Origin of the sequence: Ilumatobacter sp., from assembly GCF_039969435.1 — a bacterium.
In the GTDB taxonomy this organism is placed as follows: Bacteria; Actinomycetota; Acidimicrobiia; order Acidimicrobiales; family Ilumatobacteraceae; genus Ilumatobacter_A.
Genome location: NZ_JBDVNU010000034.1, coordinates 1 through 56,686, shown reverse-complemented (window position 1 = coordinate 56,686; position 56,686 = coordinate 1). Strand labels below are relative to the sequence as shown.

The 56,686-nt window shown below is 68.7% G+C and carries 51 protein-coding genes and 3 tRNA genes (1 of these 54 cut by a window edge); 21 read left to right on the top strand and 33 right to left on the bottom strand.

Annotated features, from left to right (window positions below):
- On the top strand, positions 1-746 hold the 3' portion of the coding sequence (locus ABJK40_RS16860) for a fructosamine kinase family protein (RefSeq protein ID WP_348480610.1). The gene continues 133 nt to the left of window position 1, outside the view; 746 of the gene's 879 nt are visible here — the last part of the coding sequence; the start codon falls outside the window, past its left edge; it ends in the stop codon at positions 744-746.
- 72 nt (positions 747-818) lie between these two features.
- On the opposite strand, the gene ABJK40_RS16855 is transcribed toward ABJK40_RS16860, so the two are convergent.
- Complete coding sequence (locus ABJK40_RS16855) at positions 819-1,670, bottom strand: enoyl-CoA hydratase (protein ID WP_348480611.1); 852 nt, start codon at positions 1,668-1,670, stop codon at positions 819-821.
- A gap of 88 nt (positions 1,671-1,758) precedes the next feature.
- Here ABJK40_RS16855 and ABJK40_RS16850 point away from each other — a divergent pair, with 88 nt between their 5' ends.
- Positions 1,759-2,484, top strand: a complete 726-nt coding sequence (locus tag ABJK40_RS16850; protein WP_348480612.1) for a hypothetical protein — start codon at positions 1,759-1,761, stop codon at positions 2,482-2,484.
- 30 nt (positions 2,485-2,514) lie between these two features.
- Here ABJK40_RS16850 and ABJK40_RS16845 read toward each other — a convergent pair whose 3' ends face one another.
- From ABJK40_RS16845 to ABJK40_RS16815, 7 genes are all read right to left on the bottom strand, one after another.
- The gene (locus ABJK40_RS16845) at positions 2,515-3,660 is read right to left on the bottom strand and encodes a YHYH protein (protein ID WP_348480613.1); all 1,146 of its coding nucleotides are present in this window, start codon (positions 3,658-3,660) and stop codon (positions 2,515-2,517) included.
- A gap of 214 nt (positions 3,661-3,874) precedes the next feature.
- The gene (locus ABJK40_RS16840; protein ID WP_348480614.1) at positions 3,875-5,356 is read right to left on the bottom strand and encodes an FAD-binding oxidoreductase; all 1,482 of its coding nucleotides are present in this window, start codon (positions 5,354-5,356) and stop codon (positions 3,875-3,877) included.
- A 58-nt stretch (positions 5,357-5,414) separates the two neighbouring features.
- On the bottom strand, positions 5,415-6,131 hold the full coding sequence (locus ABJK40_RS16835) for a TrmH family RNA methyltransferase (RefSeq protein ID WP_348480615.1): 717 nt from the start codon (positions 6,129-6,131) through the stop codon (positions 5,415-5,417).
- Positions 6,132-6,179: 48 nt separating this feature from the next.
- Entirely contained in the window at positions 6,180-7,394 is a 1,215-nt protein-coding gene (locus ABJK40_RS16830) for an NAD(P)/FAD-dependent oxidoreductase (protein WP_348480616.1), read from the bottom strand.
- Between the two features lie 833 nt (positions 7,395-8,227).
- On the bottom strand, positions 8,228-8,476 hold the full coding sequence (locus tag ABJK40_RS16825) for a Rho termination factor N-terminal domain-containing protein (protein WP_348480617.1): 249 nt from the start codon (positions 8,474-8,476) through the stop codon (positions 8,228-8,230).
- Positions 8,477-8,529: 53 nt separating this feature from the next.
- Positions 8,530-9,156 carry a histidine phosphatase family protein gene (locus ABJK40_RS16820; RefSeq protein WP_348480618.1) on the bottom strand — a complete coding sequence of 209 codons (627 nt, stop codon included), beginning with the start codon at positions 9,154-9,156 and terminating at the stop codon, positions 8,530-8,532.
- A gap of 55 nt (positions 9,157-9,211) precedes the next feature.
- Positions 9,212-9,973: a hypothetical protein gene (locus tag ABJK40_RS16815; RefSeq protein ID WP_348480619.1), complete on the bottom strand. Its 762-nt coding sequence runs from the start codon at positions 9,971-9,973 to the stop codon at positions 9,212-9,214.
- A 60-nt stretch (positions 9,974-10,033) separates the two neighbouring features.
- On the opposite strand from ABJK40_RS16815, the gene ABJK40_RS16810 reads away from it, so the two are divergent.
- A complete protein-coding gene (locus ABJK40_RS16810; protein WP_348480620.1) occupies positions 10,034-10,507 on the top strand; it encodes a pyridoxamine 5'-phosphate oxidase family protein in 474 nt (157 codons plus the stop codon).
- Positions 10,508-10,558: 51 nt separating this feature from the next.
- Here the strand turns inward: ABJK40_RS16810 and ABJK40_RS16805 are convergent, their stop codons facing one another.
- The 6 genes from ABJK40_RS16805 to ABJK40_RS16780 all read right to left on the bottom strand — a co-directional run bounded on the left by ABJK40_RS16805 (position 10,559) and on the right by ABJK40_RS16780 (position 17,703).
- Positions 10,559-12,034, bottom strand: coding sequence for an alkaline phosphatase D family protein (locus ABJK40_RS16805; RefSeq protein ID WP_348480621.1), 1,476 nt, complete (start codon positions 12,032-12,034; stop codon positions 10,559-10,561).
- Between the two features lie 51 nt (positions 12,035-12,085).
- Complete coding sequence (locus ABJK40_RS16800; RefSeq protein ID WP_348480622.1) at positions 12,086-13,486, bottom strand: amidase; 1,401 nt, start codon at positions 13,484-13,486, stop codon at positions 12,086-12,088.
- A gap of 82 nt (positions 13,487-13,568) precedes the next feature.
- Positions 13,569-15,254, bottom strand: a complete 1,686-nt coding sequence (locus ABJK40_RS16795; RefSeq protein ID WP_348480623.1) for a class I adenylate-forming enzyme family protein — start codon at positions 15,252-15,254, stop codon at positions 13,569-13,571.
- A gap of 70 nt (positions 15,255-15,324) precedes the next feature.
- Complete coding sequence (locus ABJK40_RS16790; protein WP_348480624.1) at positions 15,325-15,798, bottom strand: hypothetical protein; 474 nt, start codon at positions 15,796-15,798, stop codon at positions 15,325-15,327.
- A 118-nt stretch (positions 15,799-15,916) separates the two neighbouring features.
- Positions 15,917-17,149 carry an acyl-CoA dehydrogenase family protein gene (locus tag ABJK40_RS16785; RefSeq protein WP_348480625.1) on the bottom strand — a complete coding sequence of 411 codons (1,233 nt, stop codon included), beginning with the start codon at positions 17,147-17,149 and terminating at the stop codon, positions 15,917-15,919.
- A gap of 86 nt (positions 17,150-17,235) precedes the next feature.
- On the bottom strand, positions 17,236-17,703 hold the full coding sequence (locus tag ABJK40_RS16780) for an Lrp/AsnC family transcriptional regulator (RefSeq protein WP_348480626.1): 468 nt from the start codon (positions 17,701-17,703) through the stop codon (positions 17,236-17,238).
- Between the two features lie 113 nt (positions 17,704-17,816).
- On the opposite strand from ABJK40_RS16780, the gene ABJK40_RS16775 reads away from it, so the two are divergent.
- The gene (locus ABJK40_RS16775; RefSeq protein WP_348480627.1) at positions 17,817-18,101 is read left to right on the top strand and encodes a DUF6356 family protein; all 285 of its coding nucleotides are present in this window, start codon (positions 17,817-17,819) and stop codon (positions 18,099-18,101) included.
- A 132-nt stretch (positions 18,102-18,233) separates the two neighbouring features.
- Here ABJK40_RS16775 and ABJK40_RS16770 read toward each other — a convergent pair whose 3' ends face one another.
- Positions 18,234-18,914 (bottom strand): alpha/beta fold hydrolase, encoded by a 681-nt coding sequence (locus tag ABJK40_RS16770; RefSeq protein WP_348480628.1) that lies wholly within the window; start codon positions 18,912-18,914, stop codon positions 18,234-18,236.
- A gap of 130 nt (positions 18,915-19,044) precedes the next feature.
- Positions 19,045-20,505, bottom strand: a complete 1,461-nt coding sequence (locus tag ABJK40_RS16765) for a hypothetical protein (RefSeq protein WP_348480629.1) — start codon at positions 20,503-20,505, stop codon at positions 19,045-19,047.
- 246 nt (positions 20,506-20,751) lie between these two features.
- On the opposite strand from ABJK40_RS16765, the gene ABJK40_RS16760 reads away from it, so the two are divergent.
- Positions 20,752-21,558, top strand: a complete 807-nt coding sequence (locus ABJK40_RS16760; RefSeq protein WP_348480630.1) for a hypothetical protein — start codon at positions 20,752-20,754, stop codon at positions 21,556-21,558.
- Between the two features lie 68 nt (positions 21,559-21,626).
- On the opposite strand, the gene ABJK40_RS16755 is transcribed toward ABJK40_RS16760, so the two are convergent.
- Together ABJK40_RS16755 and ABJK40_RS16750 are read right to left on the bottom strand one after the other, a co-directional pair.
- On the bottom strand, positions 21,627-23,549 hold the full coding sequence (locus tag ABJK40_RS16755) for an alkyl sulfatase dimerization domain-containing protein (RefSeq protein ID WP_348480631.1): 1,923 nt from the start codon (positions 23,547-23,549) through the stop codon (positions 21,627-21,629).
- A gap of 202 nt (positions 23,550-23,751) precedes the next feature.
- Positions 23,752-24,168 (bottom strand): cupredoxin domain-containing protein, encoded by a 417-nt coding sequence (locus tag ABJK40_RS16750; protein WP_348480632.1) that lies wholly within the window; start codon positions 24,166-24,168, stop codon positions 23,752-23,754.
- A gap of 43 nt (positions 24,169-24,211) precedes the next feature.
- Here ABJK40_RS16750 and ABJK40_RS16745 point away from each other — a divergent pair, with 43 nt between their 5' ends.
- The 3 genes from ABJK40_RS16745 to ABJK40_RS16735 are packed head-to-tail and all read left to right on the top strand — an operon-like array spanning position 24,212 to position 27,053.
- Positions 24,212-24,694 (top strand): RimK/LysX family protein, encoded by a 483-nt coding sequence (locus tag ABJK40_RS16745; RefSeq protein WP_348480633.1) that lies wholly within the window; start codon positions 24,212-24,214, stop codon positions 24,692-24,694.
- Entirely contained in the window at positions 24,691-25,848 is a 1,158-nt protein-coding gene (locus ABJK40_RS16740) for a succinylglutamate desuccinylase/aspartoacylase family protein (RefSeq protein ID WP_348480634.1), read from the top strand. Before ABJK40_RS16745 ends, ABJK40_RS16740 begins: the two co-directional genes overlap by 4 nt.
- Entirely contained in the window at positions 25,845-27,053 is a 1,209-nt protein-coding gene (locus ABJK40_RS16735; protein WP_348480635.1) for a RimK family alpha-L-glutamate ligase, read from the top strand. Before ABJK40_RS16740 ends, ABJK40_RS16735 begins: the two co-directional genes overlap by 4 nt.
- Positions 27,054-27,124: 71 nt before the next feature.
- On the opposite strand, the gene ABJK40_RS16730 is transcribed toward ABJK40_RS16735, so the two are convergent.
- Complete coding sequence (locus ABJK40_RS16730; RefSeq protein ID WP_348480636.1) at positions 27,125-27,667, bottom strand: DinB family protein; 543 nt, start codon at positions 27,665-27,667, stop codon at positions 27,125-27,127.
- A gap of 354 nt (positions 27,668-28,021) precedes the next feature.
- Here ABJK40_RS16730 and ABJK40_RS16725 point away from each other — a divergent pair, with 354 nt between their 5' ends.
- The 3 genes from ABJK40_RS16725 to aroQ all read left to right on the top strand — a co-directional run bounded on the left by ABJK40_RS16725 (position 28,022) and on the right by aroQ (position 30,413).
- Positions 28,022-28,663 carry a hypothetical protein gene (locus ABJK40_RS16725; protein ID WP_348480638.1) on the top strand — a complete coding sequence of 214 codons (642 nt, stop codon included), beginning with the start codon at positions 28,022-28,024 and terminating at the stop codon, positions 28,661-28,663.
- Positions 28,664-28,730: 67 nt separating this feature from the next.
- On the top strand, positions 28,731-29,921 hold the full coding sequence (locus ABJK40_RS16720; protein ID WP_348480639.1) for a PHB depolymerase family esterase: 1,191 nt from the start codon (positions 28,731-28,733) through the stop codon (positions 29,919-29,921).
- Between the two features lie 51 nt (positions 29,922-29,972).
- Positions 29,973-30,413, top strand: a complete 441-nt coding sequence (aroQ, locus tag ABJK40_RS16715; RefSeq protein ID WP_348480640.1) for a type II 3-dehydroquinate dehydratase — start codon at positions 29,973-29,975, stop codon at positions 30,411-30,413.
- On the opposite strand, the gene ABJK40_RS16710 is transcribed toward aroQ, so the two are convergent.
- Positions 30,371-31,723, bottom strand: a complete 1,353-nt coding sequence (locus ABJK40_RS16710) for an aromatic ring-hydroxylating dioxygenase subunit alpha (protein ID WP_348480641.1) — start codon at positions 31,721-31,723, stop codon at positions 30,371-30,373. The two genes, aroQ and ABJK40_RS16710, sit on opposite strands and share 43 nt — an antisense overlap.
- A gap of 82 nt (positions 31,724-31,805) precedes the next feature.
- Positions 31,806-32,666, bottom strand: coding sequence for a PhnD/SsuA/transferrin family substrate-binding protein (locus ABJK40_RS16705; protein ID WP_348480642.1), 861 nt, complete (start codon positions 32,664-32,666; stop codon positions 31,806-31,808).
- A 212-nt stretch (positions 32,667-32,878) separates the two neighbouring features.
- Here ABJK40_RS16705 and ABJK40_RS16700 point away from each other — a divergent pair, with 212 nt between their 5' ends.
- A complete protein-coding gene (locus ABJK40_RS16700) occupies positions 32,879-33,415 on the top strand; it encodes a VOC family protein (RefSeq protein WP_348480643.1) in 537 nt (178 codons plus the stop codon).
- Between the two features lie 36 nt (positions 33,416-33,451).
- On the opposite strand, the gene ABJK40_RS16695 is transcribed toward ABJK40_RS16700, so the two are convergent.
- The 5 genes from ABJK40_RS16695 to ABJK40_RS16675 all read right to left on the bottom strand — a co-directional run bounded on the left by ABJK40_RS16695 (position 33,452) and on the right by ABJK40_RS16675 (position 39,510).
- Positions 33,452-34,342: an SMP-30/gluconolactonase/LRE family protein gene (locus ABJK40_RS16695; protein ID WP_348480644.1), complete on the bottom strand. Its 891-nt coding sequence runs from the start codon at positions 34,340-34,342 to the stop codon at positions 33,452-33,454.
- A gap of 88 nt (positions 34,343-34,430) precedes the next feature.
- On the bottom strand, positions 34,431-35,327 hold the full coding sequence (locus tag ABJK40_RS16690) for a haloalkane dehalogenase (RefSeq protein WP_348480645.1): 897 nt from the start codon (positions 35,325-35,327) through the stop codon (positions 34,431-34,433).
- A gap of 264 nt (positions 35,328-35,591) precedes the next feature.
- On the bottom strand, positions 35,592-37,943 hold the full coding sequence (locus ABJK40_RS16685) for a DEAD/DEAH box helicase (protein ID WP_348480646.1): 2,352 nt from the start codon (positions 37,941-37,943) through the stop codon (positions 35,592-35,594).
- Positions 37,944-38,113: 170 nt separating this feature from the next.
- Complete coding sequence (locus ABJK40_RS16680; protein WP_348480647.1) at positions 38,114-38,572, bottom strand: GNAT family N-acetyltransferase; 459 nt, start codon at positions 38,570-38,572, stop codon at positions 38,114-38,116.
- An 80-nt stretch (positions 38,573-38,652) separates the two neighbouring features.
- The gene (locus ABJK40_RS16675; RefSeq protein ID WP_348480648.1) at positions 38,653-39,510 is read right to left on the bottom strand and encodes an LLM class F420-dependent oxidoreductase; all 858 of its coding nucleotides are present in this window, start codon (positions 39,508-39,510) and stop codon (positions 38,653-38,655) included.
- Between the two features lie 166 nt (positions 39,511-39,676).
- On the opposite strand from ABJK40_RS16675, the gene egtB reads away from it, so the two are divergent.
- From egtB to ABJK40_RS16660, 3 genes are all read left to right on the top strand, one after another.
- Entirely contained in the window at positions 39,677-41,056 is a 1,380-nt protein-coding gene (gene egtB / locus ABJK40_RS16670) for an ergothioneine biosynthesis protein EgtB (RefSeq protein WP_348480649.1), read from the top strand.
- A 66-nt stretch (positions 41,057-41,122) separates the two neighbouring features.
- A complete protein-coding gene (gene egtD / locus ABJK40_RS16665) occupies positions 41,123-42,079 on the top strand; it encodes an L-histidine N(alpha)-methyltransferase (RefSeq protein ID WP_348480650.1) in 957 nt (318 codons plus the stop codon).
- Between the two features lie 164 nt (positions 42,080-42,243).
- Positions 42,244-43,584 (top strand): hypothetical protein, encoded by a 1,341-nt coding sequence (locus tag ABJK40_RS16660; RefSeq protein WP_348480651.1) that lies wholly within the window; start codon positions 42,244-42,246, stop codon positions 43,582-43,584.
- Between the two features lie 123 nt (positions 43,585-43,707).
- Here ABJK40_RS16660 and ABJK40_RS16655 read toward each other — a convergent pair whose 3' ends face one another.
- Complete coding sequence (locus tag ABJK40_RS16655; RefSeq protein ID WP_348480652.1) at positions 43,708-44,199, bottom strand: YajQ family cyclic di-GMP-binding protein; 492 nt, start codon at positions 44,197-44,199, stop codon at positions 43,708-43,710.
- Positions 44,200-44,337: 138 nt separating this feature from the next.
- On the opposite strand from ABJK40_RS16655, the gene ABJK40_RS16650 reads away from it, so the two are divergent.
- Together ABJK40_RS16650 and ABJK40_RS16645 are read left to right on the top strand one after the other, a co-directional pair.
- A tRNA-Tyr gene (locus tag ABJK40_RS16650) sits at positions 44,338-44,420 on the top strand.
- Between the two features lie 266 nt (positions 44,421-44,686).
- On the top strand, positions 44,687-44,962 hold the full coding sequence (locus ABJK40_RS16645) for a DUF1905 domain-containing protein (protein ID WP_348480653.1): 276 nt from the start codon (positions 44,687-44,689) through the stop codon (positions 44,960-44,962).
- A gap of 178 nt (positions 44,963-45,140) precedes the next feature.
- On the opposite strand, the gene ABJK40_RS16640 is transcribed toward ABJK40_RS16645, so the two are convergent.
- The 5 genes from ABJK40_RS16640 to ABJK40_RS16620 form a co-directional block, all read right to left on the bottom strand.
- Positions 45,141-47,321, bottom strand: a complete 2,181-nt coding sequence (locus ABJK40_RS16640) for an acyltransferase family protein (RefSeq protein ID WP_348480654.1) — start codon at positions 47,319-47,321, stop codon at positions 45,141-45,143.
- Between the two features lie 83 nt (positions 47,322-47,404).
- Positions 47,405-47,956: a flavin reductase family protein gene (locus ABJK40_RS16635; RefSeq protein ID WP_348480655.1), complete on the bottom strand. Its 552-nt coding sequence runs from the start codon at positions 47,954-47,956 to the stop codon at positions 47,405-47,407.
- A 10-nt stretch (positions 47,957-47,966) separates the two neighbouring features.
- A complete protein-coding gene (locus ABJK40_RS16630) occupies positions 47,967-50,936 on the bottom strand; it encodes a hypothetical protein (protein WP_348480656.1) in 2,970 nt (989 codons plus the stop codon).
- Positions 50,933-54,106: a hypothetical protein gene (locus tag ABJK40_RS16625; RefSeq protein WP_348480657.1), complete on the bottom strand. Its 3,174-nt coding sequence runs from the start codon at positions 54,104-54,106 to the stop codon at positions 50,933-50,935. The genes ABJK40_RS16630 and ABJK40_RS16625 overlap by 4 nt, the downstream gene beginning before the upstream one ends.
- Positions 54,107-54,206: 100 nt before the next feature.
- A complete protein-coding gene (locus ABJK40_RS16620) occupies positions 54,207-54,620 on the bottom strand; it encodes a hypothetical protein (RefSeq protein WP_348480658.1) in 414 nt (137 codons plus the stop codon).
- Positions 54,621-54,789: 169 nt separating this feature from the next.
- Here ABJK40_RS16620 and ABJK40_RS16615 point away from each other — a divergent pair, with 169 nt between their 5' ends.
- Positions 54,790-55,476, top strand: a complete 687-nt coding sequence (locus tag ABJK40_RS16615) for a hypothetical protein (protein ID WP_348480659.1) — start codon at positions 54,790-54,792, stop codon at positions 55,474-55,476.
- A 70-nt stretch (positions 55,477-55,546) separates the two neighbouring features.
- On the opposite strand, the gene ABJK40_RS16610 is transcribed toward ABJK40_RS16615, so the two are convergent.
- Complete coding sequence (locus ABJK40_RS16610) at positions 55,547-56,071, bottom strand: N-acetyltransferase family protein (protein ID WP_348480660.1); 525 nt, start codon at positions 56,069-56,071, stop codon at positions 55,547-55,549.
- A 139-nt stretch (positions 56,072-56,210) separates the two neighbouring features.
- Here ABJK40_RS16610 and ABJK40_RS16605 point away from each other — a divergent pair.
- The 3 genes from ABJK40_RS16605 to ABJK40_RS16595 form a co-directional block, all read left to right on the top strand.
- Positions 56,211-56,283: transfer RNA gene (locus tag ABJK40_RS16605), tRNA-Thr, on the top strand.
- 49 nt (positions 56,284-56,332) lie between these two features.
- A tRNA-Met gene (locus ABJK40_RS16600) sits at positions 56,333-56,409 on the top strand.
- Positions 56,410-56,464: 55 nt separating this feature from the next.
- The coding region (locus ABJK40_RS16595) for a GTP-binding protein (protein ID WP_348480087.1) at positions 56,465-56,686 on the top strand (222 nt) is incomplete at its 3' end.

The following is a 56,686-nucleotide window of genomic DNA, read 5'->3' as shown; positions in this document are numbered from 1 at the left end:
CGCATTCGTCGCCGCCGCTCGGCTTCTTCACCCGGGAGGCGTCGGACCTCGCGTGGCTCACAGCCGCCAGGGCACTGCCGGTTCCGAAGGTGCTCGCCGTGTCCGACGATTTCCCCGCATTCCTCGCACTGGAATGGATCGAGCCGGGCGGGCGGCGACCGTCGACCGATGCAGATCTCGGAGCGGGTCTTGCGAGCCTCCACCGGGCTGGCGCCGACTGCTTCGGTCGGACCGACGGTCGCACCACCGGCTCCCTCGCGCTGCCGAATGAGCCGACCGAGACGTGGGCGGCGTTCTACGCCGAGTGTCGACTGCTGCCGCTGGCGCGCATCGCCGCGGATCGCAACTCGCTGCCGACGGCGTCGATCGAGCGGATCGAGTCGGTCGCCGGCCGTCTCGACGAACTGGGCGGCCCGGTCGAACCGCCGGCGAGGCTCCACGGCGACCTGTGGGCCGGCAATCGCCTGGTCGACGTCGACGGTGACAGTTGGCTGATCGATCCTGCGAGCCACGGCGGCCACCGGGAGTTCGACCTGGCGATGATGCGCGTGTTCGGTGGCTTCGATGCTGATGCGTTCGACACGTACAACAGCAGGTTCCCGCTCGCCGTCGGTTGGGAGGCTCGCGTCCCGTTGCACCAACTCGCTCCGTTGATCGTGCATGCGATCAAGTTCGGCGGCGCCTACGTGAGCGCCGTCGAACGCGCGCTCGACAAGCTCGCCACCCGGGGTGTGGCAGGGGTCTGACCCACTCCACACCCGATCGACTCCACACCCGGGGTGTGGCAGGGGTCTGACCCACTCCACACCCCTCGGTTCTCAGCGTCCGGTGAAGACGGGAGTGCGCTTCTCGACGAATGCTGCTGCCGCTTCTCGGTGATCGGCGGTACTCATGGTGCGGACCATCGCCGTGGCCTCGGCGTCGAGAGCGGTCTCGAGGTCGCAGGTGATCGCCCGGTTCAGGTTCTGCTTCATGAGGCGCAGTGCGATCGGAGCGCGCTCGGCGAGCGACCGACACCAGTCCAGGGCGGCGTCGTCGAATCCGTCGTCGGCCAGCACCCGATTGACGATGCCGAGGTCCAGCGCCTCCTGCGACGAGAGTCGTGGCGAGGTGAAGTACAACTCCTTCGCCCTCGCCGTTCCGACGAGTTGGGTGAGGAACCAGCTTCCGCCGAAGTCACCGGACGCGGCGACGTTCACGAAGGCGGGGACGATGATCGCCCGCTCCGCAGCGAGACGCAGGTCGCAGGCGAGCGCAATCGACATCCCGGCTCCGGCGGCCGCTCCCGGCAGCGCCGCCACGACCGGCTTCGGGAAGCGGTGGATCGCGAGCGAGACCCATCGCTGGCGTTCGGCCAGGCCGTGAGCGCGTGATTCGGCATCGACGCCGAGTCGGTCGTTCGCATCGCCGCCGTTCTCCTGGTGGGACTCGTTCATCCCCTTCACATCGCCGCCGGCGCAGAACGCGGAGCCGGCGCCGGTGATCATCACGACGTGCACCGTCGGGTCGTCGGCGAGGGTCGGCAGAACGGTGTGGAACCCGTCGTACATCGAGTTCGACAGTGCGTTGCGGCGGTCGGGTCGATTGAAGGTGATCACGCCGACGTGGCCGTCGACGTGTGCGAGCAGGTCGTCGGTCCCGGTTTCGATGTCACGCGTGGTGCTGGTCATCGGGCCAGTGTGGCATCGGCTCGCTCCGGGCTCGGAGGCGGGCGATCGATACGGTCGGGACCATGACGGTCCACAGCCCGGAGCTCCGATGATCCGCCTCCGTCAGGTCGCGCTGTGCACGGACGACATCTGGCGCGAGGAGCGGGCGATCGCGGCGGCGCTCGCCGTGGCCGGTGTCCATCGTGATCCGCCGAACGTGTTCGAGATGCGCAACGTCGTGTTCGCCGTGGGCGACACGTTCCTCGAAGTGCTGCAGCCGACGTCCGACGCCGCTCCGTCGGCCAGATTCCTCGCCAAGCGCGGTGGTCCCGGCGGCTACATGCTGATCATGCAGGTCGACGACCTCGCTGTGGCGCGCTCGCGGGTCGAGGCGCTCGGGATCCGGATCGTGTACGACGAGCCACCCGCCCGACACCACGGCGTGGAGGCCGAGGCCATCCACCTCCATCCTGCGGACACCGGTGGATGCATCATGTCGCTCGACCGGATGGACCCGGACGACGGGTGGGCCTGGGCCGGACGCGCCTGGCAGGGCCACGTGCACACCGACGTGGTCGAACGGATCGTCGGCGTCGAACTGTGCTCCGACGATCCCGAGGCGCTCGCGGTCGGGTTCTCCGGACTGGTCGACAAGCCGTGCTCGGTCGACGCGGCGGGAACCTGGTCGATCGAGTTGGACGAAGGCACGGTGCGCGTGGTGGCGGGCAGCGGGGCCGGACCCGACCGACTGAGCGCCGTCGAGATGCGTGCGCGCGACCGCGCCGATGTCGGCGCGGTCCACGTCATCTCCGGCACCGAGATCCGCCTCGTCTGACTCGAATCCGCCCGACGACGTTCGCCGGGTTCAGGGTGGGCCGAACGTCTCGCTGGGAGTTCCCCGGTAGCAAGCGATCACGTAGGGGTAGGCCCCCGTGACGTAGTAGCCGTACTGACCGTCGACGATCATGCCGTTGCATTCGTCGAGGTCACCCGAGCCGGAGAACGTGTAGTCACCGATGAACTGGCCGTTGTAGTCGCTGCTCGTGACGTTGCCGACGGCGTACGGCGTGGTGAATCCCACGACCTCGGCTCGGACGCCAGTCTGGAGTTCGTAGCCACTCTGTGCGGCACGGATGCTCCCGTTGTCGTCGGCGAAGCACGGTCCGTAGATGGGGAAGCCGTCGCGTGCGAATCCGATGACGGGTGAAGCGGCCGTTCCGTTGCAGTCGATTTCGTACAGTGCCTGGGGCGTCGAGTGGTAGTGGTAGAGCCCGTCGGGCTGGACGTGAGCCGAGAATGCGTCCAGGCTGAACGCATTTTCTGGCGAGCCGACGTTGTAGCGCCAAGGGTGGTCGAGCAGGTTGCCGCCACAACCGACTGCCTCGCGACCGATGGGGTTCGGTCCTTCATCGAAGCAGGCAGCGGGGTAGGCCTCCCAGATCACGCCATTGAGCATCACGGCGTGGGCGGTGAAGCCGAGCTCGGTCGGCTCGGCGTTGACGGTGGGATCGTCGGTGATCGAAAAGGCTCCGGTGACCGCGCTGGCGTCGTTGGCGAAGTCGGCATCGACGCTGATGTCATGGTTCGGGATCTGATTCGACACGAGCGTGCACGTGCCGGCATCAGCGGTGATCGACAGTTCGCCCTGGAACTCGTTGCCGTTGCTGACGTCGATCACCATCGAGCTGTACTCGCCGGTCCGGGTGGAACAGTTCGCATCGGTCGAGACCAGGTTCACTCCGGTGATGTCGACGACGCCGCCCGGGTCGAGAGGGTCGGCCGGAGCCGATTCGGTCGCCGTCGGCTCCCGGTCCGCCGACTCACTCGCGACAGCGCTGTCGTTGATGGTCTGTGGAGCCTCATCGCCGGGAGCGGCCTCGGCGGGCGGGCCCGGGAACGCAGTGGTCTGGGCGGCGGGGTCCGGGCCGGAGCCGCACCCGACGACGCTGAGCGCGCCACACAGCAGCATCACTCGTCCAGAAGTGGGCGCAGACGGCAGAAGTCTCATCATCGAAGCATCTTGAATCCCGAAAGTAAGCATTCGTGAAGGAGGTCGCAAGACGATGGTGTCGTTGTGCGACAGACTCGCCGCGGGCTGCTCGAACCAACAGATGGGGACACACGCCCCGCCGACCTGGACTGCCTGCTCGGATCGATCGAGATCCTCACCGAGGCCGCCCACGGCGGTGGAGAGTCGATGGCGCCGACCGGATCGGAGAGGGTCGTCAAGAGTGGTGGGCGCCGGGGAGCGGTGCGGAGGGGAGCATGACGCCGGGGAGCGGTGCGGAGGGGAGCATGACGCCGGGGTTGAGCCGGTCGTCCGGGTCGAGGGCGTGTTTGATCGAGCGCATCAGATCCAGTTCGACTTCGCTCTTCTGACCGACGATGCGGTCGCGCAGCTCGCGACCGAGGCCGTGCTCGGCCGAGATCGTGCCGTCGAACTCCCACACCAACCCATCGAGCGCCGCGCGCAGCACAGGGGCAGCGGCTTCGAGGGGTCCGTCGTCTCGGTCGGGCGTGAGCACGGTGAAGTGCAGGTTGCCGTCGCCGACGTGGCCGAACGCGAACGACAGGGCGTCGTCGACGATCGTGTCGACCAATGCCTCGGCCGCCCGGAGGAACTCGGCGATGCGGTCGGGAGGGATCGCCAGGTCGTACTTCACGCCGAACCCGCCGAACGAGCGAGTGGCCGTCAGTTCGTCGCGCATCAGCCAGAGATTGGCCTCCTGGGCGGGCGTCGAGGCCACGACGCCGTCGGAGATCAGGTCGCACGACATGGCGTCGGTGAGCAGCGAGGTGAGATCGTCGCCGGGATCGACGGGTTCGCCCGCCGAGTCGTAGCGCACGAGCACGTACCACTCGGCGATGGATTCCAGCGGGCGCTGCACTCCGAAGCGTTCGACCACCTGGGCGACGCCGACCTCGGGGATCAACTCGATCGCACTCAACGCTCCGGGCGTCGACGTCCGCGCCAACGTCATCAGGTCGTTGAGCGCATCGAGGGACCGAAGGGAGGCGAAGGCGACTCGCTGTGCGGCGGGCCGAGGGTGGATCGTCACCACCGCACGCGTGACGATCCCGATCGTTCCTTCACCTGAGATGAACAGCTGTTTGAGATCGAAGCCCGAGTTGTCCTTCGGCAGCGACCGCAGCCCGTCCCACACGCGGCCGTCGGCCATCACGACTTCGAGCCCGAGCACGTGCTCACGCATGTTGCCGTGCTTCACCACGTTGATGCCACCGGCATTGGTGGACACCGCGCCGCCGAGCGTCGCGGATCCACGAGCGCCCCAGTCCGGCGCGAACAGGCGACCGACGTCGGCCGCACGCTGTTGCAGGGCTTCGATCGTCACGCCTGCCTGTGCGGTGATCGTGCCGCGATCGACGTTGACGTCCTCGATCTCGCGCATTCGGGTGAGCGAGAGGATCACCCGGGGTCGGTCGTCGTTGGCGGTGGGCGCGGCGGGGACCGCACCGCCGCTCAGACCGGTGTTGCCGCCCTGGGTGACGATGGCGACGTCGTGCTCGACGGCCAGGCGCACGACATCGGACACTTCGGCCGTCGACGACGGACGCGCCATCCCGATCGCTTCGCCGGTGAACACTCCGCGGAAGTCGACGAGCGCGGCATCGATCTCGGAGCGGTCGAGCCATCCCACGTCGCCCAGTCGCTCGCGAACCGCATCAGTGAAGGATCGACCGGCCATCACCCTCGAACCTACGCCGATCGATGCTGCCGCGGCGGTGCGCGCCACTCACGGTCGGTCAGGCGTGCTGGGCGACCCAGGCGTACATGGCGATCCCGGATGCGACGCCGGCGTTGAGCGACCGTGTGGATCCGTACTGGGTGATCTCGCACACCATCGATGCCGCGGCGATCGCCGCCGAGCTGAGACCGGGACCCTCCTGCCCGAAGACCATCACACAGTCGCGGGGGAGTGTCGCGGACTCGAGGGGACGAGCGTCGGGAACGTTGTCGACGGCGACCATCTCGACCGCCGCCGACGCAGCCCACGCGCTCAGCGCGTCGATGTCGGTGTGATGGTGCAGGTGGAGATATCGGTGCGTCGACATCGCGCCACGGCGGTCCCAACGGTGCGGGCCGACGATGTGGACCCCGGCGGCGCCGAACGCGTTGGCGTTGCGGACGACGGTGCCGATGTTGAAGTCGTGTTGCCAGTTCTCGATCGCCACGTGGAACGGGTGTCGTCGCGTGTCGAGGTCGGCGACGATCGCGTCGACCGTCCAGTAGCGGAACCGGTCGAGGACGTTGCGGCGATCGCCGTGGCGGAGCAGGTCCGGGTCGAGGCGGGGATCGTCGGGCCACGGCCCGGGGTACGGCCCGACTCCGGCTGCCACCTCGCTCGCACGACCACCGCCCGGCGATCCTGCAGCCGAAGGGCGTGGGTCCGATGACCCGTCGACGGGGGACCCGTGGTTCAACGGGACACCGCTCATCACCTCACCCTGCCACACGCTCATTCGGGTGACCTCGTCGTTCCGGTTCGGAGTGGATCGGACGAGGTCGGGTCAGCGTGCGGCGATGTCCGAACCGGCGTGGAAGCCGGTCGTCCATGCGTTCTGGAAGTTGAAGCCACCGGTGATCCCGTCGACGTCGATCACCTCTCCGGCGAAGTACAGGCCGGGCACGAGTTTGCTCTCCATCGTCCGGAAGTCGATCTCGTCGAGCGCGACGCCACCGCACGTGACGAACTCGTCCTTGTTCGTGCTCTTCCCGGTGACTGCGAACGTCGAGTCGGTGAGCTGGCCGAGGAGTCGGTTCGCATCCTTCTTGGCGAGCTGCGCCCAGGTCGTGGCATCGGGGATCTCGGCGGCGGCGAGCAGACTCACCCAGAGTCGCTTCGGAATGGTGTCGAACGGACTGCGGGTGGAGATCTGTCGCTTCGCGTCGTCGAGTCGCTTCTCGGCGACGACCTCGGCCGGATCGGTGTCGGGCAGCCAGTTCACGGAGATGTCGAACCGGTAGTCGAGCTCCGCGAGATCGCGGGCCCCGTGCGCCGAGATCTTCAAGATGCCCGGCCCGCTGAGACCCCAGTGGGTGATCAGGACCGGTCCGCGACTCCGCAGTCGGCTCCCGCGGATGATCACGTCCGCAGGACTCACGGACAGCCCGAGCAGTCCTTCGAGACGCGGATCGTCGACCTTGAAGGTGAAGAGTGACGGTGTCGCCGGTGCGAGCGCGTGGCCGAGTCGGCCGGCGAGTTCGTCGCCGGCGTGGTTGCGGGTTCCGCCGGTGGCGAGGAGGACGTTCGCCGCGGTGTACGACCGCCCGGCATCGGTGGCGACGCCGAAGGCGTCTTCGTTCCTCACGACCGAAGTGACCCCCTCCGACGTGTGCACCCGGACCCCGGCGGCCTCGGCGGCGTCGAGGAGGACGTCGATGATCGTCTGGGAGCTGTCGGTGTCGGGGAACATCCGGCCGTCGGCCTCCGTCTTCAACACGACACCGCGGCGACCGAACCACTCGACGGTGTCGGCGGCACCGAACCGGTGGAACGGGCCGATCAGGGACTTCTCGCCACGCGGGTAGCTCCGGCTCAGCTCGCGCGGCTCGAAGCACGCGTGGGTCACGTTGCAGCGACCGCCGCCGGAGATCTTCACCTTCTGCAGCAGTTGCGACGACTTCTCGAGGATCAGCACCGACTTGCCGGAGTTCTCCGCGCAGGTGATCGCCGAGAAGAAGCCGGCGGCGCCTCCGCCGATCACGATGAGGTCGAAGTACATCGGGGGTCACTGTAGAGACGATCCGGCGTCGGGCGCCGCGTGCGTCGATGTCGCCAGGAGGCGTGGTGGGGCGGGCCCGTCCGATCGGTCGACCGAACGGACCCGCCACGTCGCCGGTGCTACCGACTTCGTTGTCTGGAGCGGAACCGGTGCTGTCCACGAGCGCGGCGGAATGCACGCGAACGCTCGAAGTCGGCACGGATCCGAGCGTGACGCTCGCGGATCTCTTCCAGTTGCAACTCGGGGTGGAGTGAGTGGAACATCGTTCGATGTCCTTTCCGTCCCACGTGGGGACATGGTGGTGGTGGGGTGTGGGTGCGCGCGACGAGAGGGGTCGATCCGAGAATCGGCTGCGCCGTCGGCGCACGGGGAGCTCAGGGCGTCAGGCCGCGAGCGGGGACACGGCGCGAGGCGCCCGGCGGGAAATCGTCACGTTGGTGTCGAACATCGACATGGGCACCTCCTCTCGTGTGAAGGGACACCATGGCTCATCGACGGTGATGCGATCAAGTGGGTTTCCTGCAACCGGTGATCTGTGCTGAGGGAGCGTGCCCGTGCCGGTGCCGGTGCCGGTGGCGGTGCGCGGTGCCGGTGGCGGTGCGCGGGAGAAGGGGGATCCGGGCGCGTCGGCATCGATGTGCGGGGAGCGAAGAGGTCCCGCCCCGCGATCGGGTTGCCGATCCCGGTGATGCTGCGCAGGTTCATGGCAGTCCGGACGCCGTCGATGTGCGCTCGAGGGTCGGACGTGCTCGGCACCGGCCCACCGGCTCGCGCTTCGGAAGCTGTCGGAGAGCGCCTCGACCGCAGACGCGCTCGGGCGGAGCGTCGTCCGCTCAGTCCTCGCGGAGTGCGCTGATCAGCTCGTCCTTGGTCATGTCGGAACGGCCGTCGATCTCGAGCTCCTGTGCCCGCTCGTACAACTCGACCTTGGTCCACTCCTCGTAGGGCGACGCCGCGCCGCCCTTCTCCGACGCATCAGGTGTGTTGGCGATGCGGGCCGCCTTCTCCTTCGACATGCCGTCGGCGCGGAGCGCCTCGTACTGCTCGTCGTTCGCGATCGATGGTCCGTGGTCCTTCGCCATAGGCCATCGACTACCCGCGACGGCCCGCCGGGAAACGCGTCAGGCCGTTGGTGTCACGGCGTGTCGTCGAACGCTCGGGTCAGGTGCGACCGGTCGTTCCACAGGTCGAGCACACGGTTCTCGCGCTTCCAGCGCAGCACCCCGATCGATCCCGTCGAGATGCGGAAGTGCTTGCCGTGCTCGATCGGCAGGCCGATCCATCGCACCGCCAGCGCCGTCAACATGTGGCCGTGACCGAACACGATCGCGTCGCCGCCACCTTCGCAGATCCTCACCGCATCGGCGACCAGCGCATCGGCTCGTGCAGCGACGTCGGCGGGTGACTCGCCGTTCGGGGTGCCGTCGGTCCACAGTTCCCAGTCCGGACGTTCGGCCCGGATGTCGGCGGTGGTGACGCCCTCGTAGTCGCCGTAGTCCCACTCGAGGAGGTCGTCGTCGATCTCGGGGTCGGGGAAGTCGGCGAGGAGCGCGGTCGAGCGGGCCCGTTCGAGCGGACTCGAGATCACACGATCGAACGAGTGGCCCGCGATGCGTCTGCCGAGCTGCACCGCAGCATCGCGACCCTCCTGCGTGAGAGCGATGTCGCTGCGGCCCGTGTGCCGCCCGGAGATGCTCCACTCCGTCTCCGCGTGGCGCGCCAGCACGATGCGCTGCGAACGGTGGTGGAGGTCACTGCTCACCTCGACATGCTCGCACGCCCATGTGTGGTCCAGGAACTCCCGTGACTGCCGACGATCACGGGCGGAGATCGATGATCGCTTCGTGTTCGACCGATGCAACCGGGGATCCGTCGGAGCTGATCCGCACGTCGAGCACCGCACGCTCTCCGGCGCGACTGTCGAAGCGGTCGGCGACGACGGCGGTCGCTCGGATGGTCGCTCCGACGCGGGCGAGTCCGTGGTGGGCGATGCGGCTCCGGACGTGGATCCACGCCCCGTCGACGAGCTGCTCGTGACAGAACCGGTTGGCGAGACGCGGCCAGCTCGTGGGGTGGGCGACGCCGAGATCGGCGTAGAGCGGGCAGTCGTCACCTGCGCGGAATCCGTAGTCGGACCACGACGCATCGAGGACGAACTCGATCGGTTCGAGCGGAGATCCCGAGCGATCTGCCAACTCCTCGCCCCGTTCGGTGAACCTCGCCCGGACCTTCACCTCTCCGGCCACGCTGGCGACGACCCGACCCGGCTGTGGATGCTCGCCGTCGCCGTCGCCGTCGCCGTCGCCATCGTCGTCGCGGACGAGGTCGACCCGATCGCCGTCCATCACCGGGTGGAGGAAGCGGACGTCCGCGCCTCCGCTCGAGAGCCACGACCGGCCCCAGGCCGTGGCCGGCACGTGGGTCAGGTAGGCGTACGTCGTCACACCGGCAACGAGCGCGCCGTCGAATCCGGCGGCCCGTGCGCCGTCGTCGGTGTGGATCGCGTTGTCGGCGTGCTCGGGCAGGTTCGCTGCGATCACCGACCACGGTTCGAACATCGCCGGCTCGAAGATCGTCATGGACCGAGCATGCCCGGGCCACCAGGGTTCGGACGATCCGGGCGTGGGTACGCACGATCGATGAGCGAACAGATGACCATCGAAGATCTCCGTGACCGGCTGCAGGGTGAGCGGACGGCCATGTTGACCACCGTCGACGAGCGCGGCACGCTGTCGTCCCGGCCGCTCGCCGTGCAGACCTTCAACGACTACGGCGACGTGTTCTTCCTCGTCGGTCGTGATTCGGATTGGGTGAACGCCGCGAGCACCGAAGCGGCCAACGTCGCGATCGTCGACGACGGATCGACTTGGCTCTCCATCGCCGGCCGACTGAACATCTCGACCGACGAGAAGTTGCTGGACGAACTGTGGGACGACCATTCGGCCGCATACTTCCCGCACGGCAAGGCCGATGCGGTGGTCGCTCACGTCCAGTCCGACCGCTGGGAGTACTGGACGGCGGCCACGGCGGCCGTGCAGGTGTTCGAGTTCGTCAAGGCGAAGATCACCGACGACGCCCCCGACATGGGCGAGTCCGGCACCATCGAGACCTGATCCACCGACCTCCACGCGACGATTGTCGACAACGGGGTCAGGAGCGTCGGGTCAGGAACCGGTGGCAGCGGTGGGGACCGGTTCGGCGCGACGGATCTCGGGATCGTTCCGATCGAGTCGCCAAACTCTGGGCCTCGTGCCGGACGGACCGATCGCCGCGATCCGGATCGATTCGTCGGTGATGTCCAACACCGTCGAGCCTCGACTCTGGAGATCCATGTACGACACCTGGGGATTGAGGCGGTGCAGCCAGCGCATCAAGAGGGTCGTCGGGATCGGCAGCTTCGTGCGGATCGCGTCGGCGAAGGGCGTCGATGCGATGGAGGGGGTGGTGACCTCGGGAGCGAGCCGTCCGTCGGCGAATCGCACGCCGGTGTGGAACCTGCCGTGCAGGTCGCCCGAGCACAGCAGGATCCGGCCAGCCACCGGAGCGAGTGTGCGCGCCAGGCGCTCCTGTTCCAGTGGGTAGCCGTCCCACTGGCCCGGATTCACGAGCGGCTCGACGCGACCTCGCCGACGCAGGTTCGGGAGGCGGGCGAGTCGGAGCGGCGAGACCTGCGTCTGGGTGCACACCACGAGCCAGCCCGGGCACTCGTCGACGCACTGCTCGAGCCACGCCCACTGTTCGTCGGAGATGATGCGGCGGTCGTCGGTCGGCGAGACCAGCGCGGGACCGGACTCGCGGACCGGACGATCCCGTGCAGCGTTGCGTGCGTCGAGCACGACGATGTCGGCGAGGGCGCCGAGCCGGATCCGCCGGTCCATCGGCGTCGGTCCCGTCGTGCTCGGCTCCTGCGGTATCCAGTCGAAGTACGCCCCCTCGGCTGCGCCGCGGCGCTGCTCCCACTCGTGCCGACCGTCGTCGGAATCGGCCGCACCGGTTCTCCACGAGTCGTCGGCCACGTCGTGATCGTCCCAGACGGCGACCCACGGCGCGCTCCGGTGGAGTTCCTGCAGCGCGGGCTCGCGTCGGTACTGGGCATGGCGTCGGCGGTAGTCGCCGTCGGTCCGACACTCCGCCGGAGGCTCGTGCGGAGCCGATCCGTCCTCGTAGATGTAGTCACCGAGGTGGACGACGAGATCGGGCCGGGCCCGTGCGAGGTCGGCATACGGCTCGAACGTCGCACTCGCCAGGCGTGCACACGTGGCGAGTCCGACGCGGACGTGATCGATGTCGGCGTCGGCGGAGGGGAGCGTTGCGAACTGCCCGACGGGCGACACCACCCCGTCGACCTGGAAGCGGTAGTGATGGACGGTGTGCTCGGCGAGTCCCCCGACCCGGATCGACACGGTTCGAACCGGACCTTCGGGTTCGTGCTGCCCGACCGCACCGACGTGGTTCTCGGGGCCGATGCGACCGGACGCGACCACGGTTGCGAAGTCGGGGTCGAGTCCGACGGTGTACTCCACGTCGCCCCATGCCTCGGTCGGCACCGCCGTCCAGAGAACGATGCTCGACTCCGTCGGATCGCCGCTCGCCACACCGTGGGTGAACGGCGGAGGGTCGGCCTGGTCGGAGCGGTGCATCGACGCAGGATGTCCGCCGCGGTCGGAACGCAAACGGGTCCGGTCGGGCTCTCAGGCGGTGACCGGGTCGATCGGCATCAGCGGGGGTGATGCGGCTTCGATCTGGGCGGCGACGTCGAGGCAGCGCAGGTCGGTGAAGCGGTCACCGATCACCTGCACGCCGACCGGCAACCCGTCGGCCTTCGCGTGCGGCACGACGGCGGCGGGCAAGCCGAGGAAGTTGATCGGCGTGACCGGGCGGAGAGTGTCGCGGATCAGTGTGTCGCCGTTCACCAGGTCGGCGCCGTGCTCGAAGGCGGGCATCGCCCACGTGGGCGACAGCATCACCGGGTGCTCGGTGAAGAACTCCGACCACTGCCGCATCGCCTGGCTCCGATGCGCCTGGAGCATCACCATCGACTCGACCGTCACCGGTGCACCACCCGCCAGAAGGTTCGCGACGATCGCCGTCGCGTCGGCACCCATCACCATCTCCAACATCGGGCGCATCACGATCAGGTCCTGGATCAGGAGCGCCGCCCACATCTCGATCGTCTCCTCGTACATCGGCGGGGTCGCCTCGACCACGTCGTGCCCTGCATCGGAGAGGACGTCGGCAGCCGATCGGACCGCTGCAGCGATCTCGGGATGGGTCGCGCCACCGGGCGGATCGGCCAGCACGGCGACGCGGAGCCGCTCGCCGTCGCCGAGACTCGTCAGGGTGACGGGCAGGCTGGTGGGATCTCGCGGGTCCGCTCCGGCCACGACCTCGAACGACGCACGGACATCGGCCACCCGACGCGCCATGGTGCCCTGCACGGCCATCTGCTGCGAGGACAACATCGGATCGCCCGGAGCCAACGACGAGGCGGACGCGACGACCCCGATCGACGGCTTGATCGACGCGATCCCGCAGCAGTGCGCCGGGTTGCGCAGCGACCCACCGATGTCGTTGCCGAGCCCCAGCGGGCTCATCCCCGAAGCGATCGCCGACGCCTCGCCGCCGCTCGAGCCGCCGGCGGTGCGACCCGGGTGATGTGGGTTGCGGGTCAGGCCGTGCAGCGACGAGTCGGTGTGGACCCGCAGACCGAAGTCGGGAAGGTTGGTCCGGCCGATCGGGATCGCACCCGCCGCGAGCATCCGCGCCGTGACCGGCGCATTCGACGTGGGCATTGCTTCGGCGGATGCGACCGTGCCCTCGGTGGTCGGACTCCCTACCAGATCGATGTTCTCCTTCACGGTGAAGGGCACGCCGTGCAACGGTCCGGTCGCCTCGGAGCGAGCGAGGGCGGCGTCGGCCGCGTCGGCGGCGGCCAGTGCGTCGTCGTCGAGACGTCGCACGATCGCATTCAGGTCACCGTTGACCGAGTCGATGCGCGCCAGGTGGGCCTCGACGACGGAGCGGCTCGTCGTGTCGCCGGTGCGGATCATCGCCGCGAGTTCGAGTGCCGACCGTGCCCAGAGTTCGTTCATCGCGACATCCTCGCGAATGGGTGTGAGGTCGTGCCCCATCGCGCCGGATCGTTCGGGACACCAGCGTCCCGACCCGCCGAGGTCAGCCGGACGTGACGCTGTCGCGCAGTTCGCGCTTGAGGATCTTGCCGCTCGCGTTGCGTGGCAGTTGCTCGTGGACGATCGTGACGATCGTCGGGACCTTGAACTTGGCCAACCGCTCGCCGACGAACCGCTGCAACTCGCCGGCGTCGAGTTCCTCGCCGTCCTTCACCATGACGTGACAGGCGAGTTCCTCGCCGAGCCGCTCGTGGGGCACGCCGTAGACCGCGGCCTCGTACACCGCAGGATGTTCGTAGACGGCCGCCTCGACCTCGGCGCAGTAGATGTTCTCCCCACCGCGCAGGATCATGTCCTTCGCGCGATCGCTCACGTACACGAAGCCCTCGTCGTCGAGGCGCCCGATGTCGCCCGACCGGAGCCAACCGTCGACGATCGTCTCGGCGGTCGCGTCAGGGCGATTCCAGTAGCCGCGGATCAGTGACGGGCTCCTGAACCAGATCTCGCCGGTCTCTCCGATCGGGAGTTCCTCACCGAGCGGGTCGGTGACCTTGACGTCCATGATCGGCACGGCCCGACCGGTGGACGCTGGATTGTTCACGAAGTCGTCGCCGGCGTTCTGCGGGCCGTAGGCGTTCGTCTCGGTCATGCCGTAGCCGAGGCCCGGGCGACCCCGCTGGAAGTTCGCGTCGATCCGCTTCACCAACTCCGGTGGCATCGGTGCCCCACCCCCGCCGACGGAACGCAGCGACGAGGTGTCGCGATCGGCGAACGTCTCGGCTTCGAGCAGGTCCCAGCTCATGGTCGGAACGCCGACGAAGTTCGTGACGCGCTCCTGCTCGATCAGTTCCAGGGCGCGATCGGGGTCCCATCTGAACGTCATCACCAGCTTGGCGCCGCTCACGAACGACCCCAGCATGACGGGGACGAGGCCGGTTACGTGGAACAGCGGCACGCAGAGCATGAAGGCGGTCTGGGGCCTGCCGCCCTCTTCGACGGTGTCGGGGTCCTCCGGTTCGCGCAGCGCCGACACCGCTCCTCGGGCGGCGAACGCCAGCAGCGCGCTGAGCACGGCGCGGTGCGTCGACACCGCTCCCTTCGGACGCCCGGTGGTGCCGGAGGTGTAGAGAATGGTCATGTCGTCGTCGGGTGCGATGTCGACCTCCGGCATCGTCGCCCCGTCGTGGCGGGCCATTGCGTCGTCGAGCGAGACGACACCGTCGGGCAGGTCGGCGGTCGGTCGGGCGACGATCACGGTGGCATCGATCGCTCCGGGTTCCGCGGCCCGCATCCGTTCGAACCGTTCGTCGTCGGCGATCACCACCTTCGAACCGGAGTCCGCGATCGCGAAGACCAGTTCGTCGGTCACCCACCACGCGTTCATCGGCACCACGACGGCCCCGATGGACGTGATCGCCACGAACGCAGCGATCCATTCCGGATAGTTGCGCATCGCGATCGCCACCCGGTCGCCCTTGGCCACACCCAACTCGTCGACCAGGAGACTCCCGATCCGGGCGGCGGTGTCGAGCACGCTGGGCATCGTCCACCGTTCGTCCTCGAACACGATGAACTCGTCGGTGCGCGCAGCGGCCAGCGCGAACAGTGCACGGATGTCGGGCGGAGTGCCCGCGAATACCTTGCTGGTGCGCCCCAGCACCTCAGCCTCCTGGATCTCGAACATCGTGCCCGGCGCGCACACGGCTGCGCACGCCTCGTCGAAGGTCATCGGCATCGTCTGGGTCTGCTCTCTGTGGGGATGGGGGCGTCCGGAGCGCCGAGGCCCTCGAACGTGTCGGTCAGCAGACCTGTTCGCCGTCGGGATACACGACGGTCACGGTCTGGCCGTCGCTGATGAGGGCCGACATCACGCTGCACGGGAGCCATGCGTCGGCCTCGACCGATCCTTCGGAGAAGGTCAGTGTCGCGTTGTCGCCGTCGACCTCGACGGCCGGCTTCGGGTCGAGTTGATCGGCGGCGATCCCGACGATTCCTTCGAATCCGACGGCGTCGAGAGCCGAATCGACGTCGTCGGAGAAGTCGATGTCGCCGCTCTCGTCGACACCGATGGGCGGCTCACCGCTGTCGGAGGATGCTTCATCGACGGAGGCGTCGTCCTCGACGGAGGCGTCGTCCTGGGTGGCACCGTCGACGGCCGGGGTGTCCGTCGAGCTGTCGTCGGAACCGCCACAGGCGGTCAGTGCGAGCGCAGCCAGCGCGGCGACGGCCAACGGGCGACGAAGACGGTTCGTGGGGTGAGGCATGAGGTTCATGGGGAGATGATGCCAAGAGCGACAGGCCATCGGCTTCGATTATTCGTTCAGGTTCGGTTCAGAAGTGGCGTCCCCGTGAACGGTCGGCATCGACGGGGACGCAAGCTGAGTTCCGGGCTCAGTTCCGGGGGACTTCCTTCCAGGCGACGTTCTTGTCGACCCGCGGTTCGCCCGGCAGGCCGAGCACCTGCTCGCCGAGAATGTTGCGCATGATCTCCGACGTGCCGCCTTCGATCGAGTTCGCGCGTACACGCAGGAACGCGTACCGCAGGCCGTGAGCAGTTCCCGACACGTCGAGATCCTCGGGGCGGCGGTAGGTGTAGTCGAAGTCGATCAGAGCGTCGGCGCCGAGCAGGTTCATGCAGAACTCGTAGAGACCCTTGTTCAGTTCGGAGTACGCCAGTTTCGCGATCGACATCTCGGGGCCAGGGTTGCCCGACTTCGCGTTCTGCGCGGCGCGCATGTTGGTGAGGCGCCCGACCTCGGCCTGCACCCACCACTTCATCAGCGTGTCCTTGTCGGCAGCGCTCTGCTTCGACGGGTCCATCGCATTCCACACCTCGACGGCGTCGTTCGCCGCTGCGCCACGCTTGGGAGCACCACCTCCACCGCCGCCGATCGCATTGCGCTCGTTCATCAGCGTCGTGAGCGATGCACGCCAGCCCTCGCCCACGTCACCGACGCGGCACGAGTCCGGTACGCGCACGTCGGTCATGTAGACCTCGTTGAACTCCGCTTCGCCGGTGATCTGGCGGAGCGGACGGACCTCGACACCGTCGGCCTTCATGTCGAGCGCGAAGTAGGTCATGCCCTTGTGCTTGGGCGCATCGGGATCGGTGCGGGTCACGAGCATGCCGTAGTCGGCGAGGTGCGCGAGCGTGTTCCACACCTTCTGACCGTTGACGATCCACTCCTCTCCGTCGCGTTCGGCCTTCGTGCCGAGACCGGCGAAGTCGGAGCCGGCGCCCGGCTCGGAGAACAGTTGGCACCATTTCTCCTCGCCGGTGAACATCGGACGCAGGAAGCGCGCCTTGACCTCGGCGGAGCCGTGGGTCGCGATGGTCGGCCCGGCGAGGTGCATGAAGAAGGTCGACGGGTCCGTCGGCTTCGCCCCGGCCGTGCGCATCGCCGACTCGACGATCTTGTTCAGTTCTGGGCGCACGCCCAGCCCTCCGTCGCCTTCGGCGAAGTGGACCCAGGCCAGACCGGCGTCGAAGCGCGCGCCTCGGAACTCGCGGTCGTCCATGGTGGTCGGGTCGTGCTCGGCGAGCAGCGCCTCGACGGCGTCGGTGACGCGCTGCGCATCGGGATCGAGCGAGCTGGCCACGGTGGAGTCTTCGAGAACGGTCATCTCCCCAGCATCGCGCAGCGCCACCCGTCGGCCCCAGTCCGTGTCCGTGCCCGACCCGAAGGCAGGCCCGACTCGGGAGTCGGGCCTCAGCGGACCGTCATGTGATGGAGGGGGAGAGCGGTGGTGTGCTTCATCTCCTCCATCACGAACGTCGTGCGGACGTCGTACAGGTCGACGGCGTCGATCAGTCGTTTGTAGAAGCGGTCGAACTCGGTGATGCTCGGCACGAGCACCTTGAGGAGGTAGTCGATGTCTCCGCTGGTGCGGTAGGCCTCGACGATCTCGGGGAGCTGATCGATCGCCGACTGGAACGTCTCGACCCACCGAGACGTGTGATCGTTCGTGCGGATGCTCACCAGCGCGGTCACGTCCAGGTTGACCGCCGCTGGATCGACGAGCGCCACCCGGCCGGTGATCACACCCGATTCCTCGAGGGCGCGCACCCGTCGCCAGCACGGCGTGGGAGTGAGCCCGACGGCGTCCCCCAGTTCCCGTGCGGTCAGCGAACCGTCGACCTGCAGCAAACGCACGATATCCCGATCGACTTCGTCCACAATCGAACAGTACTGCGTCGATGGGTCGAGTGGCACACGATTCGTGCGCGAAATGGTGGATCAGCCGCGAAGAACGCAATGCACCACTCCCGCGGACTCCGTACGGTGGTCTCATGGAGATCCGGCAGCACTTCACGGAACATCCGGCCTCGGTCGGGGAGACGTACGGCGAGCACTTCAAGGTCGCGGCCGGGTTCGCCGGATCGCTCGCGATCGCCGCCGTGGCCGCCGCCGTCCACGCCGTCGTCCCGTCGCGCTGCTCCGCGACCGCGAGTCGACGGATCCTGGCGATGCACGACCAGATGACGAGCGGAGCGCGCGGGACTCAACTCCACGAGTCGCGCGACGCACGAGCCGACGATCCGGCAGTGGATCACCGGGCCGACGCCGCGGCGTAGGCATCGGTCCGGCATCGGCTCGGCGACGCGTCGGTTCACTCCGGGGAGTTCGATCGGAACGAGGCGGGAATCACCAGCGGGCGGTGCGTGCGGTCCGTGCGACCGTGCCCGCACCCGCTGGGGACCCGAACCTCAGTCGGTCGTCGGTCGAGCCGACGCTGCGAACTCGGCGATGATCTCGGCCACGTCCGACGCATGGGTGTCCTCGTGCATCGAGTGGCCACCCCCGTCGAGCACGACGAGCCTCGCGTCCGGCATCTTTCGTTGGAGGTACTCCCCGGCGCCCGCGTACTCGGGTCGGTCGTCTCCGCCGGCGAGCACGATCGTCGGTGTGGTCATCTCCGCCACTCGGTCCATCACCACCGAGTCCTCCTGCAGGTTCAGTGCAGCGACCCGTTCGGGCACCCCGAACCGATGGGCGTTGCGACGCGACCGTTCGTTCCATCCCTCGCGCTTCTCGGCGTCGCGGAACCCGGGACCCGTGTTGAGCACGACGATCCCCCGACTCGCCGTCGGACGCGTGGCGGCGTGCGCCAAGGCCAGATAGCCGCCCAGCGAATGGCCCACGATGACCGGAACGTCGTCGAGACCGGCGATCACCTCGTCGAGGTCGGCGAGAGCGGCGTCGCGCGTGAAGGCGTCGGGGTCGTCGGGGCACGGTGACCCACCGTGCCCGGGCAGGTCGACGGCGAGCACGGTGTGGCGGTCGGCGAGTCGCTCCGCGACGGCGTCCCAGGTGGATGCCGACATCCCCAGCCCGTGGAGGAGGACGACGGACGGACCGGAGCCCCGACGGATCACGTTCAGCTGCACACCGGTCACGGTACCGAGCCGTGCCGTTCGGACACGGTCCCGGACGCGACAACGCCGCACGGTTCGTCGGGAGAAACGAACGGTGCGGCGTTGCGGCAACCGGTGTCGGGCGCCGAGACGCCCGGCGGGATCAGGCGATGTAGCCCTGGATGTCGATGACGATGTTGGTCGGCATGCTCGTGTACACCTTGATGACACCGTTGAGGTCGGCACGAACGGTCGCCGAGTTGGCGACGACGTCAGTACCGGTGTTGGTGTCCCAGTTGATGTTCGAGGTGTCGGGACGATCGGCATCGGCGGTCGCACCGTTGAACAGCGTCGCGTACCCGCGACCCTCGGCGTTGACGACCGTGAGGTTGATCAGAGCCGCGGTCGCGGTTGCCGGGAAGTCGGTGAATTCGGTCAGGTCGATCGAACGGATCTCTCCTGCGGCGAACTTCGTCTTGTTGCTGTTCGCCGGCGTCGGCTTGTTCGCACGGGAGTCGTACGCACGTGCCGGGTCGACCCACAGGACGTTGCCACCCTGGCTGAGCGGGATCCAGTTGTTGCCGTCGCTGGTGTTGTACCACAGCACTCCGGCACCGTCGACGTAGAGCTCACCACGGAGGTGGCCGTCGTCGGTCGGGGCGCCCGTTGCGACACCCTCGGACGGGATCAGACGGGCCGAGGCCTTGCCACCGACGAACTCGCCGCCGTAGCCCTCGGCGGACACGCCACCGATGCCGGCACCGATGCCGCCGTGACGGCCCCACGTGGCGGCCGTGGTGTTGCGGCCATCGCCGTTCGGACCCGCTGCGTCGGCCGGGGTGTCACCGGCGATCGAGTGGCCGCCACCGAAGGTCTCACCGAAGACGGCGTGCGAGCCGTTCGTCGGAGCGACGACGGTCCCCTCGACGGCTCGGGAGGATCCGGCGATCGGGACCACGTTGGTGTTCGTGTTGACACCACCCACACCGGCACCGAGACCGGCGTGGCGACCCCACGTGGCGGCGGTCGTGTTCGGTCCGGTGCCACCGGGTCCGGCCGCGTCGGCCGGGGTGTCACCGGCGACGGAGTGTCCGCCACCGACGGTCCGACCGAACACGGCATGGGAGCCGTTGGTCGGATCGGTGATGATGCCCTCGGCACCGCGCGCCGTGCCGGCGATCGGCACGTCGGCTGCGATGTTCACGCCGCTGGTGCCGGCGCCGAGACCGGAGTGACGGCCCCAGGTCGCGCCGACCGTGTTCTCGCGCAGGGTGTTCTCGCCGGCGATGCCGTGCCCGAGGCCCGCCGTGATGCCGCGGACCGCGTGCGAGCCGTTGCCTGCACCGGTGAGCTGTCCGAGCACGGCCTCTTGGCCCGGGGTGCCGGCGGTCGTCGCCGTGCCGTTCGTGTTCGTGATGACCGTGGCGCCATCAGCGGTGGTGTTGTCGGGGTTGCCCACGAGCACCGGGTCGTCGTCGGCTGCGGACGCGGACTTGGACCCGACGAGGGCGGCGGCGCCTGCGAGGCCGGCGCCTGCGATGAACATGCGGCGGCGGTTTGGCGTGGCGGTTTCGGTGGGGACGTCTGCGACGTCGTTGGTGATCTGATCAATCTGGTCGGTCATGCGGTGGCTGGCCCTTTTTGATGGTGTGTCGTGCCCGGTCGGACACTGAGTCGCGCGAGTTCGTTCCCCGAACACGTCTGGATCAAACCAACTTTGGCACCATCGGTGAAATTTTCCTGTCAGCACGTCGACGGGCGGTCGCGACTAGTTTCCCACCCAGGTTCCCGGCTCCAGGTCGCTGGCACGTGTCGAACGGCACCGGTTCTCCGCTCGGATCGACGCCGGGCCGTGCCGATACTCCCTCCGATGGAATTCGTGCAGCACCGCGCCGCCGACACGACCCCGAGGAGGGTGGAGCCGACGATCTGGGATCGTCTGCGTCGCCGCGCCTGGTCGCGTGCCGGTGCGGTTGCCGCTGTCGTGTCGACCGGCCCGACGCGCCGGGTTCTCGGATTCTCGACGCGGCTGATGATGTTGACGGTCGGGTCGTTCCTGATCGCCTCCTCCGTCGCGGTCACGCTGTGGACCGAACTCGGCCCCGGGCCGCTCGACGTCTTCATCGGTGCCGTCCGCAACATCACCGGGATCCCACTGGCCGTCGCGGTGTGGACGACGGTCGGGGTGATCATCGCCGTCGCGTGGATGCTCGGTCGGCGACCCGGTCTCGGCACGCTGCTGTCGCCGTTCATGATCGGCCCGATGCTGCAGTCGGTCGACGCCGTCCTCGGTCGGTTCGATCCTCCCGGACCGCTGGTCGTGCTGATCGCCCTCCAGTTCCTCGCGATCTTCGGCATCGGTGTCGGCGCGGGAGCGCTCATCGTGTCGGGCCTCGGCGCAGGCTCGGGTGAGCTCTTCGCGAGTGCCACGTCAGACCGTGTCGGCAGGTCCGAGAGCTCGGTGCGATTCGTGATCGAGATGTCGTGGATCGCCGTCGGCGTCGCCCTCGGTGGCCCGGCCGGGCTGGGAACGGTCATGGTCGCTGTGTTGATCGGCCCCGCGGTCGCTCGCGGTCACGGTTGGGTCGATGCGGTCGTCGCCCGCTCGATCAGGGGCGTCACCCACACCCACGAAGCGATCGTCGCGCGCGAACTCGCCGCCGCCAGCTGTCGTTGAGGAGAATCGGCCCGTGAACGTCGAACGGTGTCTGACACCGTTCGACAGGTGGTGACACCGATCGATCTCTAGGGTTCGACGAGGTTGGCGCTGACGAACGTGTCGAGCGACGTGAGGAGCGCGTCGACCACGGATCGGTCGCCGCTGACGATCTCGATCGAGCCGTTCTCGATGCGTTCGTCGAGCCGCTCGGGGTAGGCGATCACGTCGACCATCGCCCCCCGGTCACACCGGACCTGTGCATCGGCCGGGAGTTCGTCGGCCTCGCCCGCGTCGTGGTGGATCGTCGCGTTCTCGACCGTGCACCGGTGGCTCAGCGGACCGTCCGACGTGTTCAGGTCGGTCACCGTCCACGTGACCGACAGCGTGTCGAGCGAACACTTCGACGGATCGAACCGCGACGCGACCATGTCGATCAGTTGCTCGCCGGTCATCCCGCTCGCCATACCGGGCGGGCCACCACGTCCGAGTTGGATCGTGCCGTTGCGCAACTCGTACGCACCCATCAGGTACGCGTTGCGCCACGTGGCCGACTCGGCCTGGTAGCCCAACTGTTCCATGGCGTCAGCCGACAGCGACCGCGCCTCACGGTGTTCGGGGTCGTGGAAGATCAGATGCTTGAGCACCTCGACGGTCCACCGGTAGTCGCCGTCGTCGAACGCCGACCGGGCACCGCGCATCACGCCGTCGGCTCCACCCATCATGTCCACGTACCGGTGCGCTGCGTCGACCGGCGGGTGCGGCTGGAGGTTGGCGGGGTTGCCGTCGTACCAGCCGAGGTAGCGGTTGTAGACGGAGCGGACGTTGTGCGACACGGTCCCGTAGTAGCCCTGGACGTGGGACTGCCTCGAGAAGCAGTCGGGCAGTTGCGACAGTTCGGCGGCGATCTCGTCGGGCGTGTGTCCGTGGTTGGCGAGGCGCAGCGTCTGGTCGTGCATCCACCGGTACACGTCGCGTTGCAGCTTGAGGAACCCTTCGACGTCCGCCGCCCCGAAGCGCGGCCAGTGATGGCTGGCGAACATCGTGTCCGTGTGCGATCCCCACATGCGCATCGCCTCGTGGATGTACTTCGACCAGGCCAGCGCGTCGCGGACCTGCGCACCGCGGATCGGGTACAGGTTGTGCAACGTGTGGGTGCAGTTCTCCGCCATGCACAGCAGCCGCTTGTCCGGGAAGAAGAAGTTCATCTCCGACGGAGCTTCGGCGTCGGGTGTGTTCTGGAAGACGATCCGCACTCCGTCGACGTCGAGTTCGGCTCCCGTCTCGAGGATCAACTCGGTCGGAGCGACGAGGCCCGACGTGCCGAGCGGGACGGTCTTGCCCAGGCCGGCATCGACCTGGCCCATCGGTCCGAACGGCAACAGCGGGCCGAACTGGTACATCGACCGCCGGCCCATGATCGGGCCGGCCAAGACGTTCTCCCCGACGGCTTCGTGCATGAAGCCTTCGGGGGCGATCACCCGGACGTCGCCGGCGGCCACGGCCTCTCGGGACGTGACCCCCAGCATCCCACCGAAGTGATCGAGGTGGCTGTGGGTGTAGATCACGGCGCTCACGGGCCGCTCGCCGAGGTGTTCGTTCGCCAGGTCGAGGCAAGCGCGGGCGCATTCCTCGGCGGTCAACGGGTCGATGACGATCCAGCCGCTGTCGGCTGCGATGAACGTGATGTTGGAGATGTCGTATCCGCGCGCCTGCCACACGCCGTCGGCCACCTCGAACAGGCCGTGGATGGCGTTGAGCTTGCCCTGGCGCCACAGACCGGGGTGGACGGTGTCGGGTGCCGGGTCATCGGTGCGTAGGAAGTCGTGGTGTGCTGTGTCCCACACCGGGCGGCCGTTCTTCTCGATCCGGCCGGTCGGGTGTTGCGCGACGAGACCGCGGTTGGCCCCGGCGACATCGACCCCGTCGTCGAAGTCGATCATCGCAGCCGAGTTGCGACGCGCCGTGAATTCCGTCGCGGGTTTGGGCTGGTTCGTCTCGGCAGTCGACATGACGCCAGTTGAGCAGAGGCGGAGTGGTCGCCACGAAGGCGGACGAACGGTCTGCGAACGGGTCCGGTGAGTCTGGGTCGGGTCGGGGGCGACGGGGACTCACCGTTGGGTGGGGGCGTTGGGTGTCGGTGAGTCTGGGTCGGGTCGGGGGCGACGAGGACTCACCGCTGGGGGCGGGGCGGGAGCCGGCCGGGCCGGGCGGTCAGCCCTCTTCGGAGGCACCGCCGATCACTTCGAACTCGGCCTGTTGCCCGAGCGATCGATGATCGTCGATGTCGCAGATCACGACGTACACACCGGGGGCGTCGAACGTGGCCACGACCGTGTCGGACGAGCCCGGAGCGATCCGCTCGGTGATGCCGAGTCGTCGACTCGCGTCGGTGAGCACCTCCATCTGGTGCTCCACCGCCCCCTCGTTGCGGACCCGGAACTCGACGGTGTCGCCGGCCTCGATCGTGATGCGCGCATCGGCGCGGAATGCGAAGTCCGTGGCCGCGATCTCGACCACCTGGGTCGGATCCCCGCCCGGTGCGCCGGCGTCGTCGGAACCGCAGGCCGACATGGAGATCGGTGACAGGAGAACCACACCGACGAGAGCGATGGCGCGGCGGGATGGCATGGGGAGAGCGTAGATCCGAGCATCGTGCAAGTAGGTTGCCGACGTGGCCGACGCGACCCGAAGCGAACCGACCCTCGTCGGCTGGCGGGAGTGGTTGGCCTTCCCGGAGTGGGGCATCCCGGCCGTCAAGGTCAAGATCGACTCGGGTGCACGGACATCGGCACTCCACGTCGACGACCTCGAGATCGTCGAGCGCGACGGCCGTCGCATCGCCACCTTCATCGTGCACCCCTGGCAGCGATCCGAGCGCGACGGCGTCGAGGTCAGCGTGCCGCTCGTCGACGAACGATCGGTGACGAGTTCGTCGGGGGAGACGACGACCCGGCCCGTGGTGATGGCCGTGATCGAACTCGACGGCCGGCCTCACGAGATCGAGCTGACACTCACCCGTCGTGACGACATGGGGTTCCGGATGTTGCTCGGACGCAAGGCGATGGAGGGTCGCTACCTCGTCGACCCGTCGCACTCGTATCTGACGGGCCGGCCCGACCTGGCGACCCGTCGCCGGAACAGGAGCAGCGCATGACCGGGTTCGAGTCCGTCCCACCGTCGCCGCCGATCTCGACGGGATCGGAGCTCGACGACACGCTCGTCGCCCCGCCCCCACCGTTGCGGCGGCGCCTGATCCGCCGGCCGTCATTCGCGATCGGGGACCTCGACGTGGCGGCGGGGAAATCGGCGATCGGCGAGATCCCGGTGTCACGCCTCGTCACCGGCAACCGGATGTCGATTCCGATCAACGTGTTGCACGGTCGCCACGAAGGACCGGTCGTGTGGCTCAGTGCGGCGGTCCACGGCGACGAGATCGGCGGGGTCGAGATCATCCGTCGGTCCCTCCAGGGACTCGATCCCAAGACGCTGGCGGGCACCGTCGTGGCGGTGCCGATCGTCAACGTGCACGGCTTCGTGAACGGCGACCGCTACCTCCCCGACCGGCGCGACCTCAACCGCTCCTTCCCGGGTTCCGCCAACGGCTCGCTCGCCGCCCGGATCGCCAACCTGTTCCTGACCGAGATCGTGAGCCGGTGCGATGTGGGGATCGACCTGCACACCGGATCGGATCACCGCACCAACCTGCCGCAGATCCGCGCCGACCTCGAGGATCCGCGCACTCGTGATCTGGCGATCTCGTTCGGCGCGCCGTTCATGATGCACGCCAAGCTCCGCGACGGTTCGATGCGCGCCGCCGCCACCGCGACCGGCGCGACCGTCCTGCTGTACGAGGGCGGCGAGGCGTGGCGGTTCGATCGGGCCGCCATCGAGGCGGGGGTGGTCGGCGTGGGTCGGGTGCTGGCCCGGCTCGGCATGGTCACGACGCTCGACGAACCGGTCGGGCTGGACGGCGCGACCGCAGTACCGCAGCCCGTCGAGAGCCGGTCCAGTGGCTGGGTCCGCGTGCGCCGCAGCGGGATCGCGGGAATCGACGTCGAACTGGGCCAACTCGTCGAGCGTGGCCAGATCGTCGCAACCGTTCGTGACTCCGTCGGTCGACGCCTCAGCCAGGCCCGAGCGAACCGGTCGGGCCTGGTGATCGGCCTCACGCGGCAGCCGCTCGTGAACCAGGGTGACGCGATCATCCACATCGCCGAACTGCTCGATCGGCCGGCCGCCACAGCAGCGCCCGCCGATCTGCCCATCCCCCCTCCCGTCGCCTCGCCGTCAGAAAGTCCAACACCATGAAACTCGCGATCCTCTCTCGCTCGCCCGGCGCCTACAGCACCTATCGACTGAAGGCCGCTGCCCTCGAACGCGGTCACGACTGCAAGGTGCTCAACACGCTGCGCTTCGCGATCGACCTGTCGGGCCACAACGAACCCGATCTCCAGTTCCGCGGCAAGCAACTGTCCGACTACGACGCCGTGCTCCCGCGCATCGGTGCGTCGATCAGCTACTTCGGCACCGCCGTCGTGCGCCAGTTCGAGCAGATGGACGTGTACACGCCGAACACGGCGAACGGCATCGCCAACTCGCGCGACAAGCTGCGGGCGACCCAGATCCTCAGCCGTCACGCGATCGGGATGCCCGCCACCTCGTTCGTGCGGGACAAGAAAGACGTGCTCGCCGCGATCGATCTGGTCGGGGGTGCACCGGTCGTGATCAAGTTGCTCGAGGGCACCCAGGGCATCGGGGTGATCCTCGCGCCGGACACCCGAGTCGCCGAGGGCATCATCGAGACGCTGCAGTCGACGAAGCAGAACGTGTTGATCCAGCAGTTCATCGCCGAGTCGAAGGGGCGCGACATCCGCGCGCTCGTGGTCGGCGATCGCGTGGTGGGGGCGATGCGCCGGACCGCGCAGGGAGACGAGTTCCGGTCGAACGTCCACCGCGGTGGATCGGTCGAGGGCGTCGAACTGAATGCCGAGTACGAGCGGACGGCCGTCCGCGCCGCTCAGATCATGGGGCTGAGGGTGGCGGGCGTCGACATGCTCGAAGGCAACGACGGACCCCTCGTCATGGAGGTCAACTCGTCGCCCGGGCTCGAAGGGATCGAACGGGCGACCGAACTGGACATCGCCGGGGCGATCATCGACTACATCGCGAACCAGGTGGCGTTCCCCGAGCTCGACGTGCGTCAGCGACTCTCGGTGAGTACCGGGTACGGCGTGGCCGAACTGCTCGTGCGCGAGGGCGCCGGTCTCGTCGGCACCACGATCGCCGACTCGGGTCTGCGCGAGCGAGACATCACCGTGCTCACCCTGCACCGCGACAATGTCGTGATCCCGAACCCGCGGACCTCTCGTGTGTTGGAGGCCAACGACCGGATGACCTGCTTCGGCAAGTTGGAGGAGATGCGCGAGATGATCCCGGCTCGTCGCAAACGTCGCCAGAAGGTGCGCAAGCTCCCCGACGACGCGCTCCCGGAGAACGCCCATCCCGACTCCTGACACGACGACCAGAGCGGCGTGCGCGGACACCCGGTCTGCGCCCGCGTGACCACTCGCTCGGCGAGCGCGGGTCAGCCGGCGAGGACGCAGTATCCGTCGATCTCGGTCAGCAGCAGCGACGTGGGGTGGGCGATCGGTGGCCGACCGAGGTCGCGGTGACGGACCTCGCCGATCCACTGCGCATGTTGGTACTCGTGGTTGACCACGGCGACGAGCAGCGTCCGTGCGATCGCGTCGAGTTGTGCGGGTGCGCCGACGTCGCCGTTCGCGATGTTCCCGATCCGGAAGCGAACCCGATCCGCCACGCCATCGCGGTACGCACCGAGCCGCTCGGGCGTCGGAAGTTCCCCACGGTCCGTCTCGGGGGTGGCACCGTCCATCAGCGCGTCGAGAGCGGGGTCGAGGCTCGGTTCGGCTGCGGTGAGGTTGCGGATCATGAAGTGGGCGACGGCGGCCTGATGGCCGAGGTGCCAGCCGATCGCGCTCGATTCGGCGTGCGGGCGCCACGCCACCTCCTCGGGAGTGAGATCGGCCCAGAGCGTCGCCGTGTGTGCGATCGCCCGTTCGTACTCGTCGAGCAATCGGGGGATGGTGGCGCTCGGAGTGTTGCTCATGATGGTGTTCCGATCGATCGGCGGTGATGGTGGTGATGGTGATGGTGATGGTGATGGTGATGGTGATGGTGATGGTGATGGTGATGGTGGTGATGGTCGATGGCGGTCGCTCGAGTCGACGACGTGACCCACCGCCCGTTCGGTCGCTGCGGCGTCCGTGAATGCGACTCCCGGTTCGCTGGTGACTGCGGGCGACCGTTCCCCGCACCCACGATCGCCGGGAGTCCGTTGCGCATGGGATGGGAATCTACGGATCGCCGGTGAGGGACCGTCGGCCGTCGCTTCCGTCTCCGCGGACGGCGTGCCTTGAACATCCACCACCGCTGCGTCGGCGTCTGTGAAACTGAGAGTCATATGAACGCCTACTCGCGCACGCTCACTCTGCCCGGTGCAGCGCGGCCGATGCGCGAACGCGGTGCGTCGGCGCTCGATCGCGTGTTCATCTCCTGGCCGGCACCCGATCCGGCCGCCCGGGTGCTCGACTCGTGGGGCGCGCCGACGGGTTTCCCGGTCGTGCGATCCGGACTCGCTCCGTGGGCGCCGCCGAATGCGATGATGCGCTTCGATCTCCCTCGTCCCGGTGCCTTCGTGCCCGTCGACGGGTCGATCCGGCGGGCCGACCTCGTCGAACCGCAACACGACGTGTCGATCCCCGACATCGCTGCGGCGTCCCTCGCAGCACTCGCTGCACCATCGCCGTCCGACAGCGGGTCCGCGCAGCTTCGTTCCCGTCAACCGCTGACCGCACCGGCGCTGGTCGAGCAGCCCCTCTTCGGGCGACCGGGTGCCGACCGACCGTCTGGCGGGCGGCCTCGTGCCGTACAACCGTGGCCCGCTCCGACGCTCGGGACGGCGCGGTCCTTCGACGCCCCGGCCCCGGTGCCGACTCCAGGTGATGCGGATCGGAGCGGCATCTCGCTGCGTCTGATCGCAGGCCTCGCCGCCGCAGCGGGCGCGGTCGCCGCCGGCGCTGCGGTGTTGATCTCGCTGTTCTGACCGACAGCCCGAGCGTGTCGGGCCGCGACGCGATGCGATCGTGCAGGGCCGGTGCGATGATGCGATCATGCGAACCGCCCGGATCCTCGCCTTCTCGCTCGTCGTGTCGTCCGCCGCCTGTTCGTCGGGCGGAAGCGACGACGCGTCACCGGTCGTGTCGCCCGTGAACAGCGACCCCGCGGCGACCGTCACGTCGTCACCCGACACCGCGACCGACACCTCGTCGCCCGAGACGTCGTCCTCGGAGACCACGTCGTCCGACACGCCGTCACCCGACACGTCGATCGCCCCAGCGTCGACCGACGCGAGCGGGAACGATGTCGCTTCCCCCGCCGAAGTCGACGGGGGAGGGACCGGAGACGAACCGCTCGTGATCGACGGTCCTGCTCAGGTGCGGATGTCGTGTGCATCGCTGCCGCAGGGTGTCTCGGAGTTCACCCTCGAGGGCGGTGGTGCCGTGCACGACGTGCGGATCTACGTCCCCGAGACGGTTTCCTCCGACCCGGCGCCCGTCGTCCTGAACTGGCACGGCCTCGGTTCGAGTGGCCCCGATCAGGCGGCCTTCTCCGGCTACGAGACGGTCGCCGAGGAAGAGGGCTTCGTGGTGGTCCATGCAACGGGCATCGACGGCGGCACCGGATCGAACTCGTGGGAACTCGCCCAGTTCGCCACCGACGATCGTGACGACCTGGCATTCGCCGACGCGCTGATCGACACCGTCGTCGCCGACTGGTGCGGCGACCCGGCCCGCATCTACTCCACCGGGATGTCCAACGGCGGGCTGTTCACCTCGGAACTCGTGTGCAACCGATCGGCGCGCATCGCAGCGGCAGCGTCGATCGCCGGCACCACGCATGCCCCGGGTTGCGACCCCGAGCGCGCCGTCCCGTACATCGCCTTCCACGGAACGGCCGACGACGTGGTCCCCTTCGACGCCGACGAACCGTCGGTCCTGCTGCCGCAGGCCGGTGTCGACGCGCTGATCGACGACACGACGCCGGGCGAGTTCGCCGAGTTCGCCGCCGACTTCGGGTGCGAGCCCGACCCGACGCCCGTCGAGGAGACCCCGGAGGTCGTCCGCTACGACTACGCCGGATGCGCCGACGACGTGGCGTTGGCGTTCTACGAGATCATCGGTGGCGGACACACCTGGCCCTCGTCGCCGCTGTCGGATGTGCTCGACGGTTTCGGCTACTTCACCCAGGACGTCGACGCGACCAGAGACGCGTGGGCGTTCATGTCCCAGTACTCGCTCTGACCTGCACGGCACCACATGGTGCCGTGCACCGGCGCGGCCTACGCTCGGAGCATGACGCGCGAGATCCTCGTCCTCAACGGGCCCAACCTGAACCTCCTCGGAACCCGTGAGCCCGAGACGTACGGCACCGACACCCTGGACGACATCGTCGAAGGCCTCAGCCGGCTCGCCGAGACACGCGGGTTCGAGGTCCGAGCCGTGCAGTCCAACGCCGAAGGCGAACTGGTCGATGCGCTGCACGCCGCGTCCGCCGACGGCGTGCTCGGCGTCGTGTTCAACCCGGGTGCCTACACCCACACCTCGATCGCGCTGCGCGATGCGATCACCGCGACGCGCCTGCCGGTGGTCGAGACGCACCTGTCGAACGTGCACGCACGCGAGGAGTTCCGCCACACGTCGATGCTCTCGGCGGTCTGCCTCGGTGTGGTCGTCGGCTTCGGCCCGACGAGCTACCGCTTGGCGCTCGACGCGCTCTTGACGTTCCTCGACTGACCGCGACCGGTCCGACCCGCGACGGTCACTCGCGCAACGAGGTCGTCGATCGCTGCCGGCGCGGGATTGGCTCGGGTTCCTCGCCGGTCGGCCTCGCTCGCGGGGTCGTCGCCCTCCGGGATCCGGATCTCGCAAGGTGACGCCAAGGTCATCGAGTCGGCCAGCATGTTGTGGAAGCGGTGGAGCGGTTCCTCGAACCGAGGTGCGAGTGGCCCCGCCGGCACGCTGCCACGAGCCAACCCGCGTTGCCCCCGTTCCACGATGTCGATGTCCTCGCCGTTCACCTCGAGCCAGAACTCACGGGTGGGCGCGAAGTCGTCGTCACCGAGACCGGTCGACCGCGGCGGCAGCAGCCAGGAGCAGGTCTCGACGGTGACACCGGCGGATCGGGGTGCCAGACGCATCACGAACGCGTGGTTCGGCAGCACCGACAGCAGCACGTTCGGGAAGATCGCCACGAACCGCCCACTGTGCATGTCGGAGTCGTCGAGGTCGTCGGCGGGAGGCATCCGGAGCCAGTCGTCGCGATCGTTGCCCGACACCGGGGTGGTGCTCTGACCGCAGTACATCCCGCGACCCTGGTAGCGGTAGTGGTCGTCGACCCGACTGACCTTCGAGAGTTCCGGATGCACCCACGTGAGGTGGTAGTACTCCTGGAAGTTCTCCGAGACGAGCTTCCAGTTCGCCGCGATGTCGACCTGCTCGGACGTGCGCTCCGTCCAGGCGTCGAGCCCGTAGCCGGCCATCCGGTCGGGGAGGTCGCTGAGCCAGTCGAGCAACGGTGCGGTGCCCTCGTGGAGACAGGCGAACAGCAGCGCGCCCCAGGTGTCGACGCGTACGCGCACCAGCCCGTGGTCGGCCTTGTCGAAGGAGTCACGGGGAAGGTCCTCGAAGTGCGGAGCGGCGACGAGGCGTCCGTCCGTCGCGTAGCCCCATCGGTGGTAGGGGCACCGGATGGTGTTCGCGATCTCACAGTCGGCGGCCGCCAGTTCCGTTCCACGATGACGACACGAGTTGAGGAAGCCGTACAACTCGCCGTCGTTCGAGCGGGTGATCAGGACGGAACGCTCGCCGACGTCGCGCACGAGCAACCGACCGGGACCTCGGACCTCGTCGGCGAGCCCCACGCAGACCCACGCCCGTGCGAAGACGGCCGCCTGCTCGTCGGCGAAGAAGTGTTCGTCGGCGTATGCGGCGGGCGAGAGTCCGGTCGCACCGGTCAGTCCGGCCCGGGTGCCGGCCCACCAGTCGTCGCGCGCCCACGGTCGGTGGTCGTTCGTCCCGATCGATGAACCCACCACGCCACTCATGATCGACGAATTCTCGCAGACCGGGGATGGTGCGTGGAACGGCGACACGCGTGGCGGGCCGCGGTTCGATCCGAGGGCGCTCTCAGCGATGCCACGGGTGGAGCGCGGCGTGCTCGACGCGGTCCGCCACCACCTGGAACTCCTCGAGACGTCGGGACCGGTAGCCGACGATGTGGAGGCGGGCGGCGGTCGGCGTGTCGAGTGAGTCGATCGCGGCCCGCAGCGCCGCATCGAGGGCGGCGCGGTGGTGCCCGAGCTCCCACGAGACCACGCACACCACCCCAGGGGTCGGCTCGGTGGTGCCGATCACCGACAGTCCCGCGGATGCCGGCTCGTGTTCCAGCGCGAGACGCCAGGAGTGGACGTCGATCGCAGCGAGGTCGGCTCGACCACCGGCCACGGCACGCACCGACTCGCGGTGCGCGCCGGTGAAGACCGGCTCGCCGAAGATCGGGCCGTCGTCGAGTCGGTCCCGCACGAAGTGCCCGAGACTCCAGTATCCCGACTGGGAATCGGTGCCGTTCGAGGCGATGGTGCACCCGTCGAACCGTTGGATCGACTCGTCGGCGACGGACGAGCCGACACCGTCGGGTCCGAGCCCGCTGCGGCGTTCGTCGTCGGTGCGTGCGATCAGCACCGAGTAGTACGTGCCGGGGTCGGTGTCGGGCAGGCCCGGTGGCGGTTCGTAGACGATCGTCCCCACCACCTCGGTCTCCCCGAGCCCGTCGCGGACGGGGTTGAGGGAACACACCTGTCCGAGGATCATCGTCGGGTCACCCCACAGGTCGACGAGTGAGTCGGTACGGGTCAGGCGGTCGGGCGCGAGCACGCCTCGTTCCCGTGCCGCGGCAGCGATCGTCGACCACAGGCGATCGACGTCGCTCTCGACCTCGGGCCAGTCGTACATCGGGAGACCGGCGACGAGGGGGACGCGGTCGTTCATCGGGGGTGCGTCACGCGGGGGACGTGGTGATCGGCTCGACCGAGACTCCCGAGGAACTCGACGTCGTGGTGATGCGGTGGGACTCGGTGATGGACATTCGGCGGCTCCCTCGGGGTGGGACCGGGGTCCCCGCCCGCTGCATCGTGAGTCTTCCAGACGAGCGAGCCGGTCCCTGCAGCGCGAATTCGCTCTCGACCTGGAACACTGAACCGATGGCGAGCGAACCTGGATCCAGCCCGACATTCGGTACTTCACGCGACGGTGACCACCCCGATCGAGACGACGAGTGGGAGGCGCTTCGCGGGCGCTTCATCGCACCTCCCGAGGACCGGCCACCGTCATCCGCCCGTGGCCAGCACCACCAGGCGCTGATCTCCTCCGACGTCGTGCGAACGATTGAGTTCTACCAGGGGCTCCTCGAGTTCCCGTTGACCGAACTGTTCGAGAATCGGGACTACGCAGGGTCGACCCACTTCTTCTTCGACATCGGCAACGGCAACGCACTCGCGTTCTTCGACTTCCCCGGCCTCGGCCTGGAGGAGTACGCCGAGGTGCTCGGTGGCCACCACCACCTGGCGATCTCGGTGGAACGGGCGAACTGGGAGCGGTTGAAGTCCAAGCTCGAGGCCGCCGGGGTCGACACGTACCTCGTCGACGACACGTCGCTCTACTTCGCAGGGCCCGACGGTGAGCGCATCGAGATCATCAGCGATCCGCTGGGTGAGATGTACGGCATGAAGGTCCTGTAGCGGTTTCGGACGGACCCTGCGCCCACGGCGTTCGCCCTACGGCCTCCCGGCGTGGGCCACGTCGACCCTCGTGCTCACGATCGAACCGGTGGCGGTGCCTGCGACGACGTCGGGGCTCGAGTCGTCGGCGAGGAGCACGAACAGCGTCCGTCCGTCGTCGCCTCCGAGCACGCAGGCGTAGGTGTTGTTCGGCGTGCCCATCCGGATGGTGGACGGGTCGCCGATGTCGCCGGACCCGATCACCCGCACGATCTGCTTGCCGACCGCGTCGGAGAACCACACGCCCTCGTCCTCGTCGAGAGTGCACCCGTCGGGAGCCGTGCCGTCCACCTCGGCCCAGACCCGCGGTTCGGTGAGCAGACCGTCGTGGTCGATGGTGAACGCCGTGTACTGACCACCGAAGGTCTCACCGACCATCAGCGTGCGTCCGCTGGGGGTGATCACGGCACCGTTCGGGAAGAGCAACTCGTGCGAGTCCGCGACCACACGGCCGTCGGGATACACGATCGCCATGGTGGTGGTCTTCACCGCATCGCCGGCTTCGAAGTCGAAACCGAAGTTGCCGACGTAGGCGATGCCGGTGGACGAGACGACCATGTCGTTGCAGTGGCCACCTGCCACCTCGGACAGGTCGGCGTGCTCGACCACGGTTCCGTCGGCTTCGCGACGCATCACCTTGCGGTCGAGCATCGAGACGAACACCAGACGTCCGTCGGGCAGCCAGCCGAGCCCGGACGGCCGACCGTCGTGTTCCAGTTCCACGTGGCGTGTGCCGGTGCCGTCGGCGTGGATCTCGACCGAGGAGATCGTCTGCTGGTAGAAGTCGCTGAACCACAGACGACCGTCGTGCCAGCGTGGGCCCTCACCGAAGTCGATCCCGTCGATCACGGTGGTCCACTCGACCTGCATCTGTGTTGCTTCGTTCATGTGGCGACCGTAGCCCGCCCCGCGTCGCGCCTCCCGGCTCGACCTGCCATCCACCCGTCGTGGTGATGGCGGACGGCGGCGCCGGACGTCACGTGAGCCAACGCGCGATGGCCTCGCCGATGTCGTCGGGGCTGTCCTCCTGGACGAAGTGCGTCCCGACCACCCGGACCTCCGTCTGGTTCGGCCAGTTGCGGCAGAACTCCCGCTGCCGACCGACGAGGATCGAACCCGGGTCGGCGTCGATGAACAGCTTCGGGATCTCGTTGCTGTTCATCCAGTCGGCGTACCCCCGGACGATCTCCACGACGTCGGCAGGTTCGCCCTCGATCGGGATCTGGCGCGGCCACGTGAGGGTGGGTCGACGATCCTCTCCCGCTGCGGCGAAGGGTTCACGGTAGACGGCCATCTCCTCGGCGGTGAGGCCGCTGATGATCGCATTCGGCAGGATCGCCTCGACGAACAGGTTCTTCTCCAGGCACAGTTCCTCGCCGGCCTCGGAACGCAGCCCCTGGAAGATGCCGCGGGCGTTGGGCGGCCAGTCGTCCCACGAGGGGATCGGCATGACGATCGCCTCCATGTACGCGATGCCGGCGACGCGGTCGGGGTGGCGGTGCGCCCAGTCGAACCCGAGCGCCGATCCCCAGTCGTGGATCACCAGCACGACCTCGTCGCCCAGTTCGAGGGAGTCGAGCAGTGCATCGAGCCACGCCCGATGTTCGACGAACGTGTAGCTGCCCGGTCCCGAGTCGTCGAGCTTGTCGGAGGCGCCCTGGCCGATCAGGTCGGGTGCGACGACGCGCCCGAGGTGCGCCACGTGCGGGATGATGTTGCGCCACAGGTACGACGACGTGGGATTGCCGTGGAGGAACACGATCGTGCGCTCGGATCCCTGACGCGGGCCGCTGTCGAAGTACGCCATCGACCTCGTGACCCCGTCGACCTCGATCGCAGCATGCTGTTTCGGTAGCGGTGCAGTCGTCCCCATCCCCGAACCCTCGCACGTCGGTGGTTGGACCTCGCAAGTCGACCGACGAATCGGGCCGGTAGCCGTCGTCCTCGCTCCCTGACGCCGGCGCCTGCGTCGCCTGGGTTCCGACCTCACGATTGCGGGAATGTCAGGCTGGGCTGACATCGCGGTCGGTCGCGTCAGGCCAACCTGACATCCCCCTCGATCGACCGCCGGAGCTCACCGGGTCGTCAGAACCAGAACAGGGACGTGGTCGCGGGAACAGGTGCGTGACGGCCCCGATCAGCGTGAGTCGTTGTTGGCCCGCCGGACGCGCACGGGCTTGTTGCGGATCTTGGCGCCTTCGAGGCTGCGCAGGATCTTGCCGGCCTGCTGTTCGGGAACCTGGACGAACGCCGACTTGTCGTTGATCTTGATCGCGCCGATCTCGCTGCCGCGCATGTTCGCCTCGTTGGCGATGGCACCGACGAGGTCGCCCGGGCGCAGCCCTGCCGACCGTCCGAGGTTGAACTGCAGGCTGACGAAGCCGGCCTCGACGCTGTGGCTTCCGTCGGGGTTGCGGGCGGCACGCTTCTCGTCGCCGCCGCGACCCTCGCGTTGTCCACCATCACGCTGACCACGGTGGCCCTGCTTCTCGAAGCGTCCTCCGCGGTCTCCGCGGTCGTCGCGTTCGTAGCGCTCGCGACGGTCGCCCCGGTCGTTGCGGCTCTTGCCGGAACCGGCGTTGACGTCGGGGATCTCCTCCTCCTTGGTCGTGCGACCGGCCGCTTCGTGTGCCATCCGCACGGCCGCGATTGCGACCTCCATCGGATCGTGGTCGGCGGTGAGACCCTCGACGATCGTGCGGTACAGGTCGGCGGACTCCTCGTCACCGATCTTCGCAGCGACCTCCTCACCGGTCTTCTTCATGCGTTGCACGGTGAGGTCGTTGACCGAGGGGACCTTCTCGATCTTGATCTCCTGGTTGGTGTATCGCGACAGGTTCTGGATCTTGCGGTGGTCCTTGGGTCCGCCGAGCGTGATCGCGATGCCTTCGCGTCCGGCGCGCCCCACGCGGCCGATGCGGTGCGTGTATGCCTCGGTGGTCTGGGGGATGTCGTAGTTGACGACGTGCGACAGATGGTCGACGTCGATGCCGCGCGCGGCCACGTCGGTGGCGATCAACAGCGTTGCGACCCCGCTCTTCAAGCGGCCCATGGCTCGATCGCGCTGGTCCTGGCTCATGCCGCCGTGCAGCGCTTCGGCGCGGTAGCCACGGCCGTTCATCGTGTCGGTCAACTCGTCGACGTCGCCCCGTGTGCGACAGAACACGATCGCTGCTTCCGGGTTCTCCATGTCGAGGATGCGGCCGAGAGCCATGGCGCGGTGCGAGCGATGAGAGAGGTAGGCGCGCTGGGTGACCTTGGGTGTGGTGCCCTCGGTGTCGCTGGCGCGCTTGATGCTGATGCGAACCGGATCGCTCAACTGCCGGTTGGCGATGGAGTCGATGCGGTTGGGCATGGTGGCCGAGAACAGCACGGTCTGGCGCTCCGGTGGAGCGGCGTCGAGGATCGCTTCGAGGTCCTCGGCGAAGCCCATGTCGAGCATCTCGTCGGCTTCGTCGAGCACGACCATGCCGCAGTTCGACAGGTCGAGCGATCCGCGCTTCAAGTGGTCGAGCACGCGTCCCGGGGTGCCGATCACGATGTCGACCCCCGCGTTGAGCAGGCTGAACTGCGGCCCGATGTTGGTGCCGCCGAACAACGCGGCCATGCGGACACGACCGGTGGCGCCGTACTCCTTGAACGCCTCGGCGACCTGGTTGGCGAGTTCGCGGGTCGGCACGAGCACCAGCCCGAACGGCAGCTTGGACTTCTTCGACGACACGACACGATCGAGCATCGGCAGCGCGAACGCCGCCGTCTTGCCCGTGCCGGTCGCGGCCTGGCCGAGAAGGTCGAAGCCGTCGAGGAGCGGCGGGATCGACTCGGCCTGGATCGGCGTCGGATGCTCGTAGCCGAGCTTCGTCAGCGACTCCAACAGGTCGTCGGACAACCCGAGGTCGGCGAACGTGAGTGGCCCGTCCTCCGGAATCTCGTCGTCGTCCCCGAGATCGTCGTCCCCGAGGTCGGCGTGGAGGCGCCCGCCTCCGTCGTCGACATCGTCGAGTGCGTCGCCATCGACCGGCGTGACGTGACCGCCCTCCGCGTCGTCGGCGGTCGTGTCCTCGACCGGCGCGTCATCGGTCGTGGTGCTCTCGAGCTCGACGTCGTCGACGAGAACGCCCGGGAGGCTCCCGTCGGTCCGAGCTTCGTGCTCGGCCAGGAGTCGGTCGATGGCGTCGAGCGGAGGCGCCTTCATCTCGACGGTGTCGTCGGCCTCGCCGTGCTGTTCGTGGTCGGGACCGTCCGTCGGGCCGCCGTACGCAGCACCCGCCGTGGGCGCAGGCAGGTCGCTCGCGGGCACGTCGTGCGCAGCGCGGACCTCCGGAGTCGCGAACTCGGGAGCGGTGCCGTGGTCGGCGTCGACGGCATCGAACAGCGTCTCGGCTCGGGGCTCCTCGGTGATGGACCCGTCGGGTACGACCGGTGACTCTGCGTGCGGGTCCCAGGACGTGGACGTGGAGGAATGGTCGGATGAGGTGTGCTCTGACATGGCTTCGATCCCTTTGGAGCGCAGTCGCCCCGTTTGATGCCCCGTGGTGTCGAAGCTCGTCCAGACTACGTGGCAGTTCGCCGCAACGTGGCGTGTCGTGTGGCCACTCGTGCGGGCGGGCCGCATCGTCGTTCGCCGGCGGGTGCCGGATCGCGGGACCCGGCCGGGTGCTACGCGCTCCGTCGTCGCGGCAGGTCGAGGAACAGGTCGAGGCGACCGGGGGTGATGTCGACGGGAGTCCAGCCCAACCGCGAGCCGAGCCGCGAGATCGGCCGGCTCCGGCGACTCGACGTCATGAACACACGCCCGAACTCGGCGTGTTCCGCGACCTGGATCACGTGGATCAGGAGCTTCGTCCCGTGGCCCTCCCCCCGGTGACCCGCCGCCACCGCCATCGAGATCTCGCCGTCGATCGACAGCGACGCCATCGCGACCAGCCCGTGTTCGGACATCACGCCGAAACGCGTCCGCGTGGGGTCCACGACTCGGCGCACCAGGGACGGGAACGGCTTGGGGTTCGCCGCGTCGACCCGGCCGAAGCGACGCGACTCGTTGCGGAGCTCGGTGACGAACGGGCCGACGAGGAAGAACAGGCTGGGATGATCGACGGCGACGATGTACGGCTCCATCGGTTCATCGTCGCGGCGCGACGTGTCGGAGATGTTTCGAGACGTCGAACGTCGCGTGGCGAAGCTCCGAGGACGCAGAGTCAGGCGTCGGCGAGGGCCGCCACCAGTGGGGCGTACTCGTCGAGCTTGGCCATCACCTCGTCGCGAGGACCCTGCGGGAGCCCGAGCACGGCGCGCGAGATGCCGGCCGCTGCCAGGTCGGTCAACGTGTCCTGCGACGGTGCTGCCCCGAACACTCCGCGCTCGACGGTCTCGGGGTCGCGATCGATCGCTTCGCACGCGTCGACGACGGTCTGCCACTTCTCGAGCGGGTGCCGTCCGCCGATGGGCATCCAGCCGTCACAGAACTCGGCGATGTGAGCTGCGGTCTTCGGCCCGGCGTTCCCGCCCATGATCACCGGCGGACCACCCTCCTGGGTCGGCTTGGGCCACGACCACGACGAGGAGAACTTCACGTGCTCACCGTCGAACGACGCCTCGTCCTGGGTCCACAGTTGCTTCATGGCGAGCACGTTCTCGCGCAGGACGTCTCGGCGCTCGCCGTACACGGCTCCGTGGTGGGCCATCTCCTCCTTGTTCCATCCGTAGCCGACGCCGAACAGGAATCGGCCGCCGGAGATGCGGTCGAGGCTCGCCACCTCCTTGGCGGTGTGGATCGGGTCGCGCTGTGCGACCAGGCAGATGCCGGTGGCCACCTTGATCTCGCTCGTGACGGCAGCGCAGGCGGCGAGCGACACGAACGGGTCGTGCGTGCGCCAGTAGAACTCGGGCAGCGGCGGCGCTCCCTCGTTGCCACCCCACGGCGTGACTCTGCTGGTCGGGATGTGGGAGTGCTCGGGGAACCAGAGCGACTCGAACCCTCGTGCCTCCGCCTCGCGGGCCAGTTCGACCGGGTCGATCGTCTGGTCGGTCGGGAAGATCATCACACCGATTCGCATGCATCGACCATAACCCGACCGGTCTCGGCCACGTCTGCCCGGCTCCGCCCACCGGAGGCGCACCCGCCAGGTGTCTGTGACAGCTCCCGTGTCGATTGGGCGTGTTGTCCCACTGTTCACCTGTTGGTGAGGAACATCGCCGGTCGGGGTGGTGTTCGATGGGTGCATGAACGTTGCTCCCGCATCGTCGACCACGACCTCGCACCCGGTGTCGACCCCGACCGGGAACTCGCAGGTCGCCTCCCACCGACTCGACCCCGATCGACTCGCTCGTCGGTTCGTCGAGGTCCGGGCACGCACCGAACGTCTGGCGGCCCCGTTGTCCGCCGAGGACCAGGTGGTGCAGTCGATGGCCGACACCAGTCCCACGAAGTGGCACCGTGCACACACGTCGTGGTTCTTCGCGGAGTTCGTGCTCGGCGCCGACGGCACCAGCGGCCGTCCCGGCGACCGACCGGAGTACCGATTCCTCTACAACAGCTACTACGACGCCGTCGGCGCTCGACACCCGCGGCCCAACCGCGGTCTGGTGACCCGCCCGTCGCTCGCCGAGGTCGGCGAGTACCGCCGTCACGTCGACGCGGCGATCGACGAACGGTTCCGGCGCGGGAATCTCGATCGGGCCGAACTCGCCGTCATCGAACTCGGAACCCATCACGAGGAACAGCACCAGGAGTTGCTGCTGATCGACATCAAGCACGCCTTGTCGATGAACCCCGCCGTCGGCCCGGCCTACGTGCAGCGCACGGACATCGCTGCTGCGGACCCCGGTCCGGCGTCGTTCGTCGAGTTCGACGGCGGCCTCGTGACGATCGGTCTCGTCGACGCCGGCAGCGTTCACGGCGACCGCTTCTCGTTCGACAACGAAGGCCCGGCACACGAGGTCCGCCTCTACGACTTCGCGCTCGCCGACCGCCTCGTCACGGCAGGCGAATGGTTGGACTTCATGGCCGACGGCGGATACGACCGACCCGAACTGTGGAAGTCCGACGGCTGGTACCGCGCCCAGTCCGAGGGGTGGACGGCGCCGCTGTACTGGCGTCGCAACCCCGACCAGATCGATTCCTGGTGGATCCACACGTTGACCGGGATGCGTGACGTCGACCGGCACGAGCCGGTCTGTCACGTGTCGCACTACGAAGCCGACGCCTTCGCCACGTGGGCCGACGCGCGCCTCCCGACCGAGTTCGAGTGGGAGCACGCAGCACGCACGCTGGGGCGTTCGTCGACGGTCGACGGCTTCCTCGACGAGCAGAACGACCACTTCACGTTCCACCCGACATCGGCCGGGCCCGTCACCGGCGGTCTGCGGCAACTGTTCGGTGCCGCGTGGGAGTGGACGTCGTCGGCATACCAGCCGTACCCGGGGTTCCGGCCCGTCGACGGTGCGATCGGCGAGTACAACGGCAAGTTCATGTCGGGCCAACAGGTGCTGCGCGGCGGCGGCGCACTCACCCCGCCCGGCCACGCTCGCTCGACCTACCGCAACTTCTTCCACCCACACACCCGCTGGCACCTGGGAGGCCTCCGCCTCGCCCGCGACTGACCGACCTCCGTGGTCGGATCGGATCCGACCACGGGCGCGCGGCTCGACACCTCGAAAGCAGAGACGATGGACGTGACCCGACAACTCGACGAGACCGCGCGCGAACTGCGTGACGCACTCACCCGCTTACCGCGGACCCTGCCGCCGCGGTGGCTGTACGACGACCGGGGGAGCGAGCTGTTCTCCCGGATCACCGGCGTCCCCGAGTACTACCAGACCGAGACCGAGCGACAGATCCTCGCCGACCACTCGGCGGCGATCGCCGAGATCACCGAGGCCACCACCGTGATCGAACTCGGCTCCGGCACGAGCGACAAGACACGGACGCTGCTCGACGCGTTCACCGCTCACGGCCTGATCGAGCGGTTCGTGCCGCTCGACGTGAGCGAGCAGACCGTGCTCGACGCGGGCGAGATGTTGTCGGAACGTCACCCCGACATCGAGATCTCCCCGGTCGTGGGCGACTTCACCCGCCATCTCCACCGCCTCGGCGAGGTGGCGTCGTCAGGACCCAAGCTCGTGATGTTCCTCGGTGGAACGATCGGCAACTTCTACGTCGAGGAGCGCCGTGCCTTCCTCGGTGCGCTCGGCGACGTGCTCGCACCCGGCGACTGGGTGCTGATCGGCCTCGACCAGATCAAGGCGGTCGACCGCCTGATCGCCGCCTACGACGACGACCAGGGGGTGACCGAGGCGTTCATCCGCAATGCGTTGACGAACATCAACGCCACCTACGACGGCAATCTCGACGTGGGCAACTTCGGCTACGTGCCGTTCTGGGACGGACGTCAGGAGCGCATCGACATGCGCCTGCGGGCCGAGGAACCGATGCACGCCCGCTTGGAGGGACTCGATCTCGACCTCGACCTCGGGGCGGGGGAGGAGATCCGGGTGGAGATCTCGTCGAAGTTCCGTCCAGAGCGGCTCGCAGCCGAACTCCACGAAGCGGGGTTCGACGCGTCCAGGGGCGTGTTCGCCGACGACGACGACGATTTCGCCCTGCTGCTGGCACAGCGTCGCTGACCCCGTCCGGTGTCGTCGTCACGCCTCCTCGTCGCGCGTCGGCGGGTTCCGACCGTCGCCGAGTTGGCACCGAAGGGGACACCTCCCCGTTTGGAATCGGTGGTCTCGGAGGAATGCTCACGTCTCCACCAGTGCCACGGGCACTCGACGAGCGAGGAGCTCTCATGATCCACAGGACCTCATCCACGAACTCGGCGATCCGCAAGTTCATCCCCCTCACGGTCGCAGCGACACTGACCGTCGCTGCGTGCGGGACGGGTTCCGACGAATCGTCGGCCGACAGCGAAGACACCTGTCGCACCGCCCAGCGGCTCGTCGACGACGCAGCGGATCTCGACGACGACGGAATCGACCGCCAGTTCGATCGGCTCGCCGACATCGACGGGATCGACGACCTGACCGACCTGGACGAGGTCGACGATCTGGTCCGTGACGCCGACGAGGACGCACTCGACGACGTGGTCGACCTCCTGAACGACGACCTCGACTGCGACCTCGACATCCCGACACTGGCGTCGGTGGAGACCGTGCCGGACACCGAGCCCACCGTGTCCACCGAGACGGTCCCTCCCGCGCCGTCCGCGCCGTCGACCCCTGCGACCACCGAGGAACCCGTCGACACGGAGCCGGCCACGACCGAACCGGAGGCGACCACGCCCGAGGACTCCGCACCGGAGCCGCCCGAAACGGCCGAGCCCGGCGCCGCGGGGACGGTCGAGATCGGTGCGACGGGTCCGGGGCTCGACATCCCCGACCTCATCACCTCGGCACCCGACGCGGTGGCCGAGTCCGGGATCACGCAGATCCCGGTTCCGGCCGGAGACGTCGGCGTGCTCGAGTACGACGTGCGCTACGACGTGGACACGTTCGCCGACGCCCCGGAGTACTCGGCGAGCGAGTCCTTCACCTTCGTCGCCGCGACCCCGATGGCGATCGACGACGTGCGGATCGCGTTCGTCGACGCGATCAGTGCGAACGGCGACTACGACGTGACCGACTCGACCTCGACCCAGGACACGACCTCGACGACCTCGACCTCGCTCGACCCGGTCGACTTCGGGGAAGCACCGCAATTCGACGTGTTCGTCACGTCGGACACCGAGGTGCCCGGCGTGGTCCTGATCGAGATCGATCTCTTCGAGAGCCGCGACGGGGAACTCCCCGCCTACATCGCTCCGGCCGAGGAGAACTTCGCGACGGCTCAGGACATCGGTGAGACGGCGGGTTGGACGGTCCGTGGCTGGCGCTGGGCTCCCGGCGTGAACCAGTTCAGCGGCGATGCGTTCACCTCCGGCGGCATCGACTGGACGGCCGGAACGGGAACGGCCGCCGACGTGGCCGCGATCTCGGCGGAGCTGCTGCCTCAGCTGCCCGCCCCCGACTTCGAGGACGTGACGGCGGAGGACGAGTTCTACACGTTCGAGGACGGGAGCTCGTGGAGCATCCGCTTCTCCGATGCCTTCGAAGGTGAGGAGCTGCGGGTGGGATACGACGTCACCCTGTGACCCGTTCGTGACCCGACCGGTCGACGACCGAACCGATCCCCCGGTGCCGATCAGGCGCCGGGGGATCGTCGCGTTCGCCGGCGTACGGCACGCAGGGACGCGGCGACCTGGCTCGTCGGGACGTCAGTCCCGGAAGTTCTGGAACTGCAGCGGGATCCCGATGTCGGATTCGGCCTTGAGCATCGTGATCACCTCCTGCAGCGTGTCGCGCTTCTTGGCGTTGACCCGGATCGAGTCGCCCTGGAGCTGGCTCGTCGCTCCCTTGGGGCCCTTCTCCTTGATCGTACGGTTGATCAACTTCGCCTTCTCCGACGAGATGCCCACGGCGATCGTCATCACCTGACGCACCGTTGCCTGGCTCGCCTCCTGCACGTCGCCGTAGTCGACACCGCGCAGTGACACGCCCCGCTTCACCAGCTTCTCCTCGACCACGATGCGCAGGGCGTCGAGGCGGTCGGTGCTGGCGGTGTGCATCGTGATCACCAGATCCTTCAACTCGATCGAGGAGTTGGTGTTCTTGAAGTCGAAGCGCTGGGCGACCTCCCGCTGGGCCTGGTCGACCGCATTCCTGACTTCCTGCTCGTCCACTTCGGACACGACGTCGAAACTCGGCATGACCGAAACGGTAGCGGGCGTCGGCCGGGGTGCCGAGACGCGTGTTGCGGCGATGGCCGTGAGCGATACGCTCTGGGTGCCCTGTTCGACAGACCACTGCGAGTCTCGAGTCGAACGTCTGACGAACGGGGACCAAATGGGTCGGTGTCCGAGCGGCCAAAGGAAGCAGATTGTAACTCTGCCGGCGTATGCCTTCGAAGGTTCAAATCCTTCTCGGCCCACAACAGGAGACGATGGCGTGGCGAACAGCGTTCGACCGCCGTCGAGCATCGAGAGCCCGTCGACTCAGGTCGACGGGCTCTCGTCGTCTCGTCCGGAGTTGCTTCGAGCGGTCGCCCGTTGCTCCTTCGCACACGGTGTGTGTCGGCAGGCCTGACGGTCCGTGTGCCGCGGCACACCACCCGTTTGGTAGATCTGTCACGATGTTCGGTACGACGCCAGGCCACTTGCGCTCCGCGCCGACGCCCCCGAGCATCGGTGCCCGGCCATGAGCGCTCCGACCGTGTCGTTCGACGCCGTGCTGGTCACGAGCCCTGCGAAGGGCGGCTGGACCTACGTGGTCACCGACTGGACCGCCGAACACTTCGGGACTCGTGGCCTCGTCAAGGTTCGCGGAACGGTCGACGGGCACGCCTTCGAGAGTGCGCTCATGGCGCTCGGCGACGGCACACACAAGCTCCCGGTGTCGGCAGCGACGAGAGCGGCGATCGGCAAGCAGACCGGCGACACCGTCACCGTCACACTCGGCGAGCGGATCGGATGAGTTCGCCCCGCCGCACGCCCGGCTCCGATTCGTCGGCGGCGGATGCAGCGGCGATCGCGGCGTACGTCGACGCTCTGGAGGAACGCCTTCTCCCGAGGATCTCGTCCGACGACTCGTCGACGCACTGGTGGTCGTCCGAGAGGCCGAGTACCGGTGACATCACACCGGTGACAGGCGATCAGTATCCGGCGATCTCCACGAGTTGATCGAGGAGGATGCGCATCACGTCGACCTGCAGCCGGTCGACGTTGTCGAAGTGGATGCCGTCGCTGCGCAGCGTGGAACTGACCGAACAGTCGTTGTCCGGGCACAACCATCGTGCGTAGTCGAACGTGGGGAGTTCGATGCCGGCGACCGCCCGGTTGAGGCAGTCGGTCACCCCGTCCTGCTCGCTGGGGTCGAGCTGCGGTGGGGCGACGGTCGAGATCACCACCGGGAAGTCTCGGTCGATGCGGGTCGCGAGCTGCTCCAGATCGCGAGCCCACCGTTGGTCGAAGCCGGGCTCGCACGGCTGCACGATGCTCCCGTCGTCGAGGCGTCGCCCGCCACCACCCGGCCAGCCGAACAGGACGTAGACCACGTCGGGCGCGAACGCCGCCAGGTCGTCGGCGAACCGGTCGTCGCCCCGGCACTGATCGGGCGCTCGCAGCGTGGATCCGTCGGACAACCACCACTCGCCCTCCTGGATCACGGGGCAGGCGATCTGGGCGAGGTTCAGGATCTCGACGGATCGGGTGTCGTCGAGGTCGAGTCGCTGGCTCCGCTGGTCCGCCGACGACAGCGACAACGCCACGGAGTCGCCGACGATCGCGACGCGGAGTGGATCGTCGGTCGGCCACGGAATCGTTGCGATCGGTGTCGGCGTCGGTGCGACGACCGCCTCCTCGGCGCCCAGCGGCTCGGGCGTCGGTCGTTGCGTGTCCGATGGGCCGGTGGTGGGGAGCGGGGCCGTCGGTGCGTCGCCCGGTCCTGACCCGGTGTCCGACGACGCATCCACGACGTCGACCGGGACGGACGGCGGCGTGGGGCGGGGCGGGGCGGAGACCGGAGCGCCCACTCGTGATGATGCAGCGAGCGGTGGCGCTTCGGGAACCGCGTAGTCGACGGTGTCCTGACGACGTCGTGAGAGATCGGCTCCTGCCACGGCGACACCGAGCAACAGCGTGAGTGAGCAGGCATACGCGGCACCGGTGCGCCACGACGCGAGGCGGGGGAGAGGAGCCCGTCGCTCGACGAGCATCCAGGACAGGACGGTGAGGAGTGCGGTCGTCGACACCCACAGCGAACCGAGGAGCGGCCCGGAGAGGCCGGTGCGTTCGGAGGAGAACACGACGATCACGGGCCAGTGCCAGAGGTAGACCCCGTACGACACCTTGCCGATCGCCACGAGTGGGCGGCTCGACATGACTCGGACGAAGGCGGTGCCGTCCACGCATCCGGCGATCAACGCCACGGAGAGGAGGGCGACGAGCAGGAAACCCGGCCCGTACAGCCAGCGTTGCGAGCCGTCGAGGATCGTGGCGAACACGACGAATGCGGCCACGCCGAGACCGGCCGACACGTCGCGGATGCGCCCCGGAACCCGTGCGATGCGAGCCACGACGCCGCGGATCGAGCCCACCGCTGCGCCGACTGCGAGTGCGACCGCGCGGGTGTCGGTCCCGTAGTAGAGCCGCCCGATACCGGCGCCCCGCGACCGGAGCCACATCGCCGACGCGAACGATGTGGCGGCGACCAGCACGGCGAGTGCGCCGACCAGGTGACGGGTGGTGCATCGCGTCGGTGCCCGGCGCGACGAGACGAGTGCGAGGCCGGCGATCACCAGCGGCCACACGATGTAGAACTGCTCCTCCACCGCCAGCGACCACGCATGCTCCAGGAGGGGCGGCGAATCGTAGGTGGCGAAGTAGTCGCGGTCTTCTCCGACCTGGAACCAGTTGGCGAAGTACAGCAGCGTGCTGATCACATCGCCGGGCATCCGTTCGAGCACCCGTCCACCCTGCGCGAAGGAGTACGCAGCCACCGCCGCGGTCAGAGCGGCGAGTGCCGGATACAGGCGGCGCACTCGACGGGCCCAGAAGCGACCGAGCGCGAGACGACCGGTGGTGTCGACCTCGGCGAGGGCGATCGAGGTGATCAGGAACCCGGAGACGACGAAGAACACGTCGACACCGATGAAACCACCGTCGACCACACCTGCGTGGAAGAGGAACACCGCGCCGACCGCGACGGCGCGCAGTCCGTCCAGACCGGGCAGATAGGGGAGGCGATCAGCGGGTCGGCGACCGTCCGACGGATCGCCGTCGGTGGCGGCCCTCCGGTCGGCGACCTCGACAGGAACTCCTGCTCGACCCCGCACGAACCGAGCCTATCGAGCCGTCCGCACCCGGTGGTCTCGCCCCACTGCGGTGCTGCGACCACGGACCCGGCCGCGCCGGGGGGTCAGTGCCGCTTGACGCCGCCGTACTTCATGCGGGTGTCGGACATCGACGCCGGCCGTGCGTCGTCGTCGGCGATCGCCGCGGCGACGACCTCGCCGACGAAGAGCGTGTGCGTGCCGAGGTCGAGCGTGTGGCGGACCTCGCAGTCCATCCACGCGATGGCCTCGTCGAAGATCGGAGCGCCGGTGACCGATGTCGACACTGCTCGACCATTGAGCGTGTCGCCGTCGTCGACAGCGGGTTTGGAGAACTTCACGAACACCCGGGTGTTCTCCGCATCCCACAGGTTGACGGAGAACGAACCACCCTGCGAGATCAGGCGATGGGTGACGGCATCGTTGTCCACGCCGACGCCGATCAGCACCGGCTCCATCGACAGCTGCGTGATCCAACTGGTGGTCATCCCGTTGCGAACGCCGTCGTGTGCCGAGCCGACCAGTGCGAGAGCATTCGGGATCTTCCACGTGACCCGGTTGAGGAGTTCGTCGTCCGGCGACGCGTCGTCCTGCGTCTCGGGAGTCGATCCGTCGGAGGGCGAAGCGTCGTTCGTCATGTGGTCGACCCTACGGGTGCCCGGTGTCCGCGTGCATTCCCTCGTCGTCGGGACCGGTCGGATCGGACCGCGGATCGGGGTCGGCGCGAACGGAGGTGCGGACGATCGGTGTCGCGAGGGAGACGAGCAGTTCGGTCGCCTGGCGCGTGAACGACGGTGCACGCATCTCGCCGGACGTGATCACGGCGGCCGTCGCGAGGGTCTCGGCGCGGGCCGTGTCGCCGAGCGTACGGGCGACCCGGGCGCGGGTGAGATCGATCGGACCGAACGTGCACGACCCGCACCAGGACCAGGTTCCGGCGAGTTCGTCGAGCGCTGCGTCCGCGACCGCCAGCGCCGTCGGATCTCCCGTGGCGGCGGCCGCCTCCCCGATCGCGACGAGGCCCGCCGAGTAGACGGGGTCGCGGACCAGGGCCACGACCCCGGCGCCCGTGACGTGTGCGAGCGCTGCGACCGCCTCGTCGTGCTCGCCGGCAGCCGCGGCGGCTGCGGCGTGGGCGGCGTGCCACGCACCGATGCCCGGTTGGTCCGTCGCGAGCGTACGCAGCGAGTCGAGCAGGTCGCCGACGGACCCGTCGAGCATCGATGCGACGAGGTGATGTGCGCCGAACACCGCGGCGACGCGGTCGGCATCGACCGGCCCGGCGAAGACCAGGGACTCGTCGACCTCGCGACGAGCTCCGTCCAGATCTCCGTCGAGGATCGCGACGTTCGAGCGGATGTAGTGCATCTCCCACTCGCGACTCTGCTCGTGGAGTCGCGCGGCCACGTCGTGCAACTCCGACACCGTGCCCCGGTAGGCGGGATCGCTCCGCATCACCTCGCACGAGTACCTGATCTGGAGGCCCTCCCACCGGAGGTCGGCCCGACCCAGTCCGTCGGCGAGTCGGAGCAGTCGGTCGGCGTGGTTCGCACGTACCTGCAGGTCGCGGTGGAGGGGAACGGCCATGTAGGCCAAGGGCAGCACCTCGGCGGCGACCGTCGGGTCACCGCTCGCGTCTGCGTCGCGGACGGAGTCGTCGAAGCGCGTCCGGAGCAGGTCGGGGTCCCCGGCGAGACTGAGCACCATCGCCGCCGCGGCGCCGACCCGGGCTCGGTCCCCGGGATCTGCGAGGCGATCGAGCAGTTCGTCGACGACGCGCATTCGTCGTGTGTCGACCGGGCCGACGCCGCCTGCCGCACCCAGGCGGCACCACTCGAGCGTGGACCGCGCTGCCAGCTCGTCGTCACCGATGTCGGATGCGACGGCGACCACATCGGCGAGGAGGGCATCGCCGGCGGCGTCGCCCGCAGCGAGGAGTGCCCGGCCCGCCTCGATCGCCAACCGGCACCACGACGCCGATCGGCCCTCGGTGCGTGCGATCGGGTCGAGAACGCGACCGATGATCGCTGCTGCGACGTCGTACTCGCCGTGCTCGACGTAGGCACCGGCCGCAGCGAGCGTCCGGGCGACGGTGCGCTCGTCACCGGCTCCGAACGCCCGGGTCGACCAGCGAGACCGCAGGTCCTCGCGGCGGGCGTGGTCGAGCGCCGGGAGTTCGAGCGCACACAGGCCGCGGGCGATTTCGGCGCGGTCCGCCTCGCTCGCCGGCGCGAGGGCTGCGTCTGCGACGTCGCTGCTCGCCAGGTCGATCGTCCTGCTCGTCGCGTCGACGCGGACGAACCCGGCGCGCGCGGCCTCGAGGGCCAGCGCACGCGCCGCCGGGATCGCCGCGTCGAGGTCGTCGATCGGCACCGGCTCACCGAGGGTGGCGAGAGCGGCGAGAAGTCGGTGGACGCCGGGAGACGCGGTCTCCAGGCCGAGCGTCCCGGGAGCCGTGTCGGAGTGTCGGATCGACACCCGACCTTCGGATGCGCCGTGACCGACCGCCGCGGACACGGCCTCCGGGTCGGCGTCGCCGGTGACGACCCACCCGACGGGCGTCTGGTCGAGCCGTGCTGCGATGCGTCGCAGGAGGAGTGACAGGTCGGCTCCGGGGTCGCAGATGTCGACCACGGCGACCAACGGGCGCCCACCCAGCAGCGACGTCGTGATCGACGGACTCCCGAGGTCGTCGACACGGAGCCGGGCCGAGGCCGTCGAGAAGCCGCTGGCGCGCGCGTCGTCGACCACCCGAGCGAGCAGTGCCCGTCGATGCGCGTCATCGGGTCCGCGGAGTACGACGACGAAACGCTCGTGGGCCTCCCACGCCGTGCGGACGTCCGATGCCCGCCGGGCGATCCCCGCATCGCGATGTTCGAGCAACGCCCCGCGCGGCGAGCCGTACGCGTCGCGGACGAGAACGTCGACGTTGTCGACGCGGTCGCGCAACATTCCGTCGAGATCGACCAGTCGGCGACCGACGCCCAGACCGACCTCGCTCATCGCCGAGCGTGCTCGGGCGAGGACCGCGGTCCCGGCTCCGATTCCCCCGCGCTTCACTTCGGCGACGGCGAGCAACCACCATGCTCGTTCGTCGCATCCGTCGCCGCCGACTCGTGCCTCCAGGGAGGCGATGAGCGCGTCGACGTCCGTGGTCTGGAGCAGGTTCGCCAGGTCGTGCGCCTCGGGAGGGGAGTGTCGACGCCGGAACTCGATCCGTGCCCGCCGGAGATCCGAGACGTCGGCGAGTTCGATCAGGAGCCCCGTACCGCTCGCGTCGGCGTCGGCGTCGTCGCCACCGCTCGCCGGGTCGGCGATGGGGCGCTCGACGTGGAGGCTGACACCGGCTCCGAACGAGTACCCGGCCGGCGTGGTGGCCACGAGTCCGGGAACCGTCGTGCGGAGTCGCGCCAGGTGGTTGTGGATCGACTGCTTCGCCGTGGCCGGTGCCTCGTCGGGCCACACGAGTGAGATCAACTGGTTCAGCGAGATCGGTTCCGGGTGGCGCAGCGCCAGCCCCGCAACGACGACCCGCTCCTTCGGCCGCAGCGCCGCCGGGTGCCCGTCGACGATGACGGCGATGGGGTGCCCGGCCACCACGCGGATGCCGATGGTCATCGGGTCGCCGCCAGGACTCCTGCGAGTCGACCCGCGTAGGCCGGAGCGCCGACGAGCGCCGTCGAACGCAGGCCCCGGATCGCCGCGTCGCGAGCCCGATCGAGGTCGCCGGTCGTCGCGTGCAGCCGCGCCAGCGTGAGGTCGACGGGACCGATGCACCCGACGTTGAACCATCCCCACCGACCTGCGAAGGGCGAGAGGTGGCCGATCATGGCGTGCACGCGATCGAGGTCGCCGAGGCGGACCACCCCTTCGCCGACGAGGACGAGTCCGCCGAGCATCGTGAAACTCTCGGGGATCCGATGGATGTCGTTCGCGAACACCTCGTCGAAGGCCCCTCGGGCTTCGTCGGGGTGCTCGAGGGCACCCGTGACGACCCGTACGGCCTTCCAGATCATCATCTCCGGCTGGCGTTCGATCAAGTCGATCACGAGGGGGTCCAGTTCGGCCATCCGATCCTCCAGCAGTCGGATGGCGAACATGTGCCCGCCGTAGCTGGAGGCGATCAGCTGCCTGCTCGCCGTGACGTCGTCGCCCAGCAGCATGCTCGCGTGACGCTCGGCCTCGATCACGTCGCCGTCGAGGAGCGACACGGTGGCGCGGAAGTTGAAGAGGGTCCAGTTCCGGCTGCGCTGTCCGAGCCGGGCGGCCAATTCCTCGATGGCGGCCATCGGGATCCTGGGGTCGGCGTCGCCGGCCGACATCGCGTTGGCGAAGTCGAGGCGGTGTGCCGCGTACACGAGATCGTCACGGCCGAGATCTGCGCCGAGTCGATGCAGCTCGGCGGCGATCCGCCGTCGCTCCCCGACGTCGTCGGGTCGACTGAGCGGCGTGTACGCCGTCGCGAGCACCTCGGCGCGCACGGCCGGGTCCCCACAGGCGCGTGACAGGTCCTCCGACTCGAGATACAGCCGCCGCGAGGTCGCCGGATCGTCGGCGATCGATGCAGCAGTCGCCCCGGCCCGGCACACGAGTGCACGCAGTGTCGGCTCGGTGACGTGCTCGTGGGCGTGAGCGAACAGCGTGGCGGTCGTCGCCTCGATCCGCCCGACACCGGTGGTCTGGTTGAGGTTGCACAGGCGGGTGGCGGCGCGTGCGACGGTGTCGTGCTCGCCGAGTTCCATGGCGCGCAGGCCGCCTGCAGTGAGCAGGTCCGGAGCCTCCGGGTCGCCTGCGTCGACGGCGGCGGTGCCGGCGAGCACGGTCATCTCCGCCCATCGGGCCGATCGGCCCTCGAGGTCCTCGACGAGTCGGACGGCGAGACGGGCGAGGCTCAGCGCCTCCTCCGACCGCAGTCCACGAAAGGCCGATTCGGCCTGGGTCATCGTTGCAGCGATGGCGCGTTCCGGGTCGCGACTCGACGCCGAGCGCGCGAAGCGGGCGATGTCGGCGAGGTGCTCGTCATCGTCGGCCGACAGCCCACCGGTCGACGCTCCGATCGTCATCGTGACCCGCTGCGCCATCGCCACCTGCTCGTCGGGGCTGATCAGATCCAGGAACGACTGGCGGAACCGCTGGTGGACGAACCGCCACCGTTCCCCCTTCCACCGGTCCGGGTCGACCGCCTCGATCAGACCGTGCGCCTGTCCGAGCGCCATCATCGGCGAGGCGTTGTCGGCGAGTTCGAGCAGATGGGACCTGCGGAACTCGTCGCCGAGGACCGCCGCGACGATCAAGGCGTCGCGCAGCATCGGAGGGAGCGAGTCGACCCGGAGTCCGGAGTGGCCGGTCACGAGTGAGGCGACGTCGGGCTCGACGAACGGTGTCACTGCCGGATCGTCGGGGAGTCGCCGCAGGACGTCGATCGTCAGCTCACGAACGAAGAGTGCATTGCCGTCGGCGCGCCCGTCGATCCATCGTCCTGCGCCGTTCGACCAGGGCCCGGGTGGGACGAAGGAGTGGAGATACGCGTCGATGGCCGGGCGCTCCCAGCGGGGCAACTCCACCACGTGCCCTGCGTCCACCGACGGACCTCGGTCGGTGGGTCGGCCCTCCGGGCGGGTGGCGAACAGGATCGACACCCGCCCCGACGTGTCCTCCACGGCCCGTGACAGTCGCCGGAGTTGCACCACCGTCTCGGGAGTCGCGTGGTGGACGTCGTCGACCACGAGCAGCACTCTGCGGTTGCCGGGAGCCGTCACGGAGGCGAGCACCGCTGCTGCGAAGTCACCGCCGGCCTCGCCGTCCTGGCGACGCAGGGCGGTCGCGGCGTGCCGTTCGCGCCGTTGCGTGTCGAGGTCGATCAGCGGGGCGAGCGGGTCGATCTCGATCGGAGAACACGTGGTGACGAAGCAGTTCCACCCGAGTGGTGCGAGGCGCTGCGTGATCAGAGCGAGCGCACTCGACTTGCCGCCTCCGGCGGGGGCCACGAGCGACAGGGACGGCGACGATCCCGCGTCGATGGCGTGCGCCACCTCGCCGATCACGCCCGTGGGGTCGATGATGCCGACGGGGGCGACGGTCGACGACGGACCCGGTCCGGCCGCCGGCTCCGCTCCGAGCGATCGGGGGTCTGCTGCGGCCGGGCTGTCGAGGAACACGTCGTCGTCGGCGATCGCCCGTTCCAGCAGGTCCAATGCCTTGGTTCCCGCCACGCCGAGGTGGACGGGTCCTCGACGGCACTCGCGCAACGTGTCGAGTGCTCGTCGTCGGCGACCGAGACGGGCTGCGACGAGCGCGACCCACCACCAGCGGACGAGGCGCTGGGGTGCCGCCTCGAGCAGATGCTCGACGTCGGCGAGCAGGTCGTCGTCGGCGCCCGCTCGGACGCGGTCACGCAGATCGTCCTCGGCTCGTCGCAGCGCCGTCACGCGATCGCGCGCCCGGGCGATCGTCACCGCCGGCTGATCCGCCAGGTCGAGGTAGCTGAGCGGGCCGCCGCTGCACGTGATCTCGATGCCGTCGTGGAAGCGATATCCCTGCTCGGCGGTGTCGATCAGGTCGGGCGTGCTCACGCGGATCCGCGAGACGTGGTTGTGGACCGACTTGATCGCCGTGTTCGGCAACTCGTCACCCCAGATCAGCGGTGCGAGCGATGCCGCCGTGGCCGGGGCCGGGTGGTGCAGCGCGAGTGCCGCGACGATCGACCGCTCCTTCGCGCGGAGCGACGCGATGCCATCGGGCCCGATCACCGCCGTCGGCCCGGAGACGTCGACCCTCCAGTCACTCACCCCGGTGATTCACCCGTTCCATCCGGCGGTTCCTCGGCCCGACCCGCAGCTCGTCGATCCTCCGCATGCTCATCGCGCAGCCTCCTCGCAGTCGCCGTCATCAGGGGTGGCGCTCGACGCGAAACGTGAGGTCGCCCGCGAACTCGTCGTCGATGTCGACCTGGAGGTCGTACTGTCCTGGCGCCGGGAAGCTGACCGCGTGCAGCGGGATGACGAACGGAACCTGACGACCCTCGCCCGGCTGCAGGCCGGGAGGCTGTGGCTGCTCGTGCAACGCCACGTTGACCGTGGCCACGAGGGTCGCCGTGTCGGCGGCCTTCACCTTCATCACCATCGTGTGCGCGTCGACGGCCTCGTCGGGAGGCAGGTGGACCATGGCGGCGACGTGGCATCCGAACGCGGCCGGGAACGATCCGGTCGCCAACCGGGTGAGGCCGCCCGACTGGACGAACAGCAGACCTTCACGGACCTGTGCGAAATCGCAGAGGATCAGTGCATCGAGTCGTGCCGCCACGACCCCGACGCTAACCCACCCCGCCGCCGTCGGTCCTCGCAGTCCGCCCCTCGGGTCGCACTACGCACACGATGCAACGGCCGTGCGCGAAGCCCGGGTGCGCATCCGGTGTGGGTGTACCGTTCCGGCGGGACGCATCGGGCGCCCCACTCGAGAGATCGGCCGGCCCGTGATGTCCTCCTCCCGCTCGGTGCGCATCGCCGCACTCGCCTCGTCGGTGCTGCTCGCACTGTCCGCCTGCTCCGGATCGGACGACGCCGACGCGCCGTCCGACGACCCACCCGTGACCGCCCAGGTCGACGGGTCGCCCGACGCCACGGTTCCGGCCGACGGCGGAACCTCCGTGGCGGTCGAGACACCGGACGACGCTCCCGACGACGAGGCGGATCCGTCCGATGACGCGTGCGCAGGCCTGTCGGCGGCCGATGTCGCCGCAGCGTCGGGAGTCGCGGGTATCGCTGACGTCGACGACATCAGCGTCGACGTCGACGTCACCTGTCTCTTCTCGGTCCCCGCTGCCACCGACGCCATCTCGATCGGTTCGCAGTCCGTGGGCGACTTCCTCGGCGGTGAACTCGCCGATGCGACTCCCGCCGACGCACTCGCCACCCTGGCGTCCACCCGGGAACTCGTCCTCACCGAGGTGACCTCGTCGGAGCAGGTCGACGTCGGTGGGGTCACGGCGCTCGTGATCGTGGGGTCCTCGCCCACCGGTGGCAGCGTCGGATACGCAGCCGCGATCGTCGACGGGTCGCTCGTCGAGGTCGATGCGTCGGGCGCCGGCATCGCGCCCGATCCCGCTTCCTTGGCGACCGTCGTCATTGACGTCCTCGACCTCGCGCTCGCCGCGCGCTGACCGGAACCACGACGACCACGCCGGTCGACGACCGTCGGCGTGGACATCGGTGTTCGGCGGTTCTCCTGCGTCAGAGCATGAGTTGCATGACGGCCATGTCGAGCCAGCGACCGAACTTGCGCCCGACCTGTCGTTCCACGCCGATCAGTTCGAACCCGCACGCCCGGTGCAGAGCGCGTGACGCCTCGCCGCTCGCCTCGATCCGCGCGATCATCGAGTGGAACCCCGACCCGCGGGCGGTGTCGATGAGTTCGTCCATCAACGTCCGTCCGATGCCGAGCCCGGCGTGGTCCCGCGCCACGTAGACGGAGTCCTCCACCGTCGTGGAGTAGGCGGCCCGCTCCCGGTACGGCGACATCGACGCGAAGCCCACCACCGAATCGGACGTGACTCTCCTCACGGCGACGATCGCGGAGAAGGCTCCCGATCGCTGGGTGATCCATTCCCGCTGGGCCACGAGGCTGCGCGGGACGATGTCCAGCGTGGTGGTGTGGTTCTCCACCTCGTGGTTGTAGATCGACCGGACGACCTCGGCGTCGTCGACCGTGGCGAGCCGCGTCGTGATCTCGCTGCGGGATCTCGACGGCTCGGACATGGCGCCCGAAGGTACCCGGTGGGGGCGCTCTCGCCGACCCGGAATCGCGCGGTGGTTGTCGCAACGCGGCCGATACACTCTCGGGCTGGCCGCAGCTCAGCTGCGGCCCGAAGGTTGCCTTCGGGTGCCTGTGAACAAGGCCCTCTTAGCTCAGTCGGTAGAGCACAGCCATGGTAAGGCTGGTGTCGTGAGTTCGATTCTCACAGAGGGCTCGACCAGTGGTCGGGGAAACCCGGCGACGAGCAATCAACCAAGCCACACGGCGGCGTAGCTCAGTTGGTCAGAGCATCCGGCTCATAATCGGAAGGTCCTCGGTTCAAGTCCGAGCGCCGCTACCAGTCCAGACACACCACAGATCCAGAGGAATCCACCTCGGAGGAAGAGGAAGCAAGAATGAGCAAGGCAAAGTTCGAGCGGGACAAGCCGCACGTCAACATCGGCACGATGGGTCACATCGACCATGGCAAGACCACGCTCACGGCTGCGATCTCCAAGACGTTGGCGGCTCGTGGGTTGGCGGAGTTCACGGATTTCGATGGGATCGACAAGGCGCCGGAGGAGAAGGCGCGTGGGATCACGATCTCGATTTCGCACATCGAGTACAACACCGAGAAT

Excerpts from the sequence above, each read along its gene's own strand:
- ABJK40_RS16855 (WP_348480611.1), bottom strand. The coding sequence starts at position 1,670 with ATGACCAGCACCACGCGTGACATCGAAACCGGGACCGACGACCTGCTC.
- ABJK40_RS16850 (WP_348480612.1), top strand. The coding sequence starts at position 1,759 with ATGATCCGCCTCCGTCAGGTCGCGCTGTGCACGGACGACATCTGGCGC.
- ABJK40_RS16845 (WP_348480613.1), bottom strand. The coding sequence starts at position 3,660 with ATGATGAGACTTCTGCCGTCTGCGCCCACTTCTGGACGAGTGATGCTG.
- ABJK40_RS16840 (WP_348480614.1), bottom strand. The coding sequence starts at position 5,356 with ATGGCCGGTCGATCCTTCACTGATGCGGTTCGCGAGCGACTGGGCGAC.
- ABJK40_RS16835 (WP_348480615.1), bottom strand. The coding sequence starts at position 6,131 with ATGAGCGTGTGGCAGGGTGAGGTGATGAGCGGTGTCCCGTTGAACCAC.
- ABJK40_RS16830 (WP_348480616.1), bottom strand. The coding sequence starts at position 7,394 with ATGTACTTCGACCTCATCGTGATCGGCGGAGGCGCCGCCGGCTTCTTC.
- ABJK40_RS16825 (WP_348480617.1), bottom strand. The coding sequence starts at position 8,476 with ATGGCGAAGGACCACGGACCATCGATCGCGAACGACGAGCAGTACGAG.
- ABJK40_RS16815 (WP_348480619.1), bottom strand. The coding sequence starts at position 9,973 with ATGACGATCTTCGAGCCGGCGATGTTCGAACCGTGGTCGGTGATCGCA.
- ABJK40_RS16810 (WP_348480620.1), top strand. The coding sequence starts at position 10,034 with ATGAGCGAACAGATGACCATCGAAGATCTCCGTGACCGGCTGCAGGGT.
- ABJK40_RS16805 (WP_348480621.1), bottom strand. The coding sequence starts at position 12,034 with ATGCACCGCTCCGACCAGGCCGACCCTCCGCCGTTCACCCACGGTGTG.
- ABJK40_RS16800 (WP_348480622.1), bottom strand. The coding sequence starts at position 13,486 with ATGAACGAACTCTGGGCACGGTCGGCACTCGAACTCGCGGCGATGATC.
- ABJK40_RS16795 (WP_348480623.1), bottom strand. The coding sequence starts at position 15,254 with ATGACCTTCGACGAGGCGTGCGCAGCCGTGTGCGCGCCGGGCACGATG.
- ABJK40_RS16790 (WP_348480624.1), bottom strand. The coding sequence starts at position 15,798 with ATGAACCTCATGCCTCACCCCACGAACCGTCTTCGTCGCCCGTTGGCC.
- ABJK40_RS16785 (WP_348480625.1), bottom strand. The coding sequence starts at position 17,149 with ATGACCGTTCTCGAAGACTCCACCGTGGCCAGCTCGCTCGATCCCGAT.
- ABJK40_RS16775 (WP_348480627.1), top strand. The coding sequence starts at position 17,817 with ATGGAGATCCGGCAGCACTTCACGGAACATCCGGCCTCGGTCGGGGAG.
- ABJK40_RS16765 (WP_348480629.1), bottom strand. The coding sequence starts at position 20,505 with ATGACCGACCAGATTGATCAGATCACCAACGACGTCGCAGACGTCCCC.
- ABJK40_RS16760 (WP_348480630.1), top strand. The coding sequence starts at position 20,752 with ATGGAATTCGTGCAGCACCGCGCCGCCGACACGACCCCGAGGAGGGTG.
- ABJK40_RS16755 (WP_348480631.1), bottom strand. The coding sequence starts at position 23,549 with ATGTCGACTGCCGAGACGAACCAGCCCAAACCCGCGACGGAATTCACG.
- ABJK40_RS16750 (WP_348480632.1), bottom strand. The coding sequence starts at position 24,168 with ATGCCATCCCGCCGCGCCATCGCTCTCGTCGGTGTGGTTCTCCTGTCA.
- ABJK40_RS16740 (WP_348480634.1), top strand. The coding sequence starts at position 24,691 with ATGACCGGGTTCGAGTCCGTCCCACCGTCGCCGCCGATCTCGACGGGA.
- ABJK40_RS16735 (WP_348480635.1), top strand. The coding sequence starts at position 25,845 with ATGAAACTCGCGATCCTCTCTCGCTCGCCCGGCGCCTACAGCACCTAT.
- ABJK40_RS16730 (WP_348480636.1), bottom strand. The coding sequence starts at position 27,667 with ATGAGCAACACTCCGAGCGCCACCATCCCCCGATTGCTCGACGAGTAC.
- ABJK40_RS16725 (WP_348480638.1), top strand. The coding sequence starts at position 28,022 with ATGAACGCCTACTCGCGCACGCTCACTCTGCCCGGTGCAGCGCGGCCG.
- ABJK40_RS16720 (WP_348480639.1), top strand. The coding sequence starts at position 28,731 with ATGCGAACCGCCCGGATCCTCGCCTTCTCGCTCGTCGTGTCGTCCGCC.
- aroQ (WP_348480640.1), top strand. The coding sequence starts at position 29,973 with ATGACGCGCGAGATCCTCGTCCTCAACGGGCCCAACCTGAACCTCCTC.
- ABJK40_RS16710 (WP_348480641.1), bottom strand. The coding sequence starts at position 31,723 with ATGAGTGGCGTGGTGGGTTCATCGATCGGGACGAACGACCACCGACCG.
- ABJK40_RS16705 (WP_348480642.1), bottom strand. The coding sequence starts at position 32,666 with ATGAACGACCGCGTCCCCCTCGTCGCCGGTCTCCCGATGTACGACTGG.
- ABJK40_RS16700 (WP_348480643.1), top strand. The coding sequence starts at position 32,879 with ATGGCGAGCGAACCTGGATCCAGCCCGACATTCGGTACTTCACGCGAC.
- ABJK40_RS16695 (WP_348480644.1), bottom strand. The coding sequence starts at position 34,342 with ATGAACGAAGCAACACAGATGCAGGTCGAGTGGACCACCGTGATCGAC.
- ABJK40_RS16690 (WP_348480645.1), bottom strand. The coding sequence starts at position 35,327 with ATGGGGACGACTGCACCGCTACCGAAACAGCATGCTGCGATCGAGGTC.
- ABJK40_RS16685 (WP_348480646.1), bottom strand. The coding sequence starts at position 37,943 with ATGTCAGAGCACACCTCATCCGACCATTCCTCCACGTCCACGTCCTGG.
- ABJK40_RS16680 (WP_348480647.1), bottom strand. The coding sequence starts at position 38,572 with ATGGAGCCGTACATCGTCGCCGTCGATCATCCCAGCCTGTTCTTCCTC.
- ABJK40_RS16675 (WP_348480648.1), bottom strand. The coding sequence starts at position 39,510 with ATGCGAATCGGTGTGATGATCTTCCCGACCGACCAGACGATCGACCCG.
- egtB (WP_348480649.1), top strand. The coding sequence starts at position 39,677 with ATGAACGTTGCTCCCGCATCGTCGACCACGACCTCGCACCCGGTGTCG.
- egtD (WP_348480650.1), top strand. The coding sequence starts at position 41,123 with ATGGACGTGACCCGACAACTCGACGAGACCGCGCGCGAACTGCGTGAC.
- ABJK40_RS16660 (WP_348480651.1), top strand. The coding sequence starts at position 42,244 with ATGATCCACAGGACCTCATCCACGAACTCGGCGATCCGCAAGTTCATC.
- ABJK40_RS16655 (WP_348480652.1), bottom strand. The coding sequence starts at position 44,199 with ATGCCGAGTTTCGACGTCGTGTCCGAAGTGGACGAGCAGGAAGTCAGG.
- ABJK40_RS16645 (WP_348480653.1), top strand. The coding sequence starts at position 44,687 with ATGAGCGCTCCGACCGTGTCGTTCGACGCCGTGCTGGTCACGAGCCCT.
- ABJK40_RS16635 (WP_348480655.1), bottom strand. The coding sequence starts at position 47,956 with ATGACGAACGACGCTTCGCCCTCCGACGGATCGACTCCCGAGACGCAG.
- ABJK40_RS16630 (WP_348480656.1), bottom strand. The coding sequence starts at position 50,936 with ATGACCATCGGCATCCGCGTGGTGGCCGGGCACCCCATCGCCGTCATC.
- ABJK40_RS16610 (WP_348480660.1), bottom strand. The coding sequence starts at position 56,071 with ATGTCCGAGCCGTCGAGATCCCGCAGCGAGATCACGACGCGGCTCGCC.